The sequence below is a fragment of the Rickettsia endosymbiont of Ixodes pacificus genome (genome assembly GCF_000965155.1).
Classification (GTDB): domain Bacteria; phylum Pseudomonadota; class Alphaproteobacteria; order Rickettsiales; family Rickettsiaceae; genus Rickettsia; species Rickettsia tamurae.
Genome location: NZ_LAOP01000001.1, coordinates 922,055 through 979,725, shown reverse-complemented (window position 1 = coordinate 979,725; position 57,671 = coordinate 922,055). Strand labels below are relative to the sequence as shown.

Here is a 57,671-nt window from a genome sequence, read left to right as displayed (position 1 = left end):
ATCAAAATCTTCAAACTCCGTATCACAAAAATTACAAGCAAGATTACACCCCCCAAGCCTAATAAAGATCGCAGGGCAACCTACAAAAATACCCTCACCTTGTATAGTCTTAAAAATAGACTGCACCTCTAACTTAGTACCGTCACCATTTAATATGCTTCTTTTAGGATTTTGTCCGAACATTTTTAAATTATTATCGATTGATCAAAAACATTATAGTACATTTTTATAAAAAAATCTTGCAATAACTAATAAAAAAAACTATTATCTAGGTTTCTATCTCTTTGGTATGCCTAATTACAGTTTAAATCTAGTAAATACCAATTATAAGGAATAAATATGCCTAAATTAAAAACAAAATCTGCCGTAAAAAAACGTTTTAAACTTACTGCTAACGGCAAGGTTATTGCATCTCAAGCAGGTAAAAAACATTTTATGCGTCGTCGTACTAAAACTCAAATTCGTAACCTTAGAGGAACTACAATACTTTGTCCTCAAGACGGATATAATATTAAAAAATATTTTTTACCGTACGGTATAAATTAATTAATTAGGAGCTAAAGCAATGACACGTGCAAAATCAGGAAAAATTTCCAAAAATCGACATAAAAAAATCCTCAAATTAGCCAAAAGCTATAGAGGTAGAGCTAATAGCTGTTTTAGAGTAGCTATTGAAAAGGTAGAAAAAGCCCTCCAATATGCTTATAGAGATCGTAGAAATCGTAAGCGTGATTTTAGAGGCTTATGGATTCAAAGAATAAATGCAGCAGTAAGAGAACATGGGCTTGTTTACTCTCAGTTTATGGGAGCTCTTAAAAAAGCAGAAATCGATATAGATCGTAAAGTACTTGCAGAACTTGCCGTCAATAACAGTGATGGATTCGCAAGTATCGTAGAGCAAGCAAAATCACATATTTAGTTTAATTGTCATCCCGTGGCCCCTCACGGGATCTTGTATCACAGCTTGTGTCCTGAGATCCCGCAATCAAGTCGCGGGATGACATGTTTATAATAATTAATTTTTATTTTCGTTCGGTATAAATATTATGAAACGTACATTTCAACCTAGCAATTTAGTTAGAAAAAGAAGACATGGTTTTAGAACTAGAATGGCTACTCCATCCGGAAGAACAATCTTAAGAAGACGCCGTGCTAAAGGTAGACATAAATTATCTGCTTAAAATAATCTGACTTATCAAATTGTCTATTACCTCTTTAAAAAATCAAAAAGAATTTGAACTTATAAATAAGTTTGGAAAGAAGTTCCATGAAAGATATTTTATTTTGGTAATAGCAAAAAAACTTCCTAAAATTTTCCTTGAACCAAAATATAACGTCTTTTTAGGGATCAAAGTTAGCAAGAAGCTAAATAAAAAAGCTGTGGTTCGCAATAAAATTAAAAGGCGTATCCGACATCTAATTAGAATTATTGTTAGTGATTCTAGCTTCAAGGCTATAAAATTCGCAATGATTATTATTCCAAGAAAAGGATTTGAAGAGATAAACTTCTCACACTTGAATTATGAATTAAGTAAAATAATTCTAAGCAATATTTAGATTTTATTGAATGGCTTAACATTGCCCACGTGGTTCGGTTTTTCCGTCATTGCGAGGAAAAACTGTAAGTTTTGACGAAGTAATTTAGTAAAAAATTCTGATTTACAGATTTTTTATTATTTTTTATAGATTGCCACGCTCCTTGCAAGCATACGCATCAAGTTAAGCCATAATTGTTAATAATTTTAGTGTATTTAAGGAAGATAATCTGGTTTTACGATATTTATCTTTCAAAGAAAATCTCCCCCAATCTATAATTAATTTCTTAAGGAACTGCTTTAAATCATTAAGACGTCCAGTAATAGACAGGAATAATTTTCTTGACCTTTTCTGTAGTTCAATAAATGCTTTGGTTAAACTAATTTCTCTATCATTTGCTAATTCTACACAATTCGATAATCCATGAAAAATAAGCACACTACATAATTTACCATATAATTCACACAAAACTCTTGCAGGTTTACTTCTCCCTTTAAGATTTTCAATTTTTGCATGACTTTTATATAATTTAAATAATAATTCAATTTGCCATCTTGCTCGATAAATTATCATTATATGCTCAGCATTAACCATATCCTCTGATATATTAGTGATAAATATTGACCAATCTAGTAATCTCTGGTTTCTTGAAGAAGATTTATATTTATGAGACTTAGCTAATAAATTAGCCTTCCTTCTTCTACCAATAGCCTGTTCATCAGTCAATTTATGACATATAATCCGTAGCTTAACTTTTGCTTGTTTACCTAAAAGTACATCTTTTGATAAAAAGAATTTATTATCTAATAGGTTTAATAAATCAATTTTTTCCTCAGTGATAGGGTCATATATATTAGTATCTGCTTTATAACGACTAATAAAATATGCACCAAGTTCGATAATTTGAATAAATGAAGCTGGGACAAAATAACCTAAATCAGATATTAATAAGTCCTTAGTAGATATGTTTGATAAATGTTCTCTATATCCTTGATCAGCCCTTATACCTTATCCGCCATATTGGCAGGTAGAATAATATGGCTACTATCCAATAATTTAACGCTATTAAATTGCTGCAAAATGTTGCATGCTGCAAAATGTTGCAATCAAGCGGCATAGTATTTCTAAATAATTTCAAGCATTGTTCATACATTGACTGCATAAATTTTACTGCTACCTCAGTAAACCTAAAGTCTAAGCCTTGGGCAGAAATATCTATAGTTTCTTCACTTAAAAAGTTACGCATTCCATCAAGACTACAATTACTATCGCTCATATTACCAAACACTATAGCTTTTAGAAAAGCTGAACCAGTTATTTTTCGTTGTCTCTTAATAAATCCTGTTGTAATGGATAAATTATTGGCTGTCTCTCCAAAAAACTCTTGGCATAGTTTTGCTAAGTTTACTATTTTCCCCATAGGATAAATTCTCACAATTTAGTTGTTAATCTTGCAAAAATTTATACCATATATTAGCTTCTTTTTAATTCATAATTTACTACCGTAATACCAGTATAACCTACTTGCTTTTCTTAACTTGATGCGTATGGTCCTTGCAAGTCGCTCGCAATGACGACTTGGATATCCATGCAAGCAAGCCTTCCACGGGAATAATATTTAATTTTATTGCTTATGCTCCCTCTATCCCCTCTCCTAATGCCGGTACTTCTTCTACTACAGTAAGTGTTGTATCTATAGTAGTTTCTTCAGACGTAATAGTATTTATAAAAATTTAGAGTTGATAATTATAGATAATAGCATTGAAAATAAGGCTATAAAGTAACCGGCAAAAAAGGATAAGATTTAAAAAAATCTTATCCCTAGTTGCGAATAAAAATAGAGTTTAGAAAGAACTTGCAATATTGTTTATTAAATCTCCGGATCAGTATTTCCCAATATTGTTATATCTGAATTACTATCCGTATTTTCTTCCATAAAATTTAAACTGAGTGCAATAGTATTATTTAAAAGAATTTCAGAAGTTATTCCTTTGTGAATTACTGATTGACCATTATTTATATTTTCTATTATATAGCTAGACCATAGTAAATAGGTACAGTTAAATAAACTTTAGTACGTGTTCTACAGCCATACTGATATCTTTGAATTGCCCCGTAACTTTTCTTATTTCGTTCTTAATCTTAAACCAATAATGTTCTATAGGATTTAAGTCTGGGCTATATGTAGGTAAGAATAAAATTCTGCACCCAACCGACTCGATTAATTCTCTTATTATATTATTCTTATGGAAGTTGATATTATCCATAATTACTGTTTGTCCAGGATGTAATTCTTTAGTTAATATAGTCTCTACATAGGTTGTAAATATTTCTTTATTACAATTTCCTTCAAATATTACTGGCGCTATAATTTGATTATTACGAAGCCCCGCTATCATACTGATCCTGGATTTATGTTGATACACTTTGTTTCCATAACATCTAGTACCTTTTATACTCCATCCATATTCTCTACAAGCATTATCTTCTATTCCTGACTCATCAATGAATACTAGAGTTTCTTTAGAAATTTGCTGTATCTTTTCTATAAATTCATTCCTTAAACCAATATCCCTTCTGGGATGAAGATGACTTTTTTTTATAAGTGTACCCTAGTAGTTTTCTATAGTAATTTATTCTAGTTCTTTGTAATCTATTACCTAGTATAATACTTAATTCTTTAGCTGTTTTATCATGATTATTGATAATTAATTCTTCAAATTCTTTGAGATTTATTTTTGCATTATAACCCTTTGCTGGACCATAAGGTTTTGCTTTTATATCTCCTGTTTCCCATTTAAGAGTTTTCCATCTATATATAGTGTTACGACCTATATTGAATATTTTACATGCTTTAACAATTGAGAGCCCATCATCTAGAGCTTTGAATAGTTTCATTCTTAAATCGTAACTGTAACTGCTTGCCATAATTTATTTATTATCATTTATAACATATATATTAGCATAGTATGTACCTATTTACTATGGTCTAGCTATAGCTTCAAAAATTCCTTATCTACATTCTTATCTTTATCTTTAATATATTTTCTAAATTCTGATTTTAATCTGAAAAACTTTTTCATAATTTCAGCATTTTCAATAGGCATTGATAATTCAAGATACTTTAAATTATTGTAAATATACTGGAAATTTTCTTTTTGCTTTTCATAGTCAAATAAAAATTCTGCTTTTATATACTCTTCAATAGCATCAATAACACTTAATACAAAACTCTTCTTTTCTACTTCAAAATCTAATTCGCTCATATTTAAATCCTAATTATTATTAAATTGAAATTTAAGAAATTTTAACTTTTGGTAATATAATAATTAAGATAGTGTCAATGTCATAAGTCAATTCAATTGGATTTGCATACAAGGAGCAAAGAACGAAGCCTATAACTAATAGGAGAGCGACGAGCAACGTAATAGACAAGTCCAAATCAATTGACTATAAAATACGATGATTAATTTTTATGTAAAATTCTATCGAACTATTCTCAATAAAAACTTACAACCACTTTCGTTTCTTAAAATATTTATAGGTAATAATTGTAGATAATAACATTAAGAATAAGGCTATAGGATAACCATACGGCGATTTAAGTTCAGGCATTACGGTAAAATTCATACCGTAAATACTGGCTATTAAAGTGGGTGGGAGAAAAAATATAGTAACCAACGAGAAAATTTTAATAATATTATTTTGTTCAATTGCAATCATACCAAGTGCTGCGTCTAGGGTTCTTGCAATCTCGCTAGATATAAATTGTGAAAAATTAATTATTGAGTCTACGTCTCGAAGCAATGTATCTAATAGATCCTTAGATGCTTTATTTTGAGTTATTTGTGGAGATTTTAAAATATATTGAATAGCCATAGTTAAAGAAAATAAACACTCACGGCTTTTAGAAAGTAAATCACCTTTTCGACCTATTTTCTTTAATACATTAGTATGATCTATACGCAAATCATTAATGTTATTATCAAGTATTAAACATCCATAATCATCAATATCCATACTAATCAACTGTACAATATTCGATAATCTTGTTACCATATTACGAAGTAACATAAATAAAATATTTTCTGCATTATGTTTGTTATTAAGCTGCTTAGCAAATTTATTTATACAGTCATTAAAGGGTATTAATTCTACGTAACGAACTGTTATAAGACAACCTTTATGCAAAATAAATACTATAGAATGTGTTTCAGGAAATTCTTGCTCTTTATTAACGAGTTCCGTAATAGTTAGATATAACGCCTCATTTTCAACATATAACCTCTCGGAAATCTCAATTTGCGATATGTCCTTTAAAGTCGGTATTTCTATATTTAATGTATTTTTTACTATTACTTTTTCTTCATCGGTTATATTGAATAAATCAATCCATAATGTGGATTCATTAATAATATATTCTTCATTTTTTACTATAGAATTATTTTCCTTTAAATATGTAGTTATCATATAATCTCAAATATGTTTTTGTAAAGATTAACAAACTTCACTCTTTAAAGCAACTTAAAGCTTTTATTCTCGTAGATGATTCCTATTATTAGACTTCTTGCATAACCTATCTTATGAATAGAAATTTGAAAGAAACACGGAAGCACTTACCACTGCAACGTACACGCAAGTAACGTGAGGATACGAGTACCGGATTGACGTATAAATTACCTTTAGAAGGAGGTTATGCAAGAAGTCTATTTTCTAAATAACAAATAATATACAATATAAAACCATCCAAAAAATCCATGAATGATAGCCCATAATATTGATTTGTTAACATTAAATGATATTACTATTGCAAGGTATTGTTCCAAGAGAAATACCACCGTATCCTAAGTAATTCATATATTTTACCCTTAATATTTTTTAATATTATTGTAGGATATTTATTATGTTTTATTAAGATATTTTATGAATTAAAAATAATTAATTTATATATTATTGCTTAAAAACTACTTTATGGGACTGTTAACAAAATAGCTTTAATTGATAATTAATAAGATTTTTGAGAGGATATATCCTATTTTAAAAAAATCTTATAATTTGCAGCTAAAAAGAGCAAGGAATCAATAAGACGAGGAACGACAGCGGTTATTAAATGTTCAGCATTCGAGAACTTAAAAAGACATTGCTGCCAATTTTTTAAGTTCTATCTGAATATATACGTCCCTTAAAAAAGCAGAACTTTATATATTAATTATTTTTTTGCAGTAAGATTCCAAATTTTCTCTGCTTTGCTTCCAAGCCACCAAAAGCTTATTCCTAGAATTGTAAAAAATACTGCTTTATGAGTTGTATTCCAAAAATATTCAAAAAATCTTGTATATAAATTAATAAAAATCCTTTAGTTACCGAATTATCTTGTTTTAAACCGTGATAAATAGCTGCTCCGGACACAAATAATAAAGACCAATGAAATAATTCTATCGGCTTTATCGACTTCAAGTAATAATCTTCAGGGTCATAATTTCCAAATATTGATAATAACCACATTGCAATAAATGAATATAATAAACCAATTACAAGAGTTACTTGAGTAAAGTGATTGAATTTTTTATTTTCCTCTAGTGCAAGAGCAGAGAATGTTAAGATTCCTCCAAATAATATAAAACGTAATGGATAATTCATACCTAAGTAATAGCTCCCCATCCTGACATATACCCGGTTTCTGCTCCCATCAAACTACCTAGTGAAATTAAAGCAAAGCACCAAATTAAATTTGATTTAGAGAAATATCCTAATATGGCATAAACAATAAAAGATAAAAGCAATAAAATGGAAAAATGTCCACTCCCTGAATCAAATGCTTTTCCTAGTTGATAAATAGCACAAGCAGTGGTTAAGACCCCTAAAAATAATACTGCCCCATTGCTAAAAATTTTCTCTGGTTTTTGTTGTTGTCTTTTAAAACCAACAAAATAAATTATTCCCGATAAAGTTGATAAGGTAATAAATTTCAGCAGATACGGGGCATTAAAAATATATTCTAATAATTCGCGTAGATAACGATCAGACAAAATAGCATTAATAGCAATAACTATACATATTAAAGAAACCCAAAAAGAATATCTAGCTAATTTCTTCCAATCAAAATTTAATATTTCTATATCGTCAAGTAAACCGGTGTTATTCCATTCATTTAATGCTGAAAAAAGTATCTTTGCCTGTGATTTAGAAATTTTCATAAGTTAATCTAAATATCTCCAAAATTTTAATGGAAAGATATTATTAATATAAAAATATGTCAAGAATTACTAGATTCTGTGGACAAACTACCTTTAGAAGGAGGATATGCAAGAAGTCTAATGAATATATAAGCAAATAAGTTTTGTTACTCATTACTTTAATTCTTTCTTTAAAAAAGATAGTATTGTTTTTGAGAAGAGATATAGGAAATTGAAAAAAGAAAATTATAGTCTTAAAAGCAAACAATTAGTTAAAGATAGTGACAGTAAATATTTGGACTGAGTAATTACTTATATAAATATAAGCAATATACTAATTTAGTCTTTAAGGAGGTAATCCAGCCGCAGGTTCCCCTACGGCTACCTTGTTACGACTTCACCCCAGTCGCTAATTTTACCGTGGTTGGCTGCCTCTTGCGTTAGCTCACCACCTTCAGGTAAAACCAACTCCCATGGCGTGACGGGCAGTGTGTACAAGGCCCGAGAACGTATTCACCGCGGCATGCTGATCCGCGATTACTAGCGATTCCAACTTCATGCTCTCGAGTTGCAGAGAACAATCCGAACTGAGATGTCTTTTAGAGATTTGCTCCACGTCGCCGTCTTGCTTCCCTCTGTAAACACCATTGTAGCACGCGTGTAGCCCAACCCGTAAGGGCCATGATGACTTGACGTCGTCCCCACCTTCCTCTGGCTTATCACCAGCAGTTTTCTTATAGTTCCCGGCATTACCCGCTGGCAAATAAGAATGAGGGTTGCGCTCGTTGCGGGACTTAACCCAACATCTCACGACACGAGCTGACGACAGCCGTGCAACACCTGTGTGTGGTCCAGCCGAGCTGAAGGAAAGCATCTCTGCGATCCGCGACCACCATGTCAAGGGTTGGTAAGGTTTTTCGCGTAACATCGAATTAAACCGCATGCTCCACCGCTTGTGCGAGCCCCCGTCAATTCCTTTGAGTTTTAATCTTGCGACCGTACTCTCCAGGCGGAGTGCTTAATGCGTTAGCTGCGAAACCGAAAGAGAATCTTCCGATATCTAGCACTCATCGTTTACGGCGTGGACTACCAGGGTATCTAATCCTGTTTGCTCCCCACGCTTTCGTGCATTAGCGTCAGTTGTAGCCCAGATGACCGCCTTCGCCACCGGTGTTCCTCCTAATATCTAAGAATTTCACCTCTACACTAGGAATTCCATCATCCCCTACTACACTCTAGATTAGTAGTTTTGAAAGCAATTCCGAGGTTAAGCCCCGGGCTTTCACTTCCAACTTACTAAACCGCCTACGCACTCTTTACGCCCAGTAATTCCGAACAACGCTAGCCCCCTCCGTCTTACCGCGGCTGCTGGCACGGAGTTAGCCGGGGCTTTTTCTGCAAGTAACGTCATTATCTTCCTTGCTAAAAGAGCTTTACAACCCTAAGGCCTTCATCACTCACTCGGTATTGCTGGATCAGGCTTTCGCCCATTGTCCAATATTCCCCACTGCTGCCTCCCGTAGGAGTCTGGGCCGTGTCTCAGTCCCAGTGTGGCTGATCATCCTCTCAGACCAGCTACAGATCGTCGGCTTGGTGAGCCGTTACCTCACCAACTACCTAATCTGACGCGGGCTCATCCATCAGCGATAAATCTTTCTTCCGTAGAGAATATACGGTATTAGCTTTTATTTCTAAAAGTTATTCCGTACTGATGGGTAGATTCCCACGTGTTACTCACCCGTCTGCCACTAACTAATTGGAGCAAGCCCCAATTAGTCCGTTCGACTTGCATGTGTTAAGCATACCGATAGCGTTCGTTCTGAGCCAGGATCAAACTCTCAAGTTTGATTCTGTCAGTTTTACTTTAAAAAATTGACAGGTTTAATTATCACTTTTGTGATATGTACATGTTTACTGTCACTATCTATATCTAATTATTTACTTTTAAAAACAGCTGCGACTTTTTTCATTTATCGCTTTAGATTAGGTGTAGTTATATGCAATATAATCAGACCTGTCAACTACAATTTTGAAATTATTTTATTTTTTTATTAAGAGCCTGTTCACAATCTTATTTTAATTGATAACTAAACAGATTTTTAAGCAAAAATTAATAAGATTTTTGTAGGAATAGTACTCCTATTTCAAAAAAATCTTATAATTTGCAGCTAAAAAGATTTTAATTAGCTTTAAAATTAAGATCGTGAACAGGCTCTTAAGCTTATTTATTTAGCAAATCCTCTAACAATTTTTCGGATGGAGTGCTACCGTTTAATACTAAATTAGAATTATTTAAAACCTCATTATCAAAGGGTTCAAACCTCCCTCCGAGATGTTTTGCTAAAAACCGTTCTGCAATAGCATAAAAGGAAAGTTTATTTGATTCATTTAAAAAGAAATGTGTTTCATTTTTATATAAAGTATAAATTACCGGAATATTATGCTTGTTCATTGCTTCTACCATTTGGTCCGATTCAGCTTGCGGCATTCTTGTATCTTTTGCTTCTTGCATTACAAGTAAAGGCTTTGTGATATTAGTAACGTGCGTTAATGGAGAGTAACCGGTATAATTTCTCAGCCGTTTCTAAAAGACTCAATTTTACTTTATCTAGCCTATCTAAACGAGCATCTTGAATAAAGTAATTTGAAATTGTTGCTAAATTAGGTGGACCGGCAATATCCACACTGCAAGCAAAAAGCTCAGGCGTAAAAGTTAATCCGGCAAGTGCCGCATATCCACCGTAACCGACTCCCATAATAGCAATTTTTTTAGGTTCGGCTATTTTATTTTTAATAGCCCAGTTAACAGCATCAATTAAATCGTCTTGCATTTTCTGCCCCCATTCTCCGTAACCGCTACTTAAAAACCTCTTTCCGAATCCTTCCGAGCCTCTAAAATTAACGCTTAGAACCGCATAACCACGATTTGCAAGCCATTGATGATTGGTGTTCATACCCCATTTATCTCTTTGATCAGGTTCATCATGCACTAAAAGTACTAACGGTAATGGATTCTTTGGATAAATTTGCTTATTTAACTCAGTATTTTTAGGGAAAGTAATATAACTAACTAAATCTAAACCGTCCCTAGATTTAATAATTACCGGATTCATAGGAGATAGAGAATATTGCTCTAATGCTTTATAACGTGCAAATAAATGTTTTACTTCTTTGTTTTTCCTATCATATTTATAACATTTAGTAGGGCGGGTATCACTATAAAACATTACAAACCAAGTTTTGTCATCTACTGTACGATGCATAATTTCTAATTCCCCTAAATTTAAGACCTCAAGGAATTTAATATCATCTCTAATAGCATTATCAATTATACGATATTTAGGTTTATCGTAATTAGTTATAACCGCTTGGACTTTATTGGTAATCGGATCAGAGGTAAAGCTGTAAGAATCTGTCTTTTCATCTTCAGCAATTAATTCTGATTTACCGTTTGCTAAATTGACTAATTTAATAGCTATATTATCACGGTCTCGACTATCATATAAATAAGAACTGTTATTTTGAGAATTACAATTAAAAAATTTTGTATCATAACTATCCTTAAGAGGTATTTTGGTAAAGAGCTGCCATTCATTATCTATAAATCGTCAATATTCTTTTTCACCTTTCTCATTCATAGCCATCCCAAAACAAATTTGTAAATTATTATCAAAAAGAAAATTCCAAAATTTATCATTCTTCAATACTAATTTTTTACTGTAATCAGTAAGATTAAATGAATAAATATCAAAATATGTTTGATCAGTTTGTTTTAAGCCAATCAATACTTCATTAGGATTTTTAGGACTTGCGGCAATTAACTTAGCTGTAAGATTTTTATCAGGAGTTAATAATTTTGTTTGTTTGGTTTTTATATCATAACTATAAAGCTGATTATTATTAGTACTTGCTTCTCTTTCTAAGTAAAGTATATGATTATTATAGCCCCAAGCATAATTACAATTACCGCACTTTATATCTATGGTCGTTATAATATTGTCAGGATCATCACTATCTACTATATATATACGATTTATTATCTTTCTCTGCTGTATAACTTATATATTTACCGTCCGGACTAAAATTTAATTCTTTATATTTAGATAAGGCAAATAACGCCTTTCTTGGTATAATATCATCCTTAACATCCATATCTGCTTTAATAGCGGGATTTATTATTATACAAATATAATTATAGAGATAATTTTTGATAGCATAATAAATACCTTAAAATAATTTATGGTTATTTTGTCACTATAAACATAAAAAATTACTTTATGCAATAAATTTTATAAAATTATCTGGCACAGCATAATTCAGAAAGGTTCAAACAAGATGAGCTTCTATGTCATTCCCGCGGAAGCGGGAATCCAGAAAAAACTTAATAGGTTATATTATTTAATAAAATGAACCTATAAAACTTAGTTTTTATAGGTTTTACTGGATTTCCGCTTCCGCGGGGATGACATATAGGGTTTTTCAAAAATTGTCCGATACTATAATTCTAACCTCCCGAACGTCCGACTTTCAAATCTAGCTCTTTTAAATCGAATTTTATATCGATTATTGCTCCCTCTTCTTCTCTGTTCGCTATATCTAGAATGCCGCAATGTTCTTCGACTATTCTTTTGACTATAGCAAGCCCTACTCCCATACCTTTACTGCTGGTCGTAACATAGCTTTCGGTAGCTTTGCCTATTAGCTCAGGCGGGAATCCTTTACCGTTATCTATTACAATAACACTAATAAAATCGTCTTTAGCATCTATAGTAACTTCTATTTTCCCGGATTCTCGCCCTTCTATTGACTCTTCTGCATTTTTCAACAAATTTATCATAACTTGATTTATTTGGGTAGCATCACACATAAAATCAAATTGATCTACGTTAGACTCAAATTTATACAAAATATTATCATTAAGTAATTTACGTGCTTCAACAATATGCTTAACTAAATAAACTAATTCACTCTTCGTAAATTTAGGAGCAGGAAGACGTGCAAAAAGAACAAATTCGGATACTATATTTTTAATATCGTTAGTATGGCGAATAATCATTTTTAAATAACTTTCAAATTCTGCCCTTTCCTTAATTTCAGGACTAAATTTCTTAAGCAGCCTTTCAGAAGCAAGTAAAATAGGAGTTAACGGGTTCTTGATTTCATGGGCTACTTTTTTTGCAACATCCGACCAAGCCATAGCCCTCTGTGCTATAACTAAATCGCGCTGCTGGCGGGAAAGCTGCTTAATCATTCTATTAAATGCCGCATAAAGCGTTCCTATTTCGTCTTTATCTACTTCATTTTCAGGTACTTGCACCGTTAAATCACCGTCTTTAACTTTGTCGGTTGCAGTAACTAATTTTTTAATAGGTTTTACTATTTTAGCAGTAAATATAACCCCGAAACTTATAGCTACAAAAAGAAGTAATAAGGCAATAAAGATAAACATTATAGAGAACTTAATCTGTATATTATCTATTTCATTTTTAAGGCTATTATACTCGGCAGCTGCTCCGTTAGTTGCATCTACATGGTCGATAATTTTATTATCTACTAATCTACCGATTAATAAATACACATCATTATATTCTTTTAATTTAATCAGCATCCTTATTTTGGTTGGATCGGATTTTACTTCCACCGGTTCACCTAAATCCGCTTTTTTAATTAAATGTGCAGGGATAGTTGCAAATGATAATGAAAAACTTAAATAACTATTAGCTACTATAGTATTAGTAGATTTGTTTAAAACTATAGCTTCATCAAGCGAACGCATTTCTGCTTCAGTATTAAGTGTTTTAGTAAATAAAGCGGGATTGTGAATTAAATCGTAATACATATCGCTTAAATCTTCAGCAACGGCTAAAGCCGTTTCTTTTAGCTGTAATTTATGCTCGGCAATATAAGATTCTGCAACTATCACGGATTGGTCAAGAACTGTAGAAATCTTCTTATCAAACCAAGCTTGAACACTAAGATTAAAAAAATAAACAGAAAATACCGAAACAATTATAGTTGGAATAGCTGCAACTAAACTAAAGGCAATTACAATACGATTTTGTAATTTAGAACTATCATTATTATTATTTTTAGTAAAAAATTTTTGAGTTAGTAAAACACCTAAAATTAAAAAAATCGCTAAATCAACTAATAAAAATCCAATAATCGTACTAAAATTCTTCGATTCTAAAGATATCACATAAGAAGTAGCACAGGCAAAAATAACGGCAGCCGCTATTAAAGTAAAAATCAGCATTCTACTAGAAAAATAAGAATGTAAATTTTGTTTAAGATAACTAAGCATAGATACTGTTTATATGACTATAACCGTTCTTTATAACATAAAAAAAGTCAATTGGGAATATTTCAAGTTTTAAGTACCTTATTGTATTTCTGCGGAGGCGTTGCTGCGTGGGTACTTAATCGTCATTGCGAGCAGGCATTGTTGCGTGGACCGGTAAAACCCACCATACGCATCAAGTTAAGCCATAATTGTTAATAATTTTAGTGTATTTAAGGAAGATAATCTGGTTTTACGATATTTATCTTTCAAAGAAAATCTCCCCCAATCTATAATTAATTTCTTAAGGAACTGCTTTAAATCATTAAGACGTCCAGTAATAGACAGGAATAATTCTCTTGACCTTTTCTGTAGTTCAATAAATGCTTTGGTTAAACTAATTTCTCTATCATTTGCTAATTCTACACAATTCGATAATCCATGAAAAATAAGCACACTACATAATTTACCATATAATTCACACAAAACTCTTGCAGGTTTACTTCTCCCTTTAAGATTTTCAATTTTTGCATGACTTTTATATAATTTAAATAATAATTCAATTTGCCATCTTGCTCGATAAATTATCATTATATGCTCAGCATTAACCATATCCTCTGATATATTAGTGATAAATATTGACCAATCTAGTAATCTCTGGTTTCTTGAAGAAGATTTATATTTATGAGACTTAGCTAATAAATTAGCCTTCCTTCTTCTACCAATAGCCTGTTCATCAGTCAATTTATGTGTAAACCTTCAGATTTGATCTGACATATTAAGATTGAAATTAGACGAGTTTGTGGGTATGTAGATAACTAAGGAGTTATCTATCATATCCACGAACTAAATATAAAACTCAATTAATAGGAACAATATGTCAAATTATGATCAAAAAATAATCAAACCTAAATTAGGATTATTAGAACTTGCAAAACAACTAGGTAGTGTTAGTACTGCGTGTAAAGTAATGGGCTATTCAAGAGATAGCTTTTACCGTTTCAAGGAACTATATGAGATGGGCGGAGAAGCGGCTCTTGTGGATATGAGTCGTAAGAAACCTATAGTAAAGAATCGTGTATCAGAACATATAGAACAAGCAGTAATAAATCTTGCTATAGAGAATCCTGCTCTTGGTCAGCTTCGTGCGAGCCAAGCACTAATAAAGCAAGGTATTATAGTGTCATCCAGTGGTGTACGTTCTATCTGGCTACGCAACGATCTTGAAACTCTAAAGAAACGACTCAAAGCTTTAGAAGCTAAATCTGCACAGGACGGTATCTTACTGACAGAAGAGCAGATATCTGCTTTAAAAAAAGCAAAACAAATTAAAGAGGCTCATGGAGAAATTGATACTCAGCATCCCGGTTATCTTGGTGCACAAGACACCTATTATGTCGGTAATATGAAAGGAGTAGGTAGAATATACCAACAAACCTTTATTGACACTTATTCTAGAGTGGCTATTTGCAAACTCTATACTGATAAATCTGCAATAACATCCGCTGATATTTTAAATGATAAGGTAATACCTTTCTTTAATAATCATGATGTACCACTACTGAGAATCCTTACAGATAGAGGAACGGAATATTGTGGTAAGGTAGAACATCATGCTTTTGAGTTATATTTGGCTATAGAAAATATTGATCATACTAAAACTAAGGCACGTTCTCCTCAAACTAATGGAATATGCGAAAGATTACATAGAACTTTAAAAGATGAATTTTATGATATAGCTTTCCGTAAAAAGATTTATAGCTCATTAGAGGATTTACAGATTGACTTAGATCAATATTTAAACAAATATAACAATACTAGACCGCATTCTGGAAAGTTCTGTTATGGAAAAACTCCTATGCAAACTTTCAAGGATAGCATTAAAATTGCTCAAGATAAGTCTATTAATTCTTACTTATCTGACAGCACTTTTGCTGCTTAATCAATCTCTACCTGTCAGATCAAGTGTACGGGCTGTTGAAAAAATCAACAAGGTTGCAAATACTTTAATATTTTTTTATCTTTAATAGCAGTAGATAAAAAAACCAAAAAATAATTTTAAGTATCCGTTTAAAATTTTGTACTATCGCAATCATCAGTATTTGAATCTGTGTTTTCTGTACACTTCTAAATTTTGCTCCTCGTAAACCATGATTCTCCTTAGCTTCACCAAATAGACCTTCTATTTTCCACTTTCTCTCAATTAGTTTTTTCTTAAAATCAATTCTATTCTGTCTGACCTTTACCTCATCTATTTCATCCTGATAAGGATTACGATAAATAAATCGTCCTCTATTACTATAATTATCAGAAATACAACCTGATTTTAGAGAGCAATTTTTACAATGCCCTCCTGTAATACGATAACGTTTTATTTGTTTTTTATCTAATTTATCATACGGATAAAGATAATGTCCCTGTGGACACTTATATCTATCCTGTTCTCTATCATATTGAAATTCCCCCCTACTTATTTTTCCTTCACCAAGATTATCTACATGTAAAGGTATATAAGTTGTAATTCCAAGTAATTTAAAATATCCATAGGTTGGACCTCTACCATAACCTTTGTCTGCTATCCATTCTTTTACTCTAAAAGAAAAATTATTTAATATATTCCAAACTCTACTTGGAAGTACAATACACTCATGTTGTGATCCTGTACTTACATAACAATCTATTATAATACGTGAATCTGAATCAATTGAGTAGTGGGTCTTATAACATAGCTTTTTATAACCATTAGTTCTTGATACAAGACTACAATCAGGATCTGTCCTACTGACATGAGTTTGATTAGATATTTTCCTTACTTTTTTCCCTTCTCGGAAATCATGATAACGACGTTCATATTTTTTTAATTCTCTCTTTTGTGAATCACCTTGATCTTTTCTTAATATTAGGCTATTCATAGAGGCATTAGATTCAACTAAAGAGGCATCTGAAATAATTGTTTCTCCTTTTATAATATCTAGTTCATACCATTGCTTAATCAAGCTTATAAATATTTCTTGAAATAGTTCTACCCCAAATCTATCTCTTATCCTACTTAATGATGAATGATCCGGTACTTTATCCTCTAAACTTAAACCACAAAACCACCTATATGCTATATTTAACTGAATTTCTTTACATAATCGTCTATTTGACTTTATACCATATAAGTAACTTATTATTTGCATCCTAAAAAATAATACAGGATCAATTGATGGACGTCCGTAATTAGCACAATAACGATTCTTAGTTATTTCATAGATAAAAGAAAACTCTAATTCTTTAGCTTCATGAATCCTCACTAATAAATGATCATTAGGTATCATGTGCCTTAAGCTAAGGCTATTACATCTCACACTTTGATCAAGCTTATAACCCTGCATCTTTACACCTTCATTTAAGCATAAAAATACAGCTTATTCCTTAGATTAACTCTTTTCTACTTCTTTTTATAACTTTTTCAACAGCCCGTGTAGAGTTTTACAAATAAATTATTCCCCTAACTTATTTACTCTTTTAAAGGAAAATCAAGAAATTGCATTTAGAGCTTTTTCTCAATGTGATGTTGATGTTTTAGGATTTTATAAGGCTCATCCTGAACTAAAGCTAACAAGTTTAATTGGAAAAAGAATTGGGAACATAGATATAGTTGTAAAAGATCAGGGTAATATAATTAATCCTATATCTTATGACAAGATTGATACTGAAATACTGATTGATGTTACAAATTATGACCAAGAAAATTCTGAATTAAAATTAACTGGTAATATTACAGATAATCATGAGCAGCTATCCACTATTTAAAGTTATCTTAATTTTTAATAAGTAATACTAAAGATTTATATAAAATGAGTCGAGAAATTTCATTAGTTATAGAGTCACTATATAGTGCTATTACAAAATATTTTAGTGATGATGAGTCAAATTTATCTAAAATTAAGGAGTGGTTTGAATTAAACGTTCGTGGTGACGATCAATTAATAGCTAATAGAAGTAAAGTAAGTGCTATATGGTTATATAAACAGTTAAAACAACATAAACCAAATATTAATATACCCGATGATATTTTATAATGGTCAGGAGAAATACAATGTTGCAAGGAATTTATGGGATTTATTTGCCAATAACAAATTAGCAAGAGAATTATGGATTAATGATTACCAGTTAGTGAATGTCCATGAAATTCCTGATGAAGAGTTTAAACAAAGGATATGGTCAGGGATATTAGAATTTTTTCTCAAACATATACATGAGAGGGAATTATTAAAAAGATGGCAAGAAATATCAGATATATTACCGGAATTAACCAAAATAACGATAGGTTATGATTATCTAGAAATGATATTATATTATACATTGACGAAGATAGAGCAAGCTGATAAAATAAAGCTAGAGAATTTATTATCAACAAAGTTGAATCCAGAAATAGGAACAAGGCTTATGAGAAGTTTAGCACAGCATTGGCAACAAGAAGGGAAAGAAATAGGTATTCTTGAAGGCTTACAAGTTGGTGAAGCTAAAGGTATCCAAATTGGAAAAGCTGAGGAAAGAGTTGAAATAGCAAAAAAACTATTATCCCAAGGTTGTAATGTTTCTTTAATTTCTAGTGTAACCGGTCTTGATGAAGCTTTTATTAGTTCTTTAGAGTAAACATATTTCTTGTAAAATTTACTCTGCTGTTTGAAAAATCATTTATAAAAATTCTGAAATAACAAAAAAGTTTTTTATACACAGCTTACCTCTAAAACTCGTAATACTAAATTAGCGATTTAAAGGGGCATTATAATAGGATTTTTCTTTATAAGGTAAAATTTCCGGGTCTGTCAGATTCTTTGTGTAAGTATGATTTCTCCATTTGCCCAATTTTGTAAATTAGTATCACAAAGGATTGCAAATTGATTTAAAGCCATCGCCCAATTCTTAATAGGCATTGTCCATTTTTTAGAGGCATTTGTCAATGCCAAAAAGATTATTTTCTGAATCGATTTGTCATCTGGAAACACTCCTTTATTTTTAATAATTTTACGAATTTGACGGTTAGTGGATTCAATAGCATTAGTAGTGTAAATCGCTTTTCTAATGTCTTCCGGAAAGCTAAAAAATGGAGCTATGCCAGACCAATTTCGTTGCCATATGTCAAAAATAACTGGATATTTTTCATCCCATTTTTTGGCAAAATTTTGTAATTCTCTTAATCCCTCTGCTTCATTTATTGCAGAATAAACTGCTTTTAAATCAGCTGTTACCGCTTTTAAATCTTTGTATGATACGTATTTTACAGAATTTCTTACCATATGAACAATACACAACTGCACTATGGTTTTTGGAAAAATGCTATTTATCGCCTCTGGAAAACCCTTAAGACCATCAACACATGCAACATATATTTGTTCAACTCCTCGATTCTTAAGTTCTGTTACTACCTGCATCCAAAATTTAGACCCTTCATTCTTGCCTATCCAAATTCCTAATAGCTCTTTCTTGTCCTCCATATTCACTCCAATAGCTATATAAACTGCTTTATTTATTATTACATGATTATCTCTTGCCTTAACATGAATACAATCTAAGTACATTATAGGATATACATTATCAAGTGCTCTATTCTGCCAGGCAGTTACTTCCTCTAAAATACCATCAGTTACCTTTGATATTAACTCAGATGATACCTTGGTGGCATATAGTTCTTCTAAGTGCCATTGTATTTCCCTAATGGTCATTCCCCGAGCATATAAGGATATTACTTTATCATCAAATCCTTCAAATTTACGCACTCCTTTTGGAATTAGTTGAGGTTCAAATTCTCCGTCCCAATCCCTTGGCACTTCTACTTTCAATTTACGACCTTCTGGATCTATTAGAGTCTTTTCATAATTGCCATTACGTCTGTTATCTGAGTCTTTCTCATTTTTAGAATGTTTCTCATAACCTATATGAGATTCCATTTCTTTCTCTAAAATCTTATTTACTATCTGCTTTTTAATTTCCTGAAATATCTCTTCTTTGCCAAATATCTCAGATGGATCACTTTGTGATAGTATTTCTGATACTACTTTTTCTATAGTTGGATTTGATACTTTGCTCTTATTTTTCATATTAGCCTCATGTAAGTTGTTTTAATTAATTTTATTCTTAACTATTTTTATAACTTACACAAACTTTCTGACACCCTCAAAATCCCCTATCAAACAATTGAAATCTTTTAAAAATACCATTAAAATGGTTTCTATATTTTTGCATTGAAATCAAGTTTGTAAATTCATTTGTAATTTAGTAATAGGGAAATTACCCATAAGTTTTACATAACAGGTAAGATCTGGTAGATTCATGATTTCAGATGGCATTACTAATAACTTCCTTTTTTCTAAGCTGTGCATATTTACTCCATCACGCATGGAGTTAGCACCATAAGAGAGATTCTCTTGAGTTTCAATAATTTCTTGCTCACCAAGCATTAAAGCTGATTTATGGGCTGTTTGTTGATCACTTACTCGAAAGATAAATTTACTGCCAAATAGATCAAGCATTGAAGCTGCTCCTGCATGACCATATATCTCCTCTAATTGATGGATATTCTGCATGTTACGTACACGATTATAATAAATATAAGAATCACATTTTTCAGGCATTTTCTTTAAAATATCTCCCATAATTTTCAGTGTATTAGACATTATATTAAGCACAGAGAGTAATTTTTGCTGATCATCATGTAGTACTGCATTAAAAGCATCCAATATTGCTTGTAGTCCTGGAGCCGATTGTGCCTCTATAGCAATATGCACTAACACAAACCAGTCTTCATCTATTCCACCGTAAAAGTTCTCTAATCTTATTATATTAGTTAACGTTATACCTTGATTTTTATCATATAGTTTCCAGTTATATAGAGCATGCGAATCATATGACAACATAATAGCACATAGGAGCTCTCAGTGCCAATTAAAAGAAATATTTAAAAACCTAAAAAATATAATAGACTATTTTATAAAAGAACCAGAAACAAAACTCTCTAATATTAAGTTGGTTACTACTTTATTTCTTATAGAGGTACACAAACAGCCTTATCATCAAATTTATCAGTATCAAATTTACTTTATGATTCTTTTAATTCTTTCAGCACAAGACAAGCTTTAGAATATGCAAATAAGTCAAGAATGTTTTTGAAGAGGTAACATTAACCAATATAATTGATTCTCAAATTTCAAAATATGATTTTCAAAAACAAGATTTGAAATTTGGACTTCATCTCAAAAGGTCACGAAAGTTACTATTTGCTTTAATTTCACTAATATTAAAAAATAGATGCTTTGTTCCCTTAGATCCAAATATTCCACATGATAGATTAATCCACTATGCAAAAGAGGCTAAGATAAATTATATAATCTCTGATACAGAAACTTTATCGTACTCTCTGCTTAACAAGAGAGAGTTTAAGCAAAGTGTTATATATATATTGATAATAGTCAATTTCAAAAAAGTCAGAAAGATGACTTGCATCTAAATAAGACTTTAGAGTGTAGTGCAGTAATATTTTATCACGTTACAAAATGTAAACATATGAGTGAAACAAGAAATCTACTTGGTGATCCAGATAAGGGAAAAAAGAAAGCTAAACATGATAAGATATTTCGTAAGGCACTTGAGAATCCTTTAGTTGCCCATGAGTTCTTTAATGCACATTTGCCTAAAGAAATAAAAGGTTTAATAGATTTTCCTAGTTTAGTAATGGAAAATACTACATTTAATATTCTAAAGTTTCTTCATATTCCCATCTAGGTAGAGGGTGATCATCAGATTCTTTTTCTAAAAATATATCATTATTGATGATATTTTTTCCTTTAAAGATTCATTACATAATTCTTCAAAAATAGGATAATATTCTTTCTTATTAGATACTAAAGGCATGATTGTTGATTTACTATCATTTAAGTAATTATATAATGCTTCAAAAAAAGAATCATATTTCCCATTACCTATAATATCGTGATATATAAGAGAGTCTATATTGAGTGCTTGAATAACCAGCTTCCCATCTATCGATAATATTTTTTTGAAGAGTTCTAAATCTTCAATATGAAGAGCCATGGAAAAAATATTATTATGTAGTACCATGCTTTTTATTATTTTCCACTTCTCTATAGTATTATATTTAGACCATTCCATAACTTATTTACTCCTTAAATAAATTTTTAGGCATTCGGTAATAAACCGTATTATAGAATTTTTCGACAGAGTTCTTCCCAAACTCTACTTCTAGAGGTAATTTGTATGTCGATCCGGTACTCGCATCCTCACGTACGCTTTTGTACGCTGCGGTGCTACGTTCCGTGTCTCCTTCAAATTCCTCTCTATAAGCGAATTTGGAAAGAACTCTACTTTCAGGGAATTTGCGTTTGCAGATAGAGAAATTACCAAAATTTCTGATTTCGATACGCTTTTGTTCTTTAAGAGATTCGTTTAAATAATCTAAAATTAAATCTACTGAATCTTTAACATCTTCTTTAGAAAGATAATTCAGCTTATCATGTATTTTATCTATTAAATAATTCTTAGTAACCATTATTAAAAAATCGCTTTGATTCCGTTAAAACTATTTTTAAAAAAACTAGGTGTTATACTATCAAAATCTTCAAGTATTATGTCCATTAATTTTGGTTTTGGTTTTAATTGATAATCTTTAACTAGTAGATTAACATTAATTTTCTTAACTTCCTGTAACCATTTTAATGCAGTATCTTCCGAGCCTATAGCATCCACAAGCTTTAACTTTAAAGCCTGACGACCTGAATATACTCGTCCGTCTGCGAGCTTTTTTACTTCTTCTATAGGAAGATTACGCCTCTCTGAAACAAGTTCAAGGAAGAAATTATAAGTATCTTCTATATTTTCCATAATGGCTACCCGCACTGCTTCCGTCAGTTTTTCGGTAGGATTTGGGACGGCTTTTAATTCACCCGATTTGAAATTATTAAATTTAATCCCCAATTTTTGAGCAAGTTCCGTTACCTCGGCTGTTTGTAGTATTACACCGATTGAACCCGTAATAGTTCCGTTATGGCTGACAATATAATCACCTCCAAGAGAGATTAAATAACCGCCGCTTGCAGCTATTGTTCCCATAACTATCACTACCGGTTTTTTTTCAGATATTTTACGCAGAATATTATAAATTTTTTCAGAGCCGACTACCGTACCGCCGGGAGAATTTACGTTAACTATTAACGCTTTAATATGAGAATCATCGATTATTTTTTTGAGCTTTTTGTCACGCTTTTCGTCTTCAAGAATTATTTCGTCTATTAATACGGAAGCTATATAGTCTTCATTACTATTAATAGGTAAAACCTCTTTTGGAGCAAAATCTTTACCAACTAGTAAGAATACGATAGCAATTAAAATAATAGCTGCTAGCTTCCAAATTAACAAACGAGATTTTATTTGTCTTCTTTCAATTAAATAATCGGATGATATATTCATGATTTCTTATGTTTTTGTAGTTATCCAAGGCGTTGTTGTATTAAATTCGATGTCATTCCCGCGAAGCATTGTTGCGTGGATTAATTCCGCCGCTGTCATCCCGCGACTTGATCGCGGGATCCAGTTTAAAATACTAAAATTATTAGTGCTTTAAATTATTTTTTGGATACCGTGGTCAAGCCATGGTATATGACACTGAGTGCGTTTTTCGATCCATGCCACCCCCCACGGCCTCGCAGAAATGACATCAAGTATTATAAACCGTTCTTAGGACGTTCAGGACTCTTCATCATCTCAAAAAACTCACCGTTAGTTTTAGTATTTTCAAGTTTTTTGAGTAAAAATTCTATTGCTTCACTGCTACCCATCGGATCGATAATACGACGAAGAACCCACATTTTATTTAATATTATTTTATCTACTAACAAATCTTCTTTTCTAGTTCCTGATCTAGTCATATCAATAGCCGGATAAATACGCTTATCGGCAATCTTACGATCTAGAACTATCTCGGAATTACCTGTACCTTTAAACTCCTCAAAAATTACCTCATCCATACGAGAACCGGTTTCAATTAAAGCCGTACCGATTATAGTAAGCGAGCCGCCGTTTTCGATATTTCTTGCTGCTCCGAAAAATCTTTTCGGTCTTTGTAGTGCATTAGCATCAACACCGCCCGTTAATACTTTCCCTGATGATGGTACTACAGTATTATAAGCACGAGCTAAACGTGTTATCGCATCTACTAAAATCACCACATCTTTTTTATGTTCTACTAAACGCTTTGCTTTTTCAATAACCATTTCTGCAAGCTGCATGTGCCTACTTGCCGGTTCATCGAAAGTAGAGCTAACAACCTCCCCACGCACGGAACGTTGCATATCTGTTACTTCTTCAGGTCTTTCGTCTATTAACAGTACTATTAAAAATACTTCCGGATTATTGGTTGTAATTGCATGTGCTATATTTTGTAATAATACGGTTTTACCTGTACGAGGCGGTGCTACTATTAATGCACGTTGCCCTTTACCCATAGGGGCAACAAGTTCAATAACTCGTGTACTAAAATCCTTACTATCTTTACTATTATTTTCAAGTTCTAATCCTAGTTTTTCATCAGGATATAAGGGAGTTAAATTATCAAAATGAACACGATGATAAGCTTTAGAAGGGTCTTCAAAATTTACTCTATTGACTTTCAGTAAAGCAAAATAACGCTCCCCGGCTTTTGGAGCTCTGATCTGACCTTCTACCGTATCACCGGTACGTAGACCAAAACGACGAATCTGACTAGGAGAGATATAAATATCATCAGGGCCTGCTAAATAGTTTACTTCCGGCGAACGTAAAAAACCAAATCCGTCAGGTAGTACTTCAAGTACCCCCTCTCCCACTATTAAACCTCCCTGCTCTACGGATTTTTTCAAAATTGCAAAAACTAATTCTTGTTTAAGTAATGAATTAATATTTTCAATTTTTAATTCTTCTGCTTGAGCTTGTAGTTCCTCCGGTAATTTACGTTTTAATTGTTTTAAATTAATAATATTACCGTTCTCTGCAAAATTATTATGATTGTTATTGTTAAGTTCTTCTGTGGATTCTTTATTAGTTGTGTTCATTATTTTATTATTAATAGATTATAATTGAAAAGTTGAGTTAGCAATTAAGTTTAAAGGTAAGTAATATAATTATTTAAATTAGGAATCAAAGTTTATTATTATTTCATGAGATTACCGCACAACAAGCCTACGGCTGCGTAGCTCATGACGACTCAGGTAACCTCTCTTCGCAATGATGGATAAACCAATCCACGTAACTCTATAAATCCTTTGATTTTAACAATAACACATTTGTATTAAGTAATGGAAAGAATACGTTTTTAACTTCGTTTAATAAGACTTCATTGCTTATTTCTTGGTTTAATTCGCTGCGTACCGCATCAAATATTTCTCTTAAACTTTTCTCTTCTACCATATATTTGAAAATATATTTAGTACTTCTAAATATCGATATTGAGATATTAACATTATTTAGCACTCCATTATTAATAGTAAAATTAATAACATTATTTACTGCTGAAGGATTAGACTCCAAATGTTCATAAATTTGTTTAGCAAAATTGGCGATATTATGGAAGTACGGTATATTATCAAGATCATCAAACGAGGCTACACTATCTTTTTGATTTGATACGTAAAATGAATGTTTAATAATATTACCGGTAAGTATTTCGGAAATTGCTTCTCTAGTTACTTTATCCATCTTTTTAACTTTTTGCAGAAGTGAAAAATCTTTTATATAATTTTCCGGTCTTAATAAAATTTTCTCTAAAGGATCAAGATAATCAACAAAATTTAAGTCTGCTTTTTCTACGAATTCATATAACTCAGGAACGGAATAGGCTCTATCCTGTTTGTGCAGGAACATATCATAAACTCCAACATCACCGAAATTTTGGTAATCTGAAAATAACTCCCAACCTCTTTTATACCAGTTAGTAGCAGGCAGGTTATCTAGAATTAGCTTCCCGTTCATTACTTCTTCGACACGGCTTTTAGTATCTTTATTTATCATTTTCATTAAATCCTGAATTTGATAAACACCGGTACGTCCGTATTTAGCATATACCATTAAACCCATACCGCCGGTCGGCTTTAAAGAATCTTTTAGATTTTTTAAACCTTCATCAGGATTTGCTAAATGATGAAGCACGCCGATACAATTTATATAATCGAATTTTCCAAGTTTTAGATTAGGTATATTTAATATTGAATCATTAATCCATTTAATATTTTTAAGATCTCGTACTTCTGCACGTTTTTGTGCTACTTCCATGCTAGGCTTGCTAAAATCTAGATATATTATTTCGGCATTTTTATCTTTTAACTGTTCAGCAAGATAAATAGTTGAATCACCGGTGCCGCCACCTGCTATTAAGCATCTAAAATTATTATTAAAATTTTCTTTTCCTTTATATAGAAAATGGTTTAATTCTCCTAAGAACTCACCGCAAATTGCAAGTAAACGTTCTTTTTCTTGATTTGGGTCTCTGAAAGGATAAGGATAATCTTGATAATGCTCTTGTACTTCTGCTAAATCTTTAGAAATTGTAGTATTTTTTGTTTTCTTTAAATCGTTCATAAATTATTATTTTTTAAGTTGTTATTATATATACTTGTCTATCTACTCTTTTAGAAGTATATCTTTTATAATTAATTGAATAGTATAATTATCTTGCCAATTATTTGTTTTTAACGTTCCTATTGCGGTAATATTTTTTGCTTTAGGGCTTAATAAAACATCTTCAAATGAAGTTCCTACCGAATTAAAAGCAATAGCAGATAAGGCTTTATTACCAAAGCCTCGCTTATTTGGAACAAGCATACATTTAATATGCTTACTTCCAACGATATCCGCTTTTAATACAAATAAATCATCGAATTTAAATATAGGCTCATGATTTCCTTGACCGAAAGGCTCTAAAGTGTTTAATTCCTCCATTAAAGGGAAATTCACACTATTAACCGTTAAATCAATATCATATTCCGCATGCTTATAATTTTCTAGTTTATTTATACTAATTCTAAAAGCATTATTAAAAAAATTCTGCAATTCTTGTAATTTTTCAGCAGTTACGGTAAAACCTGCCGCCATAGCATGACCTCCGCCTGCTATTAGCAAATCTTTGCTTTTAGCATTAATAATTTCAGCACCAAAATCAATACCTAAAATAGAACGGCATGAAGCTTTACCAATCCCGTCATTTAAAGCTATAACTGCCACCGGCTTATCAAATTTTTCTTTTAATCTGCCGGCAACGATTCCTATAACGCCTGGATGCCATCCTTCTTTTACGATAAATAATAAACTACTATCTTGTTGTGTCAAAGCAATTTCCATTGCTTCTTCTATCATTAATAACTCAATTACTTTACGCTCATTATTATGTTTTTCAAGTTCTTCAGCTAATTTATTTGCTTCATTAGAACAACTAGTAGATAGGAGATTAGCCCCTAAACTTGACTTTCCTACTCTACCGCCTGCGTTGATACGCGGACCTAGAATAAACCCTAAATGATAACATTTCGGTATTTCATTAAGCCCTGCCATATCATATAATGTTTTAATCCCTATATTTTGCCTTTGTTGCATTACTTTCAATCCGCTTGCGACAAATGCACGATTTAAGCCTGTTAATTTCATCATATCGCAAACAGTACCAAGAGCCACTAAATCTAGATACTTCATTAGATTAGGCTGAAGCATTGTTTGCGTGAAATAATTTTGCTTCTTTAAATTCGATAATATTGCAGTTGCAAATAAGAAAGCAACTCCTACGGCTGCCAAATGTTTATATTCGCTTTTTTCATCAATACGATTTGGATTTACTATAGCTACTGCATCCGGTAATATTTCCGTAGCTATATGATGATCGATTACTATAACATCAAGATTAACGTCTTTTGCGTATTTTAGGGCTTCATGTGCCATAGCACCGCAATCAACCGTAATTAATAATTCTGTGCCGTTATCTTTAATTTTTTGCATAGCAAAAGGAGTTGGACCGTATCCTTCAGCTATACGATCGGGAACATAAATATCACATATTATATTTAAATCTCTAAAAATATTTTTAAGTAAAGCGGCTGAAGTAGCACCGTCCACATCATAATCGGCAAAGATACATATTTTTTGGTTATTTAAAATAGCTTTAACGGTTCTATCTACAGCCTTTTCCATATCAAGTAGATGAAAAGGATCAGGTAATAAATTTTTGATTTTCGGTATCAAAAAATTTTCTACTTCCTCTAGATTATTTACTCTTAATGATACTATCCTAGCAAGTAAATCACTAATTTTGAAACTACGACATAACTCGGTGACTATATCTTCGTTAATCAGTTTCTGCTGCCAGATTTTACCGTTTATAGATGCTTGTGGTTTCATTTGTTTATTAGGCTGTATCATCATTGCGAGTAGGCATTGTTGCGTGGACCGGTAAAACCCACTGTGTGTCATCCCGTGGCTTTTACCGGTCCACGCAACAATGCCTACTCGCAATGACGTATACACTTTTATATCTCCGAAAGTTTCTTAGCTTCATCATCTGCAATTAAAGCTTCAACAAACTCATCTAATTGTCCGTTTTTAACTACTTCGTCTATCTTATAAAGTGTTAAGTTTATTCTATGGTCGGATACTCTTCCCTGTGGGAAATTATAAGTACGTATCCGCTCCGAACGATCTCCCGAACCTACCTGCCCTCTTCTGCTATCAGCTCTTTCTTGTTCCTTTTTACGTCGTTCTTCTTCATAAATTCTAGCACGTAGAATTTTTAACGCCTTTGCTTTATTTTTATGCTGTGACTTCTCATCTTGTAATGCTACGGTAATACTGGTAGGGATATGGGTTATACGTACGGCAGAATCGGTAGTATTAACGTGCTGTCCGCCAGCTCCTGAAGCTCTATAAGTATCGATTTTTAAGTCTTTATCTTCAATCTTAATATCAACCTCTTCAGCCTCAGGAAGTACCGCAACCGTTGCTGCCGAAGTGTGAATACGTCCTTGTGATTCCGTTTCCGGTACTCTCTGCACTCTATGAACGCCTGACTCAAATTTGAGTTTAGAGAATACATCTTTACCTTTTATCGACGCCGATGCTTCTTTATAACCGCCTATTCCCGTATCGGAAATTGCTAATATCTCAAAACGCCATCCTTTTAACTCAGCATATCTTTGATACATATTAAAAAGTACGGCAGCAAAAAGTGCGGCTTCTTCTCCGCCGCTTCCTGCTCTAACTTCAATAATAGCACTTTTACTATCCGCATCATCTTTCGGTAATAAAGCAATTTTTACGGCTCTTTCAAGTTTTGGTAACGAATTTTCAAGAGTGTGGATTTCATCTTCAATCATTTCTAAGGTAGCATTATCAAGTCCTACTTCCAGCTTAAAATTATTTGCTTCTTCAAGCTCAGATTTAGCCTTATTATATTCTTTAATTTTTGCTACAACATCTTCAAGTTCGGCATATTCTTTAGATGCCTTAACAAACTCATCTCCCATAATGCCGGAAGATAGTTTTTTGCCTAAATTTTCATATTTATCTAAAATTTTTGCTAAATTATCTGAAAAACTCATGTTATTTGTGATTTATTTTTATTATTGTCATACCGCGACTTGATCGCGGTATTCAGCTTAAAATACTAATATTATTAGTATTTTAAATTGTTTTTATGGATCCCGTGGTCAAGCCACGGGATGACACAGAGGTGATATTGATCCACGCAATAATGCCTGCTCGCAATGACGACTTATATCAACATCAAAGCGGGACTCTCTATAAACTTTTTAAATGCTGCCAAGAACTCAGCACCGGCTGCTCCGTCTACTACTCGGTGATCGGCAGAAAGAGTTACATCCATAATTGTTGCTATAGTTATTTGATCATTCTTGACTATAGCACGTTTTGAGCTACTACCGACGCCCATTATACAACTTTGCGGTGGATTAATTATAGCATTAAAATTCTTAATACCGTACATACCAAGGTTAGAAATGGTAAACCCTCCGCCCTGAAATTCTTCAGGGGTTAATTTATTATCTTTTGCTTTCTTTATTAATTCTTTCATTTCACGAGATAGTTCTATAATATTTTTTTGATTGGCATTTTTAACTATCGGCGTAACAAGCCCATTTTCAATTGCTACTGCTACTGAAATGTCAACATTATTGTAATATCTAATCGCATCTTCTCCCCAGCTAGCATTGGCATTTGGCACTTCTTGTAAAGTTTTGGCTACTGCTAAAATAATAAAATCATTAACCGATATCTTTGTTGATTTATCTTCAGAAAAAGATTTATTAATGTCTTCTCTTATATCTAACAATTTATCGACATTACATTCTATAGATAAATAAAAATGCGGAACTGTTTGTTTAGATTCAAGCAGACGCTTGGCTATAATCTTACGGATGTTATTATTTGGTACTAAACGATATTCTTCAGGATTTCTACTAACTATTTTATTATGAACAATGCTAGAAGTATATGATAAGATATCTTGTTTAACTATTCTACCGTGCGGACCGCTACCTTTCACGCTCTCAAGCCTAATATTCCCCATTTTTGCAAGTCTTTTTGCAAGCGGTGAGGTGAATATTTTACTAGTATCATGTTTTATAACTGCTCCCTGTTCTTCTACATTAGCTATATTTTCGTGGGGTTTTGGAAGATTAGTATCTGTTTTCGGTAACGGTGATACACTATTATTTTTTGCAATAAACGCATCAATGTCCGTTTTTTCTTCACCCTCTTCGCTTAACACGGCAATTAAAGAGTTAACAGGTACATTTTGACTATTTTGTGGGATAACTATTTTGGCAAGTATACCTTCGTCTACTGCTTCTACTTCCATCGTTGCTTTATCGGTTTCAATTTCGACAATTACTTCCCCGGGATTAACTTTGTCCCCTTCTTTTTTTAACCACCTAGCTAGATTTCCTCCCGTCATAGTTGGAGATAAAGCAGGCATTAAAATTTTAATCGGCATAACTTTATTTAGATTTGATTTTTATTACACTTACACGTCATTGCGAGGAGGTATCGTTGCGTGGATACCACCCTGTCATTGCAAGTAGTCGTAGACTGCGTGGCAATCTCATGAAATAATAACAAACTCCTGAGATTGCTTCGTCAATTGCTATGCAATTCCCTCGCAATGACGGGAAAACCGGTTCACACAACAATACCCGCTTGCAATGACGATTTGAGTAGCTATTGCACCTTAATATCAGGGCTAACTATCATTATCATCTGCTTACCTTCCATTTTAGCATGCTGATCGATTTTAACGAGTCCTTCGAGTCCTACTTCTATACGTTTAAATAGTTCTTGACCGACCTCTTTATGAAGAATCTCTCGCCCTTTAAACCATAAAGAAATTTTTACTTTATCTCTGTCTTTTAAAAATTCTTTTATTTTTCTTAGCTTAGTTTCAAAATCACCTATACTAATATTAGGTTTAAATTTCATCTCTTTAAGTACGACGATTTTTTGCTTTTTGCGTGCTTCATGCAAACGCTTTTTGCTTTCATACTTAAACTTACCAAAATCTAGAATTTTACAGACAGGGGGTACAGCATTCGGTGATATCTCGACTAAGTCAAGACCGGCTCTTTCCGCCATATCTAATGCTTCTCTAATATTTACGATGCCGTGCATTTCGCCGTTTTCGCCTACTAGACGAACTTCTCTAGCTCTGATTCCTCTATTAACCTTAGGAAAATTATTTTTAGAAATAAAATTTCTCCGTATTATGTTTATAAATAAATATACATTGCATTTAACTTATTTTATTTAAAATTACAAGTAAATAAAATATTTTATCTTTAATTTTATTTAGAAAGCTTTAAAAAAAATTGAAACTACAAGGCAAATTCCAAATATTAATAAACAGATTCGTGTTAATTTAGCGACTCTCTCATGTATTTTCAAGTTTTTTAGGTCTATAGCATGCTTATGAGCTTGTTCTTTTTGTGCCATATGTATTAATTCCTGTAAAGTACCAGGATAAATACTCTCATACTCACTGATTAAATCAATTGGCGGTAATATATGTTCAAATTTTTTACGGTAAAAATTATTATCAGGCTCATTTACACTAAAAGTCTTAGCATAACCTTTATTTAATCTATTATTTTTGTTAAAAAAACGTTTAGTCTCTTTCATATTCCTTTTTTATTTTTTGAAATGTATATAATATATTACTTTCAACTATTTTAAAATAATCAATTAATTGCGTTTCTTTTTTTTGCTGTTGTTTGGAGCTTTTCATATTTATTATATTCTTTAGCTCTGCATATACTAGTTTTATAAAACTTTGTTTCATTGATTATACTAAATTTATAAAATCTTTTTTTGGTATTAGCGGTTCGCCCCAAAATTTATAGCATTATTAAATTTATTGCAACAGGTTATAAAATTTTTATCACATCCGGCAGTAATTTTTACTTCCTCGGCATCTTTAGCATAATCCGGTATAATATCCTCTAATATAATCAAATCACCGAAATTGCTTAGAACTTTACTGCTAAAACGATTTTTGCCGAATATAATTTGACCGCCGTTATAATAGCCGTTTTCTTTATCTAAATCTAGTATTCTTAAACTTTCCTTGAGCATTTCTTTAACCTTATATATGCCGCTATATAAAGCTTTATCTATTTTACATTTACTATCTCCGAAAACTGCTCTACATGTTTTGCTATATCGATTAATTATAGTCTGATTCGGGTTTTAAATGTATTTTAAAGTTTAACTTGTCAGTATATATTATTATTTTAACAATAGCATTATTTAAATCCATTGTCGTCGTAATGCCGTTTTCCTCAAAAATACCTTCAATTATTATATGGTTTTGTGCGGAATCGTTAAATTCCGCTTCTTTTAAATCTAAACCGGAATTCGGCAAAAAAACTCTCTCTTCACTTTTTATAGCATGATCGCTATTTGTTAAGTTTAATTCCTCACCGCTAGCTAGCTTAATTTGAAAACAATAAACAAAATTCGCAAGCTTTGTAATCACTTCTTCAATATTATTAGATGATAAAATACTCATATATACTCCTGATAAATAAATAAAGTAGATAGACGAAGTTTAATTTGGAAAAGAGCAAGGCACTTTGAAGCTTATGACCGCAGCGTATATATAATACGTGAGGATTATAAGCGAAAAGTAACGCTGCCAATTTTTCAAATTAAACGAGTATAGCTACCTCTACTAATTCTATGTTGGATAATTCTATAGAGCCGTCATTACAATAAGAATATTCAAAGCAGTTAAAATTACATCTTGACCTAAGGGAATTGGTAAGGTCACTATACCATCGTTGTAATCTACACTTTATAATCGGCATAATCCCTAAATCTAAAAGCAAAATTACTTCCACCAAATGAGTAATAATCCCGATAGGTTTTTTACTGTCATGTTGCCAAAGAAATTTTACGTTATGGTGAGAAGCATTTGCAAAAGCCCCTTTAGAAATTAAATCGTTATGATGATCGGCAATATTATAAACACTCGCATAGCCGATAATTACTACCTCATTATCGGTTACGGATTTGTCGAAAGTTTGATTGCTGTAGATTATTTTCATATATTTATTACCTTTTGATTTTAAAAAGCTAAAGATAATATAACTGAAAAAATGCTAGCACTAAGAGGTGGGGAGGAATTCTATTATGTTATTACTGTGAGGCATTAAATCGTCATTGCGAGCAGCCATAGGCTGCGTGGCAATCTCATCAAATATCCTGAGATTGCTTCGTCAATTGCTATGCAATTTCCTCGCAATGACGAAAAAACTAAACATAGAGAAAATATTTAAGACATTAAACATTTACTATCATCAGTAGATTTTGTGCCTATTAAAGGTACTTCTTCAAGTTTTTTGGCTTCTTCTTCCGGCATTTCAAAAGATAATAATGTTGAATAGGAATATTCAATTTTACAAAAATGCCATGCTTTATCAAATTGCTCATTGCAGTCTTTAATAATTTTTTTTAATATTATCACCTATGCATTTAAAATTACGATAATAAAATAACATATTAGAAGTAATAGTAATAGCGAGACTATCTAGCTGCTTTTCTAAACACTTAGTATTAGTAATCATTCTTAAAGGAATATTTTGGCATGATTTATATCCAAGTTTTTGACCTATTAAAACAATATAATCACCAAAAACTAAATCCGGTAAAATATCGTAAATAGTACCGCTATAATAAAGCTGAGATAGAGGCAATATTGCCTCTTCTTTACCAAGTAACATCGCACAGGTTAAATTTTCTACTGCTGACTCAAACAATAGATTAACTGCTTTTTTAGTATAGGAAGGCCATTTATCGTGAAAAACAAAAAACATTTCTTGTTGTCTTAAACCTTCCTTAAGCAACTGATTTACCGGTGATAAATAAAAAATTTTATTGTTTTTTATTTCTACGTTTTTCAAAATATTATCACAACATTAGACATTTAATAAGGCATGGGGGTTTTTCTTTATTTTCCTCACCTAATATATCCACCTTTCATCGGTAATTAAATGGTACTCAGTGGGTAAAGTGCTATTAAAATCTGTTATAATTGATTTTAAATTAGAAAAAATTAAGTATTCAGGAACAGGAATTTTACGCCATTCTCCCTGTACTGCATTCATATATCCATAAGTTCAGAGTAATCAGATATCCCAAAATCTTTTAAACATACAGAATTTGTTAACTTGCTATGATGTAAAAATTTTCCTATATTAATTACAATTTTTATTAAATTACTTAGTTGTTCATTATTGATTCCAAGGTGATTTCCATTTTTATAAAATTCTGATAAATATGCACAAGCATAATTACTTCCTAAAAACATAGCACCTTGAAAATATAATATGGTATCTACAAATTTTTCTTGTTGCTTAGAAATCTCTTCTTCCAGTAAAGCATCTTTATAAGATTTTTTACCTTTTTCATATAAATATTCAGGAGTTAGTTGTATAAATTTTTGAGCTGAAATAGGAGTTTGTTTCATAATCCATATCCCTATAATATATTACACGAATTATCTGAGGTTATTATTTTAACCTCATCTTCATTTATGGTTATTGAGGATACAAGCTCTGAATAGTCTATTGTTACAGATATACAGAGGCTATCAAGAGTGAGATTAAAATTGTCAATAATTTCATACTCATTAATTACGAAAGGATCTTCACTATTTTGCTTTTGACATATTTCAATAGCTTTTACGTGAGCAACAACACTTGGTTTAAAAAATTTTTCATTAATATCTAATGACAATAAGGAAGTATTTATACATTTTTCATTTTTAAGTTCTCTTCTGACTAAGACCATAATATCTCTAAATTGTGTTATATTTATATTTTGAAGTTCATAATCAGGCATTTTTTTATTATTTCGTCATATAATTCTACTAAACCTTCACATGCGTTATTATTACCGGTAAATAAGGCACATTTAAAAGCTTTTTCAATTTTATAAAATCTTGCATTAATGTACGAATGTTATTAGAAGAAAGTTTTTTAAATTCGTTTAATTGCTTATATGCATTTGTTAAAAATGCTTGAGACGTATAACTTGGATTGCTGTTCTCTTGGGGCATATATTTATTACCTTGTTAAATTAGAGCTTAAGTAGAAGTTAACAAAAATTAAATCTACAATTTAAATTTAGTAATATTTTTGCTAAAAGAAAAGTTCGGCAGTGGAAAAAGAGATTATTTTTTTGGAAGGTATTTGCAATATTATTCTGCCGGTACTATCAATATCTTTAAAAAAACCGGTTACTATATCATTTTGATATTTAACGCTAATATTTTCATGTAACTTATAAGCATGTTCTAACCATTTTTCTCTAATAAAAGGAAAACCGTTATTATACCAAATTTGATAATATTTCTCAAAATTCTCTATTAATATCTTAAGTAAAGCTTGTGGTTCTATAGGCGGTAGATTTTCGCCTATTAAGCTAGTAGTAGGCTGGTCGATATTATCAGGGTGATAGGTGATATTAATACCGATACCGATAATAAGGTAATAATTATTTTCTACTTTAACAGATTCAAGAAGTATACCGGCAATTTTCCGACCGTTAATTAATACATCATTGGGCCATTTTAGTTGTACACTGTCATCCCGTGGCTTGACCACGGGATCCAAAAAATAACTTGCAGCATCATTGGTTGTTGGTTTACTGGATCCCGTGGTCAAGCTACTAGATGACATAGTCAACAATTCTATACTCTCATAAACGGCAAGTGCCGTAACAAAAGATAATTGCGGTAATAATTCTAGCTCTTTATCAGGCTTTATTAGTAAACTTACATGTAAGTTATCTGACCTAGACTGCCAGTTTTTGCCGCTTCTACCACGTCCGCTAGTTTGAGATTTGGCAAGTACTGCATAGTTTGAATCAACTTTAGCATTCTGAGCAATTCTCATAGCCTCAGAGCTTGTACTGTCTAGCTTGTCAAAAACAATTAGTTTAAATTTACCGATGTTCATTTTTCCATTGTCACCCCCGTGGCTTGACCACGGGGTCCAAATTATTAGCATTTTAAATTGTTTTTCTGGATGGGGTAACAGTAGACACCACCTAACTCACCCTCTACTTACATGACTTGTAGCTACGTTATGTTTGCTTTGAATTTTTGGTGCTTCGCTTTTACTTTTAGTTATAAAGCTTTCTAAATCTTGTTTGGTAAATTTAAACTTAGCAATATTTTCATCAAAGGTTTTAGTTTTATCAAATCGTACATCTTTATTTTTATCTATTCCAAGTACCTCAATGAAACTATCTTTTATTTTACTTGAAGCAGCAGGATCGTTTAAGGTATGCAGCAAAGCTTTCAATGAGTTTGTATCGGCTTTTAGTGTATTATTACGACTAGTTGCAGCAATAATTACATATTCTTTAAGCTTTTCATTTAATTCTTTTTCGTTTAATGCTCCGGTTTTACAAAATGATAATAACATTTTTGCTTTATCATCATGATTTTCAATAACTCCTTCTTGCCATTTAGAAGTATTATTTTCTTTTGACGGAATAAACATTTCTAATAATTTAGTTCCAAATGTTTTATGTAGATTTTTATTATCATAAACTTCATAAACATTTAGTAGAAATTTTTGATGGTCAAATGTTTTATCTGCTTCTTTGCCAAGGTCATGATTATTCAAATGTTCTCTAGTTTGACAATATCCTTTAATATGCAAATAATCAGAATATTTTTGTGCATCTTTGAAATCCAAAGTATCTATTCCGGCAGTATCTAAAACAACGGTGTTTAAAGCATTTTCACGTAACTGCTCATTAGTTTCTCTTAGAGTTTCAGTATATTTAAATTTTCCTCCTACTTTTGCAAGCGTCTTAAATAATACATCAGCTAAAAACTTCACGATATCACTTGGGCTTTCAAATTTTTTTGCACTATATATAGCAATATTTGCATCAGCTTCCATACCCGTACCAAAAGCCATAGCTAGAGTTCTACCTTGCTTTTTAGCTAAGGTAATCTCCTCCATATTATCAGTTACTTCTTTTGTGTCAAATTCCAGTTCATTGCCTTTAAAATATTTTGTCGGTATATTATCTCTATATCCGCCGTCGACATATTTTTTACCATCAATTTCTACCAGCTCAAAAACAAGCGGTATAGAAGCAGAAGCACGGCAAGCTAAAGCAATTTCAACATTTGGCGTATCAAAGCTATTGAAAATAGTTAGTTCGCTTGTCTCTTGCTGAGTTGCCGTAATTACTAAATCCTTATATTGTACGGGATCGTATTTTCGGAGTAACGCTATGTCTTTAAAATATATTTTACCGTCTTTTTGGTTGTATCTTCCTCTTAATTCATCAAGAGCTTTATCATCTTTAACATTTACTATATCTGATCTCTGTAAAAAATTTCCTATATTTTCTTTAATAACAAGTTCTAATAGATCATATAAAGGTTTACCGTCTTTATTTAACTGTACTATACCCGCAGAAAATCCTTTTTTTCCAAGCAATGTTTGTAAATTTGTATTTTTAGAAATTTCTTCAAATCGCTCAGGCGGTGTCCCAAGAGTTACCACTGCTGCAGTTATAGCACCGGCGGAAGAACCGGCTACCGCCTTGACATTATCCAAAATACCGGCTTTTTTTGCTGCCTCATAAGCTCCGGAATATATTGCTCCCTTAGCTCCCCCTCCACTAAAAGCTATATATTCGATGGGAGTTTCTTGAGCCTTTTTAATATCCTCTAAATTCATAATTTTACTTAATTAAGTTATCTTCTACAAACTTCCAGTTAATCATATGCTTAATAAATATGTCAACATAATCAGGTCGTTTATTACGATAATCAATATAATAAGCATGTTCCCATACATCACATGCGAGAAGCGGCTTCATACCGTTTGCTATAGGTGTACCGGCATTAGCGGTTTTTATAATTTGTAACCTATTATCGTGATATACAAGCCATGCCCAGCCGCTACCGAAATGCCCTACTGCCTCTTGCTTAAACTGCTCACAAAATCCTTCAAAACTACCGAAATCTTTATTAATTTGTTCTAATATTTTACCGCTTGGCTTACCTCCGCCCTGCGGCTTTATTGAATGCCAAAAAAAGGTATGATTCCATATTTGGGCTGCGTTATTAAAAATAGCTGCATTTGAGTTTTGAGAGGACCATTCTATTATTTCTTCTAAATCTTTTTTTTGTAATTCTTCTTTATCTTTGAGTAAATTGTTTAGATTTTGTACATAAGCATTATGATGTTTACCATGATGATAATCAAAAGTCTCGGGAGTAAAATGTAGTTTAAAACTTTCTTTCTCATAAGGTAAATCCGGTAAGATAAAAGGATATGAGGTTTGATTAGATTTGTTGCAATAGGTCATATTTATTTTCTCCTATGTTGGTTTTTATATATTTATAGCGAGAATCAATACGTCATTGCGAGGAAAAATTGGCTTTGTTGCATGGATCGAAAAAAGCACTCGGTGTTATACCGTGGCTTGACCACGGTATCCAGAAAACAACTTAAAATACTAACAATTTTAGTATTTTAAACTGGATCCCGCGATCAAGTCGCGGGATGGACAGTGGTGGAATTGATCCATGCAACAAGGCCTGCAGTCGCTCACAATGACGATTTAGTATCCACGCAGGAATGACATCATAGTAACTTATAAAAATCGGAAGCTAAATAAAGCGATCCTGTTATTATAATATTTGCTTTATTATCACCGTTTATCTTCTTTATATCACTAATCGCTTCTTCGAGTGAGTCGCTTTCGCTAAAATCAATACCGCTCTTTCTGCCTTCCAAATTTATTGTTTCTGCACTATGGCTTAGTGGTTCGGATAAAACTTTAACACCGTAACCTTTAATTGTCAAACCCTTAAAGTAGGAGCAAAATTCCTCGATATTCCTATTTTTAGTCATACCGAGTATTAAATATATCGGTGATTTTAAATTATCACGAATCCAATTTGCCAAAACTTGAGCTCCGCTATTATTATGAGCTGCGTCTACCCAAATTTGAACATTATCACCTATTAATTTAGAATATTTTTTCGGTTCTATTTTTTCGATTCTAGCTCCCCAAATAGTATTTTGCAGTCCTTTAGAGATAATTTCGTTGCTGATATTAAATTGTTTATTTATCAAACTTATTAAAGCAATAACGCTTGCAGCATTTATTAATTGATGATCACCAAGTAGCGAAGGAGTCGGAAACTCATAACTAAAATTTCGTGATGAATAAATAAATCCGTTGTCCGTCTTTTTAATACCGGAATCATATTCATAACAGAAACTCGGTACTTCTAACTCTTCAGCCTTTGCAAATAATGTTTCATAAACTTCCAAAGCTTGCATACTTATAACGCAAGGAACGCAAGACTTCATAATACCAGCTTTTTCAATTGCTATTAGGGGTAATGTATTACCCAGCATATTCATATGATCATATGAAATAGGTGTAATTAAAGTAATTAACGGTCGTTCTACTATATTTGTTGCGTCTAATCGTCCGCCAAGTCCCGTTTCTAAAATTAATATATCAGCTTTTGTTTTCTCAAATGCTAGAAATGCTGCTGCCGTAGTACCTTCAAAGAAGCTAGGTTCGATATTAAATTTTTCGCTTGCTACCCTCACCTGCTCACAAACCTGCCATAATTCATTATCCGAGATTTTCTCACCTGCTACTACGATTCGTTCATTAAATTCTAATAAATGAGGAGATGTATAGCAATGTACCTTATAACCGGCAAGCATAAAGATGCTTTTGAGCATAGCGGTACTTGAACCTTTACCGTTTGTACCTGCTATATGTATGACGGGAGGAAGCCTTAAATGAGGATTACCTAAGGCTTTTAAAAGCCTTGATACATTTTCAAGATCATATTTAATATTATTTTTCCAGATCGGCACCAGAAAATGCGGCATTAGCATTTGTTACTGTTTTTTTTTTGCTTTAATAATATAATCAGTTCCACCTCTGTAACCCCGTGGCTTGTCCACGGGGTCTAGTTAAAAAATACTAATAATTATTAGTATTTTTATTATTTTTCTGGATGCCGTGGTCAAAAGCCACAGCATGACACTAAAATAGTCAAATTTTGAAGTTCATCGAGTTTTTGGTTTTACTACATTAATAAGTCCAATTAATAATACTGATTTAATTATTCCCGGTATTATAAAAGGTAATACACCACCATAAAATGCACCGCTTGGTCCTAAGAGTTTAGAAAGCCACATCCAGCCAAAACTCATAATAATTATATTACCGATTAAACATAAAGATACCTGATTTAACCATTTATTAGAAGTAAAAATTTTATCTTTTAAGCTAGTCATAATATATACGGCAATTACAAAACCCGCTAGATATCCTGCGGTGGGACCGAATAATATTCGTAACCCGCCCGAAAACTCTCCAAACACAGGGATTCCCATTGCTCCAAGAGTTATGTAAGATAGTATAGTTAAAGATGCAGTAGTCTTATTATATGTAAGTCCGATGAACATCACTGCAACGGTTTGCAATGAAATAAATATAGGCTTCATAGGTATTACTATTTGTGAACAAATAGTAAGTAATGCCACTCCTAAAACTTCTATTGCTTGCCTTTTGGTTAACGGTAGTGAGATTGAATTAACTTGCATAAAATTGCCTCATAATTTATTTTTAAGTAATTACACTAAATAGAATTATATAATGTCCTTGTCAAGAATATAAAAATGAAAATAAAAATTTATAATGATCTAGGAGTTTCAAAAGAAAGTATTAAGCATTGCGTGCATACCTTAAGACTTTATGCTCCAAAGTATAACGTAGATTATATTACTGCACAAGAAATTATAGGCGAAAAGTGGGTTCAAAACACCTTATTACTTATTTTACTTGGTGGAAGAGATTTATACTATGTACAAAAATTACAAGGTAAAGGAAATGCTAATATAAAAAATTATTTAAAAAGTGGCGGTAATTTTCTTGGGATATGTGCAGGCAGTTACTATAGCGGTAACTATGTAGAATTCGCTAAAGGAACAAATATAGAGGTTATAGGTGAAAGAGAATTAAAGATTTTCAATGGAACGGTTAGAGGACCGCTGCTTGCTCCTTATTATTACAACTCACATAAAGGAGCAAGAGCCGCTTATCTAAAAATAAATCCAACACTTAATTTAAATATTAAGGATTGTTATGCTTTTTATAATGGCGGTGGATATTTTGTTGGTGCAGAAAATACTAAAGATACTGAAATAATAGCAAGTTATGAAGATAATAAACCTGCAATAATAAAATGTACTTACGGTGATGGGAAAGCTATTTTAAGTGGAGTTCATCTTGAATATGAGCCTGCACTCATAAAAAATTAATCTCTTAATAATATTCGTAAAATACTAAAAGCTCATGATACGGAAAGAATCAAATTATATATTAGACTTCTTCGGGAACTCGCTTATAGAGAGGAATTTGTAGGAAACACGCAGCACAGCACCACAGCGCACATAGAAGTACGTGAGAGAGGATGCGAGCAGCGGATTGACGCACAAATTACCTCTAGAAGTAGAGTTCCCGAAGAAGTCTATTCAAAAATCTAAATCTGTATAATAGTTCGGAGGGGTAAAGCCCGGGATTCTATCTTGTAGTAATAACCTAAAAGCGGGTCTTGATTTAATTAGTGAATACCAATGTTTGATAAGCGTCCATTTATCCCAATAAATCTCACCGAAATAATCGAGTACCGATAAGTGACAACTTACGGCAATATCGGCAATAGTTAAAGAATCCGATACAAGATAACTTCTTTTTTCTAGTAAAGAAGTTATATATTCTAAATGATAATTTAAATTATTTTTTGCAGCACGTAAAAACTCGGTTCGTGGGCTGCTCATTTTAGCAATTGATCTTATAACTTTTTCATCGATAATAATCTTAGTAACTTCACGATAAAATTTATCGTTAAACCAAAAAAATAATCTCCGAATTTCACAGCAAATATCAATATCTTCATCTAAAAAATTAAAATTCGGATATTTGCTATTAAGATATTCAACAAAAGGATAAATACCTATCACAAATAAGCCGTATGATTCTTCTAAAATAGGCAATGTTCCGGCAGGATTTATTTTTAAGAAATCTTTATTGAATTGCCAATAATCTTCTTTAATCGTAGTAAATTCTATATCTAATTCTTTTAAGAAGACACGGGCTTGTCTTGAAAGAGGACAAATAGGATAATGATATAACTTTTTCATTAAATTTATGTCATAATAAGTTCGGTGTCATCTCGTGGTCTTGTCCTATATTGTACAAACACTTCGTATGTCATTCCTGCGAAAACAGGAATCCAGAAAAATATAAGTACACATTTGATAAAACAAGTCTATAAAAAAACAAGTTTTTTATAGATTTTGCTAGATTCCTGCTTTCGCAGGAATGACATAAGGGCCACGGGATGACAATAAGGTCTATAAGCCGGATTCTGTATGAATAGAAATTCATTGCAGTTATTTATCTAGGATAAACGTTGCCGTTTACCTCAAGCGATCTACCCGCATTACAAGCCGGTTAGAGATAACCCGGGAACTTGATAAGTTCTGTAACGCCTATTTGATCTTGCTCTTGGTGGGGTTTACCATGCGTAATTTGTTACCAACTTACCGGTACGCTCTTACCGTACCTTTTCACCCTTACCGAAAATACTAAGATAGAACTTCAAAATTTGAAGTTGTGTCGAAATATTCATATTCGGCGGTATATTTTCTGTGGTACTTTCCCTAAAGTAATAATACTCTGCCGGAGGTTAACCGGCACCATACCTCTATAGAGTCCGGACTTTCCTCGTGATCTATAGCTTTGCTATATCATCACGCAACTGCACGACCATTTAGAATTATGGTCAATTTTCTTAAATTAGTCAATAACATTTAGAAGAAGTTCAATTAACTTATTAGGTTCTGTGAAGGTTTCTAATTGATTTGCTATTTTGAGATATTTTTTAGCGAAAATTAATAAGATTTTTTTTGAAAATTTGACTTTTGTACACAGAATATAATTAAATTAATAAGTATAATAACAAATTTAAAATTTCAACTATTTTATTAAAGATATTCTTAATTTAACATTGCTACTATTTTTTTCATACTGTATAAATATGTATTTAATGCTTCTAAACACATAAATTGTTAGCAAATTTTGATATATGATATGAAAAAATTAATTTATTATTTTGGCAGTAATGGTAGTGATGGAAACGCTAGCATGAAGAATATACTTGGTAACAAAGGTGCCGGTCTTGCTGAAATGTCTAACCTAAAACTACCTATTCCTGATGGTTTTACAATAACTACAGAGCTATGTAATTACTTTTATACCCACAATAATAACTTTCCTAAAAATTTTCAAAGCGACTTAAAAAAAGCTATCACCGAACTTGAAATAACTACCGGTAAAATTTTCGGCAGTACAAGCAATCCTTTGTTATTATCGGTGCGTTCGGGCTCTACGATTTCAATGCCTGGAATGATGGATACTATCCTTAATCTTGGAATGAATAACGAAGTGTGTAATGCTCTTGCGGATTCCTGCGGTGATAAACGATTTGCTCTTGATAGTTACAAAAGATTTTTAGAAATGTACGGTTCAACGGTATTATCTATACCTAGTGATCTATTTGCACAAATTTACGAAAAGCACAAGATTCAAGCCGATATTTATAAAGATAGCGATATTACCGTAGAATTATTAGAAAAAATTATTGATGATTTCAAACGGTTGCATATTAAGTATACTAAGCAACTAATTAATGATCCTTATGAACAGTTAGAATCGGCAATTAAAGTGGTGCTACATTCTTGGATGAGTAATAGAGCGGTTATATATAGAAAAATCAATAATATTTCGGAGGATTTCGGTACGGCTATTAATATTCAAGCAATGGTTTTCGGTAATTTAGGTAAAACTTCAGCTACGGGAGTTGCTTTTACTAGATCACCTTCTACAGGAGAAAAAAAGCTCTTTGGAGAGTTTTTAATAAATGCTCAAGGTGAAGACATAGTATCGGGAACTAGAACACCTATGCCTATTATTGCAAATGATTCAAATTCTATGCAAGCAATGATGCCGGAAGTGTTTAAGGAGTTATCACAAATTGCGAAAAAGCTTGAAGAACATTACTTAGATATGCAGGATATAGAATTCACTATAGAAAATAATAAGCTATATATCTTGCAAACACGTACCGCAAAAAGAACAGCCATCGCTGCTATTAATATTGCCGTACAAATGGTAGAAGAAAAGCTTATTTCTAAAGAACAAGCCTTAATGCGAATTGATCCGGAATCATTAAATCAATTATTACATACAAGAATTGATTACAGTAAGGGGCTTACTTCTATTGCCGAGGGGCTACCTGCTTCTCCTGGGGCTGCAACAGGTATTGCAGTATTCTCACCTTATGATGCCGAAAAATTATCTCATCATCATAAAGTAATTTTAGTACGCCATGATACTAGTCCCGAGGATATTAACGGAATGCATGTTTCTTCAGGTATTTTAACTATTAGAGGGGGAATGACTTCACATGCCGCAGTTGTGGCAAGAAGTATGGGGAAGCCTTGTGTTTGCGGCACAAGTAATTTATCTATAGATGAGAAAAAGCAAATATTAACAGCAGGCGACATAGTTATTAAACAAGGTGATATTATAACGATTGACGGAGGTAGTGGTAAAATCTTCTTAGGTGAAATGCCGTTAATTCAACCTACTTTCAGTGAGGAATCAAAATTAATTTTAGATTGGGCAGACGAGATTAGTAGCTTAAAAGTTCGTGCAAATGCCGAAACGGTTAACGATGCTTTAGTATCTATAAAGTTTGGAGCTCAAGGTATAGGTTTGTGTCGTAGCGAACATATGTTTTTTGATAAAAATAAAATTCCTTTAGTAAGGGAAATGATTATTGCTCCTGATATAGAACGGAGAAAGCTTGCTGTGCAGAAATTATTACCTCTGCAAACTGAGGATTTTAAAGCTTTATTCAGAGTAATGAAAGATAAACCAGTAAATATTAGATTACTTGATCCGCCGTTGCATGAGTTTTTACCTACCACCGAAGAAGATAAAAAGAATTTGGCAAATAACTTAAATCTACCTTTATCCATGATTAATCAACGTCTTCATGCTATGCATGAAGTAAATCCTATGCTCGGTCACCGTGGATGTAGACTTGGTATATGTTCGCCGGAAATTTACCAAATGCAAATTGAAGCAATTTTTACAGCTATTTTTGAGCTACATAAAAAAGAACATATAGAATGTAACTTAGAACTAATGATTCCTTTAATTAGCAATGTAGGTGAAATAAAAAAGCTTAAAATGGATATTTATGAGGTAATAGAGGAATTAGAGCAACGTTATAGATATAAATTTTCCTTTACGCTCGGTACTATGATAGAACTACCAAGGGCAGCACTCGGCAGTAAGAAAATAGCTAAGGAAGTTGACTATTTTAGTTTTGGTACTAATGATTTAACTCAGACTACCTACGGAATTTCTAGAGATGATATTGCTTCCTTCCTTCCATATTATTTAGAAGCGAAGATTTTTGAATCCGATCCATTTACTACTCTAGATGAAGAAGGTGTAGGAGAATTAATTGAAATTGCTATAAAACGAGGAAAAAGCAGTAATGCTAATTTGAAACTCGGAGCTTGCGGAGAGCATGCAGGAAACCCTAGCTCTATAGAATTTTTTCACAGAATGAATTTAAACTATGTTTCTTGCTCTCCATACCGAATCCCTATAGCAAGAATTGCCGCAGCACAAGCTAAAATTGAACATGGGTGATAATATATAATCATTGCGAGGAGACACTACCCCGTCATTGCGAGCGGTCGAAGACCGCGTGGTAATCTTGTCAAATATCCTGAGATTGCTTCGTCAAAATTTTCAATTTTTCCTCGCAATGACGGAAAAATTATTTACAAATTAATATGATCATAATATCGATATTAAGCATTTTTGGGTTTTCGTCTTTTTTTGCCAAATATTTCAAAACAAAATTGACTTTCGTTATTCCTGTAACAATCAGCATATTAGTACCGGTTTTATATTGTTTTGCTATGTTAAAGCTATTACCGGCTGCAACATATGTAAGTTATTTCATCGGTATATTTTTAGCTTTCATGTCATTCCTGCATTTCATAGGCGTTGTTACAGGGGGTGGCTCCGCTCCTGTCATCCCGCGACTTGATCGCGGGATCCAATTAAAAATGTTTAGTATTTTTAAGTTATATTTTTGGATACCGTGGTCAAGCCACGGTATGACACCGCACGCATTTCTTGATCTACGTAATAATACCTCCTTCATGTCATTCCTGCGAAAGCAGGAATCTAGAAAAAATATAATTGAAATCATTGTATTTACTTTATTGATTCTTTTATTTTTTCTTTATACCAGAGATGCATCGCTGCATGCTTATGATGATTTCTCACATTGGGGGATATTTACTAAAGAATTGCTATATTTTGGTGTTTTTAAGAATCAGTCTTTGTTAACCTCCATTATTACTACTCATGCCCATTATCCAAGAGGAGCTGCTGTTTATCATTATTTTATGCTGTTACTTTCAGGTTATTCGGACGGTAACGTATTATTTGCTCATTTCTTATTACATTTAGCATTTCTAGCTCCCTTAGCCGCAAATAAGAAATTGTGGCAAACCAGTGTGTTGTTCACACTTTTGCTTTGTAGTGTAGTATTATATACGACCGGAATTCGCTCAATATATAACGATAGTACTATTGGCTTAATGTTCGGAGCTATTTTTGCAATTTATATCCTTGAGGAAGACAAGAAAAAAGCATTATTGCTTATTTTACCTATTACGATATTACTTGCCTCTTTCCGAGAAATTGGAACATGGTTTGCTAGTTTTGCTTCAGTAATTCTTATAGCTCATTATACAATTTTTTATAAAAAACATAAAAAATCAAGTGATTACATTATATATCTAATTCTACTTACCTTACCGATTTTGTGTAATTTTATTTGGATGAGTTATTTTAAAAATACTCATGATTTTTTTGACAGAGGCGAACATAGTTTTAGCAATTTAGTATATATTGCTGAAAATTTTAATGAACAGCATAGATCATTATTACTAAATTACGGTAAATTTCTCTTGTTATTCTTAGTAAAAGAAGGAAGTTTAGTTGTATATACTATTTGTATAGCTGCATGGTACGGAATTCGTAAATATAAACCTGATTTGTTGAAAGAATATAAATTTTTCCTGATAAGTACGTTTGCGTGTTTTATAATTTTTGCTTTGTGGCGGTTATATTTATATTTCTTTAACTTTAGTTATGAGGAGGTAATTAGAGGAGCATCGTTACTTAGATATCTAGGATGCTATGTTATCGGTATCGGAATGATTGCAGCTGCATTAAAAATAGTATTTTCTTAAATAAGCAAAGTAATAAAGAGTTATTTATATTTCTTTTGCTTCTTGCTGTTTCTACGTTTTCCGTAGTAAAAAATATACTAAGAATCAAGCACTTAAACTTAGAACAAAAGAATTTTATCCAGCAAATGACAGAGATTAAAAAGCTATTGGAGCAAAGAAATAAAATTGAATTTAACTTTAGCGGTAAGAAAGATAATTTACAATGTTATATATTAAATTATAATCTAGCACCGTATTTAGGGAAAAAATCTTTACAAGAATGTATAAAAGCTCCTAAAGAAGCGATTATAGAAACAGAGAAAGAAGCAGTATACGCTCCCTTTAAATAGCGTTGAGGATTTGTTGCACAGCTCCTATGTCATTCCAGCAACGGCGGGAATCCAAACTTTTTTGTTGTCATACCGTGGCTTGACCACGGTATCCAAAAAAACAACTAGTATTAGTTGTTTTAATATTTTTACTGGATCCCGCAATCAAGTCGTGGTATGACAGACAATAAAAAACCGGTCTACGCGAGAATAACATAAAACCAATATAGATTTTAACAATAATGGATATAAAATATAATTTAGCTGCCGCTTACCGAATAATGGCGTATTTATCGCTGGATGATCATACTTATACGCATCTATCCGCAAGACCTAAAAATGCCGATTTTTACTATATTTATCCTTTTGGACTAAGGTTTGAAGAAGTAACTACAGAGAATCTTTTAAAAGTTAGTTTAGACGGAAAAATTTTAGAAGGAGAAGAATATCAATATAATAAAACCGGTTACTTTATTCATGGTAGTATATATAAAACACGCTCTGATATTTCTGCCATTTTTCATTATCATACTCCCGCAGCTATTGCCGTTTCTGCTTTAAAATGCGGGCTTTTACCGATCAGTCAATGGGCATTACATTTTTACGATAGAATATCATATCATGATTATAATTCTCTAGTGCTAGATGCTGACAAGCAAAGCACTAGACTTGTTAATGACCTTAAGCAAAATTACGTGATGTTACTTCGTAATCACGGTGCTATTACCTGCGGCAAAACTATCCATGAAGCTATGTTTTAACTTACCATTTAGAACAAGCTTGTAAAACGCAATGTTTGCTAAATTCCACAAAAGAACAAGAGCTTATAATCCCTTCCGTAGAAATATGTAAGCAGACGGTAAAAGACTTATTATCGTTTGAAAAAGATTTAGGCAAACGTGACTGGGAAGCTTGGCTGCGACTTGTGAAAATGTGATTTTTGCTTCTCATCTCCTTCTTGTAGTTTAGCCATACTCCCATATCAGAAAACTAAAAATATCAACTTATTAATTCTAAAGAATAAGGAGGATCTTCATGCCCTATTGTTACCATTCCGCTATGTTCATATACTTTTTGTACTAAGTAGTTATAGTGTCCACTATTTACAGGTAATGTATAAATCTGACCATGATACATGACTAAAGCAGGCCAAAGAGGGTTTTGAGAAACTACGGGAGGATTTGGTACAGTTAATTTACATATTTTACCTTCAAGATTATAATTAATTCCTAGATAAGCGTTATCTTTTGCCTCCATCTTATCGCCGTTAGGACCGCTAAGAACAAACTTAAAATCAAAAGACCAGCCAGGGATTATTTTATCAGGAAGAGAAAGAGATCTATATTCTATAATTGTTATTGGATAATGTTTATTTAATCTAAATTTTATATGTGTTTTTATTGTTTCTTCACGTATTTCACCGTAACATTTATTATGTTCATTCCTGATTTCAGTAGTTTTATAAGGTTTATGATTATTTGAATAAGTTGTAGTAGTAGTTGTTACGGCAGTGGTAGCTCCACTAGTATTGACATTAGTACTAACGTTTTTATTGTTACCGGTGTCAATAAATTCATGAATTTTCTCGCCAAAATCAGACACTTTTTCAATAACGCTTTTTCCTATATATAGCTAGACCATAGTAAATAGGTACAGTTAAATAAACTTTAGTACGTGTTCTACAGCCATACTGATATCTTTGAATTGCCCCGTAACTTTTCTTATTTCGTTCTTAATCTTAAACCAATAATGTTCTATAGGATTTAAGTCTGGGCTATATGTAGGTAAGAATAAAATTCTGCACCCAACCGACTCGATTAATTCTCTTATTATATTATTCTTATGGAAGTTGATATTATCCATAATTACTGTTTGTCCAGGATGTAATTCTTTAGTTAATATAGTCTCTACATAGGTTGTAAATATTTCTTTATTACAATTTCCTTCAAATATTACTGGCGCTATAATTTGATTATTACGAAGCCCCGCTATCATACTGATCCTGGATTTATGTTGATACACTTTGTTTCCATAACATCTAGTACCTTTTATACTCCATCCATATTCTCTACAAGCATTATCTTCTATTCCTGACTCATCAATGAATACTAGAGTTTCTTTAGAAATTTGCTGTATCTTTTCTATAAATTCATTCCTTAAACCAATATCCCTTCTGGGATGAAGATGACTTTTTTTTATAAGTGTACCCTAGTAGTTTTCTATAGTAATTTATTCTAGTTCTTTGTAATCTATTACCTAGTATAATACTTAATTCTTTAGCTGTTTTATCATGATTATTGATAATTAATTCTTCAAATTCTTTGAGATTTATTTTTGCATTATAACCCTTTGCTGGACCATAAGGTTTTGCTTTTATATCTCCTGTTTCCCATTTAAGAGTTTTCCATCTATATATAGTGTTACGACCTATATTGAATATTTTACATGCTTTAACAATTGAGAGCCCATCATCTAGAGCTTTGAATAGTTTCATTCTTAAATCGTAACTGTAACTGCTTGCCATAATTTATTTATTATCATTTATAACATATATATTAGCATAGTATGTACCTATTTACTATGGTCTAGCTATACTTTATAGTTCCTCTATGTCCATAATACTCTATTTTATCTTGTAATGTTAAATGAATTTTAAAAATATCAAGCAAATACGCTCTAAGAAATGGACGAAAAGCTTCTAAAACTGTATCCTTATATAATACAGTATCATTAGAAGTATTTGTTGCATTAGATTTACATATATTAGCAAATCGCTCGGCTTTATTTAAAAGATTTTGAGAATATTTTGGATTATTTTGTAAAAATTCAGCAAGGTCAAAAGTTTCATCATTTTGTCCTTCCATATATCGCGTACATATTTCGCTACCTAAGTTTTTTCCTACAGCTATAAATAACTTTATTTTATCTATAGATTTAGTTTGTCACCAAAACCGTTATAACAAAGATATGCTAGAAGTGTTGCGGCGTCGGCAATTCCGAATACTAAAGTCTTTTGTAAATCTTTAATTGTCTGTTTTGCAAATGGTATATTTTCTAATGAATTATTGTATAAATTGCGAGGTGTTCTAAGTATTCCTTTTTCTTGTGATATATAGCATTCTTCCGGATATTGATTAGATATATTCGGTTGTTGTTGATACATAAAATATTTCCTCCATATTTATTAATAAAAAATAAATTTTAAGAATTAATTAATGCCTACAACCGCTACCGTGAATATGTGGAGGATGGAGTTTTATATGCTTTAGCATCTTTTTAAGTAGTGTATCACGCTTAAGTTTTGATAAATAATCTAAGAAAGTTTTGCCGTTTAATAATCTATTTCATGCTGAATTACAGTTGCTAAAAAGCCTTCTGCTGCTAGTTCTTGCTTATTACCGTTATAATCAAGATACTTTACCTTGATTGCTTTTGATCGTGTAATAGATGCTTCAATGCCTGGAAACGATAAAGAACCCTCAATAAAAGTTTGTTTTTCTTCCGAAAAATAAGTTATTTCCGGATTAATAAAAACTATAGGCGATGATTTATTATTTTCATGTAGGTCAACTACCGCTATACGCTTTAATATTCCTACCATATTAGCACCCAAGCCCACTGCCCTTTCTATATGTAAAGTCTGAAGCGTTTTATCAACAATAGTACGAATATTATCATCAACAATGTCTATATATTCTGCTTGTTTTTTAAAAATATCGTTTGGTGCATAAACTATTTGATAGTAATGTTTCTCTTGATTCATTAATATACTCCGGATAAATGAAGAGTTATTTTTGCATTGCTAAATAAAGATAGATATCGTTATTGCGAGCGAGCATTGTTGCGTGTATCAGTTTTTCCAGTGTCATCCCGCGACTTGATCGCGGGATCCAGTTTAAAATACTAAGATTATTAGTATTTTAATTTTTCTGGACCCCGTGGTCAAGCCACGGTATGACACCCAGTGCGTTTTTCGATCCATGCAACAACGCCTCCTTGCAATGACGTAGCTTTTTCAAACCATCAATATTTATTTAGTAATACCATTATTTAATTATGATAGCTGATAATATGTTCTGATTATAAGGTTCTTGCAAATGATATAAGCATCTTTTACTTGGATATTTTAACGGATTTGTGTAAGTATCTTCAGCAATATTTTTTATATCTTTGACGCCTGCTTCTTTAAGTTTTAACTCTACAAAAGCCGGTAAATCAAACATATAATGATTTTCTTTTATAGAGTTTATAAAAAACTGTTTATTGTTAATATCCTTACTTAAGAAAGCTTTATAATATTCATCATCAACTTCATATGAACTTTGAGCTATAGCAGGACCTATCACTGCTATTAAATTCTTTGCTCCTTTTTCTGTCATTTTAGTAACTATATTACTAATAATATTATTTATACTTCCTTTCCAACCTGCATGTGCCGCTCCGATTATTTTACCGTCGCCGCTTGCAAGTAATACCGGTACACAATCTGCCGATTGTACCGCTAATACTAAATTTTTCTTAGTTGTAATGCTTCCATCTGCCTCAGGTACGGCAATTATGAACTCATCAGCATTAACAATTTGATTGCCATGTACTTGGTTTAAAATTAAAATATCTTGTGCTTTAAAATAAGTAGTAATAGATTTTTTGTTTTCAACTATTTCTGTTTCATTTATAGAGTTATTTTTTTTTATATATCTATGACTAGAATTATTGAATGTTTTATCAAAAATTTTATAATAAACTGATCCGTTTATTAATCCTTCCATGAAAATACCCCATATTAATTATAATAGTTTTATTAATACTTTATCCGGTCGTTTACAAAAAAATAAACAGCTGGAAAAAATAATAGCACAATTTCATCAAGACTATAACCTAATCCCTATTATCGGCGTAGAAATAGAGTTTTATTTAAGCCACAATATTGATATAGCTAAATTTGAAATACTTTCAAGAAAATACTTAGCTAGATTTAAAATTTCTAAAATAAAAAAAGAAAAAGGCAATAACCAATTTGAAATAGATCTCCCTCCTTCTGTAAACTTAATACAATATATAAAAAATATATTAGAGGTTAAAACTATTTTAAAAAAAATGGCACAGCAGTTAAACGGTTATATAGATTTTTCTCCTAAGCCGTTTTTGGATGATTATGGTAATAGTATGCATTTTCATATTAATTTTAATTCCGATTTCAATGATTATTATATAATTTTAGCAGCACAAGGGCTATGTCACTATATGTTAGACACCCTACTCGCTTTTATGCCGACTACTCTAGATTATTCACGGATAAATAAAAAATTTATGGCTCCTACACATATATCGTACGGTGGAAATAATAGAAGCGTAGCCGTAAGAATTCCAAATTCTTTTCCAAAACGTTTAGAACATCGCTTATCTTCCCCCGAAACCGATCCGTATATAGCAATTTTTACTATTTTAAAATCAATATTATTGGCTTTAAAATCTCCAAATTCGCTCCAAAAAATAGAAAAAATTTATGGGAACGCTTTCGATCCGCAATATAATTTAACTCCATTACCTACATCATCTCAGGATAGCTTTATGTTATTTAAACCAGAGTTTTTTAAATAATTTGTATTTTGTTCACAAAACCTAAAAACTAAAAAATAATTGTTTTTTTTACAACTAAAATAAAGATTGATATAAAGTTTTAAATATAAAACTGCCGAAATTGTTTCAATTAATTATTTTATTTTTGTAAAACTAAATACTTATGAAGTGCTTTAAGCCGCACTTCACTCTATATTTTCATAATTTTTCATTAGATAATTAAATTCCGCACCATAGATAAATATCATATTTATAATATAGAAGAATATTAATGTAACTATTATACTACCAAGGGAACCATACATTAGATTTAATTGATTATAGTAGACTATATAAGTTGAAAGCAAATAGCCGCTTATTATCCATAATATCACAGTTAATAAAGCCCCTGGGAATACATCAATAAAATTTAGTTTTACATTAGGTAATATATAATACAAAGACGAGGCACCTAAAAATAATAAAATTAAAATTAAAGAATATCTTATAAAATTTAAAATGATCTTATATTTTTCAATGGTCTCTAATATTATCGGAATTTTTGTAAATAATATTGGAATCACCACCAAAAGAAACATAGTAAAGGTAATCAAGGCACTAATTATAAGAAACTGTATAATACTAAGTAATCTTCTTCTTATATAAGGGGGGGGAGATTTTATTTGATATACACGATTTAAAATAGTCCTTAAACATTCTACAAAAGAAGAAGCAGTCCAAATACTGCCTACTATGGCAAGATTCATTAAACTTTGAGGAGGAGCACTTAGTAATTCTCGTATTCTCTTTTCTATTGATTCCGTCGCTTGCTCCGGAAGACTCTCTAGAAAAATTTGTATAAAATTTTGACCAAGTTCTGAAGCTCCTAAAAAGCTTGTTAAAGCTAATAAAAATACTAGGAAAGGGAAAATAGATAAAAGTATCATGAATGACATATATCCCGAATGTTCAACGCCATCATCTTCTATTGTTCTAAATAAGGCTACGTAAAGACAATTAAAAATTTTTCTCATTACTTTAATCCTTGATTTGAAATATTAATATAGAAATGAAATTTTCCCTTGCATTAATTTTATATTTTTCTATAATACACCAAAATTTTATTTTTTTTATAAATTGTAATTTATGCTTCAGTAAATAAGTTTTTAAAACATAAGATATTCATATTTTATCTTTAAAATAATTTTAAAGTTCTTATGATATTTTTATTTGATAAGAAATAATTTTGCACGATTCTTTAATAATTATTTACCAAATGATTACAAAAAACTTAAAAAATATTATTTTATAGTTGCTTATAATATTAATTTATGGTATTATTTCTACTTACAATTGGATAAGTTTAATGGTATTAAATTATTAATACCACATGTTTTATAATAATATAGGATAATATCATTTTTGTTCAAAGAAAATTTTTAAATATAGATATAATTAGTAACCAAGGAGAAGATAATGGGTAGAAAAAACGATATTATACAAAAAATCGATAGTTTTATCGGCAAGAAAATTTATTCTTTAAGACTCGCTAAGGGGCTGTCTCGTCAACAACTTGCTGAAGTAATTGATGTTACTCATCAACAATTACAAAAATACGAAAAAGCAATTAATAGAATTTCTGTAGGAAGGCTAGTACTAATCGCAGAAGCTTTAGATAGGAATATTGATTATTTCTTTGAAGGTTTAGAAGAAGCTAATAAACCGCAGCCCGTACATACTCAACATCAACGTATGTGCATTGAAGTTTCAAGAAATTTTATGAAAATTAATAGCACGGAAGAACAACAAGCCGTTAATAATTTAGTAAAATGTTTAGCTGGAAAAGAAAAACTAAAAACTAATGCATAAAGGCAAGCTGCCATCCTGATTATGTTTTGATATCATTTATGTCATCCCCGCGGAAGCGGGAATCTGGAAAAATAACTTTAATATTGATACAGAAGTTACATATTTGATAAAATAAACATATAAAAAACTTATTTTTTATATGTTTTACTAGATTCCCGCTTCCGCGGGGATGACATAAATGATATCAAAACATAATCAGGATGGCAGCTTGCCTTTATAATATACAGAATACAAATCTTGATCAGCGTTGTGGAGGAGAAGAATCTCTTTTAATAGGTGTTGATTTATTTAAATTTTTCGACTGAATGCTATCTCTTGCATTCATTAATGCTCCCATAATTTTTATATTATCTTTGATATTAACTCTATCTCTTTCTACTACCATTTTAGCTTTTTCAATATCCGGCTCATCTTTACTTATAGGTTTTAATTCAGACTGTCCTGATACTACCCTTACATCTTTCGTTTTAACACTACGGTTTTCAACTGCGTCTGCTCGTTTTTGTGCCTGTTCTTGTAATAACTTATCTATAGTTTGTAAACGTACCTCTTTAGATAAAGTTTTATCATCAATTAAATTAGCTTTAATGAAACTTTGCTGTTCTTCAGTAGAAGATTTAGTACCAAATTCCTTTACCAGCTCATCTACTTTTTTTGTTGATTCAGCTCTTTTTTCTTCGAGAGTTTTAAGATTACCATCTGGAGAAAGCATAGCACGAAAATTATTGACTTTCTCAACTGCAAGCTTAGAGATATCATTTAATATATTTGAAGTTTTTTTCACAACTTCTTCTTTTGAGACTTCACGTTTTTCAGGATGAGCATCTAAAACAGGGGTAATAACATTTTTTAATGCATTAGCTACATCTTGGGCTTTGTTATATATATCATCGCGAGGCTTGGGTTCTTCTATATTCTGTCCTTTTAACCCTTCAGTTAAATTTTGAGTTTCTCTATCTAAAGCTGCCTCACTCGCTGCATCTTTAGCTTTTTTAAGTGCTTCTTTCTCAGAGTTATTAATATTACTATTATCGATCCCGCTAGAAACTGCCTTAGTTATTTCAGGACCTCCTTTGCCTTCATAAATACCGTCTACTAATCCTTTAGTCATTAGCTCTCTATCAGGTAAATCAGTCTTACTTTCTGCAATACCTTTTTCCGCTGATGCAATAATAAGTGCTTTACCCGGTAAGGATAAAGAGGTATCACTATGAGTAGCTATAGTCTCGCCTACCCCTTTAACAATCTCTGCTTTGTCTTTAGCTTCAAGCGAGCTTCCTGCAACTGTGTTAGTAATTCCTTCAATTATTTCACTTTTTACCTCTACTTTAGCCGGACTATTTAAAACATTAGATGTAATGGCTTGTATGTTTGTTGTTTTTAATTCAGTATTACTTAAAGGATCAAATAAAATATCATTTACTTTTTTTATTGTATCTTTTTTAGTTTGTTCCGCCGTAATCTTATCTAAATTCTGTTGCATCAATTGTTGTTGTTCCGGGCTGAGAACTTGGGCTTCTACACCTTTCTTTAATACAGAACCTAATAATTTTTGTTTTTCCGCATTGCTTAATTCAGAGGCATTAACCTTATCACCTACTGCTATAAGCATTGTCCCTTTATCTTCAGTAGAAAGGTTACTTTTTATTGCAGCATCCGTAATACCGTCAATTGCCGCAGCTCTACTTGCATCATCTTTAAGACTTAAACCGACATCTACTGCCTTTTCTAACATCTGCTGTTTTTGCTTCGGTTCAAGATTCTCTGAATTTAAAGCGATAGCTACTGTAGCTTCAAGCATTTTTGATTTTTCTAGGTCTGGGGTATTCTGATCATTTTTTATGGTTTCTAATACCGCATTTACTCCAGCTACTTTTGTGTCCGGTGTGAGGTCGTTATTATTGACCGTATTTTCAGTTAAAGCAATGATATT

General features: G+C 31.8%; 50 protein-coding genes, 1 rRNA gene, 1 other RNA gene and 18 pseudogenes (2 of these 70 running past the window's edge). 19 read left to right on the top strand and 51 right to left on the bottom strand.

Translation table 11 applies throughout. From position 1 onward, the window contains the following. On the bottom strand, positions 1-183 hold the start of the coding sequence (locus REIP_RS05235) for a 7-carboxy-7-deazaguanine synthase QueE (RefSeq protein ID WP_023508020.1). Its footprint begins 495 nt before the window's first position; the window shows 183 of its 678 coding nt (coding positions 1-183); its start codon is at positions 181-183; the stop codon falls past the left edge of the window. Positions 184-339: 156 nt separating this feature from the next. Between REIP_RS05235 and rpmI the strand changes: the two genes are divergently transcribed. From rpmI to rnpA, 4 genes are all read left to right on the top strand, one after another. After that, positions 340-546 carry a 50S ribosomal protein L35 gene (rpmI, locus tag REIP_RS05230; RefSeq protein ID WP_045803992.1) on the top strand — a complete coding sequence of 69 codons (207 nt, stop codon included), beginning with the start codon at positions 340-342 and terminating at the stop codon, positions 544-546. A 19-nt stretch (positions 547-565) separates the two neighbouring features. Next, positions 566-919 carry a 50S ribosomal protein L20 gene (gene rplT / locus REIP_RS05225; RefSeq protein WP_045803991.1) on the top strand — a complete coding sequence of 118 codons (354 nt, stop codon included), beginning with the start codon at positions 566-568 and terminating at the stop codon, positions 917-919. A gap of 127 nt (positions 920-1,046) precedes the next feature. After that, positions 1,047-1,181 (top strand): 50S ribosomal protein L34, encoded by a 135-nt coding sequence (rpmH, locus tag REIP_RS09665; protein WP_010421915.1) that lies wholly within the window; start codon positions 1,047-1,049, stop codon positions 1,179-1,181. Between the two features lie 19 nt (positions 1,182-1,200). Further along, entirely contained in the window at positions 1,201-1,557 is a 357-nt protein-coding gene (rnpA, locus tag REIP_RS05220) for a ribonuclease P protein component (RefSeq protein ID WP_045803990.1), read from the top strand. A 162-nt stretch (positions 1,558-1,719) separates the two neighbouring features. On the opposite strand, the pseudogene REIP_RS05215 reads toward rnpA, so the two are convergent. From REIP_RS05215 to REIP_RS05200, 3 genes and pseudogenes are all read right to left on the bottom strand, one after another. Then, positions 1,720-2,956: pseudogene (locus tag REIP_RS05215) on the bottom strand (IS4 family transposase). 640 nt (positions 2,957-3,596) lie between these two features. Next, positions 3,597-4,464 (bottom strand): IS630 family transposase gene (locus REIP_RS09660; RefSeq protein ID WP_156147374.1). Its coding sequence is split into 2 segments (ribosomal slippage): positions 3,597-4,136 and positions 4,138-4,464, totalling 867 coding nucleotides; the frame shifts between segments, so codons are not numbered across the junction. Positions 4,465-4,529: 65 nt separating this feature from the next. Further along, entirely contained in the window at positions 4,530-4,802 is a 273-nt protein-coding gene (locus REIP_RS05200) for a hypothetical protein (protein WP_045803989.1), read from the bottom strand. An 89-nt stretch (positions 4,803-4,891) separates the two neighbouring features. Here REIP_RS05200 and REIP_RS09655 point away from each other — a divergent pair. Then, positions 4,892-4,993 (top strand): annotated as a pseudogene (locus REIP_RS09655) (palindromic element RPE2 domain-containing protein); the annotation flags it as partial. A gap of 53 nt (positions 4,994-5,046) precedes the next feature. On the opposite strand, the gene REIP_RS05195 reads toward REIP_RS09655, so the two are convergent. Next, positions 5,047-6,006, bottom strand: coding sequence for a magnesium transporter CorA family protein (locus REIP_RS05195; RefSeq protein WP_045803988.1), 960 nt, complete (start codon positions 6,004-6,006; stop codon positions 5,047-5,049). 97 nt (positions 6,007-6,103) lie between these two features. Between REIP_RS05195 and REIP_RS13695 the strand changes: the two are divergent. Continuing rightward, positions 6,104-6,257 (top strand): annotated as a pseudogene (locus REIP_RS13695) (palindromic element RPE1 domain-containing protein). Positions 6,258-6,810: 553 nt separating this feature from the next. Here REIP_RS13695 and REIP_RS12565 read toward each other — a convergent pair. The 7 genes and pseudogenes from REIP_RS12565 to REIP_RS05165 all read right to left on the bottom strand — a co-directional run. Then, entirely contained in the window at positions 6,811-7,176 is a 366-nt protein-coding gene (locus tag REIP_RS12565; RefSeq protein WP_052691099.1) for a hypothetical protein, read from the bottom strand. A 2-nt stretch (positions 7,177-7,178) separates the two neighbouring features. Then, complete coding sequence (locus REIP_RS12560) at positions 7,179-7,733, bottom strand: hypothetical protein (RefSeq protein WP_231569248.1); 555 nt, start codon at positions 7,731-7,733, stop codon at positions 7,179-7,181. A gap of 326 nt (positions 7,734-8,059) precedes the next feature. Then, positions 8,060-9,558, bottom strand: a 16S ribosomal RNA gene (locus tag REIP_RS05180). Positions 9,559-9,933: 375 nt separating this feature from the next. Further along, on the bottom strand, positions 9,934-10,245 hold the full coding sequence (locus REIP_RS13215) for an alpha/beta hydrolase family protein (RefSeq protein WP_331385745.1): 312 nt from the start codon (positions 10,243-10,245) through the stop codon (positions 9,934-9,936). A 1-nt stretch (position 10,246) separates the two neighbouring features. Beyond that, the gene (locus REIP_RS13210; protein WP_269429011.1) at positions 10,247-10,975 is read right to left on the bottom strand and encodes an alpha/beta hydrolase family protein; all 729 of its coding nucleotides are present in this window, start codon (positions 10,973-10,975) and stop codon (positions 10,247-10,249) included. A 1,241-nt stretch (positions 10,976-12,216) separates the two neighbouring features. Beyond that, positions 12,217-14,016: a sensor histidine kinase NtrY-like gene (locus REIP_RS05170; protein ID WP_045803987.1), complete on the bottom strand. Its 1,800-nt coding sequence runs from the start codon at positions 14,014-14,016 to the stop codon at positions 12,217-12,219. A gap of 177 nt (positions 14,017-14,193) precedes the next feature. Continuing rightward, positions 14,194-14,739: pseudogene (locus tag REIP_RS05165) on the bottom strand (transposase); the annotation flags it as partial. Between the two features lie 130 nt (positions 14,740-14,869). Here REIP_RS05165 and REIP_RS05160 point away from each other — a divergent pair. After that, entirely contained in the window at positions 14,870-15,934 is a 1,065-nt protein-coding gene (locus REIP_RS05160; RefSeq protein ID WP_045803566.1) for an IS481 family transposase, read from the top strand. Positions 15,935-15,998: 64 nt separating this feature from the next. Here REIP_RS05160 and REIP_RS05155 read toward each other — a convergent pair whose 3' ends face one another. Continuing rightward, a complete protein-coding gene (locus REIP_RS05155; protein WP_172686766.1) occupies positions 15,999-17,312 on the bottom strand; it encodes a transposase in 1,314 nt (437 codons plus the stop codon). A 522-nt stretch (positions 17,313-17,834) separates the two neighbouring features. On the opposite strand from REIP_RS05155, the gene REIP_RS05150 reads away from it, so the two are divergent. Both REIP_RS05150 and REIP_RS05145 read left to right on the top strand, forming a co-directional pair. Further along, the gene (locus tag REIP_RS05150; RefSeq protein WP_045803986.1) at positions 17,835-18,059 is read left to right on the top strand and encodes a hypothetical protein; all 225 of its coding nucleotides are present in this window, start codon (positions 17,835-17,837) and stop codon (positions 18,057-18,059) included. Beyond that, a pseudogene (locus REIP_RS05145) lies at positions 18,034-18,636 on the top strand (Rpn family recombination-promoting nuclease/putative transposase); the annotation flags it as partial. The gene REIP_RS05150 and the pseudogene REIP_RS05145, both read left to right, overlap by 26 nt. A gap of 173 nt (positions 18,637-18,809) precedes the next feature. On the opposite strand, the gene REIP_RS05140 reads toward REIP_RS05145, so the two are convergent. From REIP_RS05140 to REIP_RS13685, 3 genes and pseudogenes are all read right to left on the bottom strand, one after another. Then, on the bottom strand, positions 18,810-20,081 hold the full coding sequence (locus REIP_RS05140) for an IS256 family transposase (protein ID WP_045803646.1): 1,272 nt from the start codon (positions 20,079-20,081) through the stop codon (positions 18,810-18,812). A 150-nt stretch (positions 20,082-20,231) separates the two neighbouring features. Then, positions 20,232-20,576 (bottom strand): annotated as a pseudogene (locus tag REIP_RS13690) (type IV secretion system DNA-binding domain-containing protein); the annotation flags it as partial. Between the two features lie 51 nt (positions 20,577-20,627). After that, a pseudogene (locus REIP_RS13685) lies at positions 20,628-20,897 on the bottom strand (hypothetical protein); the annotation flags it as partial. A 646-nt stretch (positions 20,898-21,543) separates the two neighbouring features. Here REIP_RS13685 and REIP_RS05130 point away from each other — a divergent pair. Next, positions 21,544-21,729 (top strand): annotated as a pseudogene (locus REIP_RS05130) (Rpn family recombination-promoting nuclease/putative transposase); the annotation flags it as partial. Positions 21,730-21,876: 147 nt separating this feature from the next. On the opposite strand, the pseudogene REIP_RS13450 reads toward REIP_RS05130, so the two are convergent. From REIP_RS13450 to sppA, 3 genes and pseudogenes are all read right to left on the bottom strand, one after another. Next, positions 21,877-22,071: pseudogene (locus REIP_RS13450) on the bottom strand (hypothetical protein); the annotation flags it as partial. 289 nt (positions 22,072-22,360) lie between these two features. Then, positions 22,361-22,546: pseudogene (locus tag REIP_RS05120) on the bottom strand (HU family DNA-binding protein); the annotation flags it as partial. A gap of 2 nt (positions 22,547-22,548) precedes the next feature. Next, positions 22,549-23,463 (bottom strand): signal peptide peptidase SppA, encoded by a 915-nt coding sequence (sppA, locus tag REIP_RS05115; protein ID WP_023508209.1) that lies wholly within the window; start codon positions 23,461-23,463, stop codon positions 22,549-22,551. Between sppA and REIP_RS11045 the strand changes: the two genes are divergently transcribed. Then, entirely contained in the window at positions 23,462-23,617 is a 156-nt protein-coding gene (locus REIP_RS11045; RefSeq protein ID WP_156147429.1) for a hypothetical protein, read from the top strand. The genes sppA and REIP_RS11045 overlap by 2 nt on opposite strands. Before the next feature lie 100 nt (positions 23,618-23,717). Here REIP_RS11045 and rho read toward each other — a convergent pair whose 3' ends face one another. The 21 genes and pseudogenes from rho to REIP_RS05025 form a co-directional block, all read right to left on the bottom strand. After that, positions 23,718-25,082 (bottom strand): transcription termination factor Rho, encoded by a 1,365-nt coding sequence (gene rho / locus REIP_RS05110; protein ID WP_008580217.1) that lies wholly within the window; start codon positions 25,080-25,082, stop codon positions 23,718-23,720. A gap of 199 nt (positions 25,083-25,281) precedes the next feature. Further along, entirely contained in the window at positions 25,282-26,604 is a 1,323-nt protein-coding gene (locus tag REIP_RS05105) for a class I SAM-dependent methyltransferase (protein WP_023508206.1), read from the bottom strand. Between the two features lie 42 nt (positions 26,605-26,646). Beyond that, the gene (gene recJ, locus REIP_RS05100) at positions 26,647-28,410 is read right to left on the bottom strand and encodes a single-stranded-DNA-specific exonuclease RecJ (protein WP_045804336.1); all 1,764 of its coding nucleotides are present in this window, start codon (positions 28,408-28,410) and stop codon (positions 26,647-26,649) included. Between the two features lie 128 nt (positions 28,411-28,538). Then, positions 28,539-29,606: a peptide chain release factor 1 gene (gene prfA, locus REIP_RS05095; RefSeq protein ID WP_045803984.1), complete on the bottom strand. Its 1,068-nt coding sequence runs from the start codon at positions 29,604-29,606 to the stop codon at positions 28,539-28,541. Between the two features lie 173 nt (positions 29,607-29,779). Continuing rightward, positions 29,780-31,018, bottom strand: coding sequence for a pyruvate dehydrogenase complex dihydrolipoamide acetyltransferase (locus REIP_RS05090; RefSeq protein WP_045803983.1), 1,239 nt, complete (start codon positions 31,016-31,018; stop codon positions 29,780-29,782). A 224-nt stretch (positions 31,019-31,242) separates the two neighbouring features. Then, on the bottom strand, positions 31,243-31,767 hold the full coding sequence (infC, locus tag REIP_RS05085) for a translation initiation factor IF-3 (protein ID WP_410525701.1): 525 nt from the start codon (positions 31,765-31,767) through the stop codon (positions 31,243-31,245). Between the two features lie 99 nt (positions 31,768-31,866). Further along, entirely contained in the window at positions 31,867-32,196 is a 330-nt protein-coding gene (locus REIP_RS05080; RefSeq protein ID WP_045803981.1) for a DUF2335 domain-containing protein, read from the bottom strand. Then, positions 32,183-32,356, bottom strand: a complete 174-nt coding sequence (locus REIP_RS11735) for a hypothetical protein (protein WP_008580225.1) — start codon at positions 32,354-32,356, stop codon at positions 32,183-32,185. The genes REIP_RS05080 and REIP_RS11735 overlap by 14 nt, the downstream gene beginning before the upstream one ends. A gap of 3 nt (positions 32,357-32,359) precedes the next feature. Next, positions 32,360-32,649: pseudogene (locus REIP_RS09635) on the bottom strand (phage BR0599 family protein). Positions 32,650-32,740: 91 nt separating this feature from the next. After that, a complete protein-coding gene (locus tag REIP_RS09630) occupies positions 32,741-33,085 on the bottom strand; it encodes a DUF2163 domain-containing protein (RefSeq protein ID WP_231569246.1) in 345 nt (114 codons plus the stop codon). Positions 33,086-33,224: 139 nt separating this feature from the next. Beyond that, positions 33,225-33,367, bottom strand: a pseudogene (locus REIP_RS11040) (TIGR02217 family protein); the annotation flags it as partial. Positions 33,368-33,437: 70 nt separating this feature from the next. Then, positions 33,438-33,623: pseudogene (locus REIP_RS12540) on the bottom strand (HK97 family phage prohead protease); the annotation flags it as partial. A 227-nt stretch (positions 33,624-33,850) separates the two neighbouring features. Next, positions 33,851-34,042 carry a hypothetical protein gene (locus REIP_RS12535; RefSeq protein ID WP_052691096.1) on the bottom strand — a complete coding sequence of 64 codons (192 nt, stop codon included), beginning with the start codon at positions 34,040-34,042 and terminating at the stop codon, positions 33,851-33,853. Further along, entirely contained in the window at positions 34,017-34,478 is a 462-nt protein-coding gene (locus REIP_RS12530) for a hypothetical protein (protein WP_231569245.1), read from the bottom strand. The genes REIP_RS12535 and REIP_RS12530 overlap by 26 nt, the downstream gene beginning before the upstream one ends. A gap of 200 nt (positions 34,479-34,678) precedes the next feature. Continuing rightward, entirely contained in the window at positions 34,679-35,044 is a 366-nt protein-coding gene (locus tag REIP_RS12525) for a hypothetical protein (protein WP_231569244.1), read from the bottom strand. A gap of 11 nt (positions 35,045-35,055) precedes the next feature. Continuing rightward, positions 35,056-35,418 carry a hypothetical protein gene (locus tag REIP_RS05055; RefSeq protein ID WP_045803980.1) on the bottom strand — a complete coding sequence of 121 codons (363 nt, stop codon included), beginning with the start codon at positions 35,416-35,418 and terminating at the stop codon, positions 35,056-35,058. A 299-nt stretch (positions 35,419-35,717) separates the two neighbouring features. After that, positions 35,718-36,536: a biotin--[acetyl-CoA-carboxylase] ligase gene (locus REIP_RS05045; protein ID WP_045803979.1), complete on the bottom strand. Its 819-nt coding sequence runs from the start codon at positions 36,534-36,536 to the stop codon at positions 35,718-35,720. A gap of 96 nt (positions 36,537-36,632) precedes the next feature. Beyond that, the gene (locus REIP_RS08520; protein ID WP_052691095.1) at positions 36,633-38,285 is read right to left on the bottom strand and encodes a patatin-like phospholipase family protein; all 1,653 of its coding nucleotides are present in this window, start codon (positions 38,283-38,285) and stop codon (positions 36,633-36,635) included. A gap of 4 nt (positions 38,286-38,289) precedes the next feature. After that, positions 38,290-38,919 carry a superoxide dismutase gene (locus REIP_RS05035; protein ID WP_045803978.1) on the bottom strand — a complete coding sequence of 210 codons (630 nt, stop codon included), beginning with the start codon at positions 38,917-38,919 and terminating at the stop codon, positions 38,290-38,292. A 278-nt stretch (positions 38,920-39,197) separates the two neighbouring features. Beyond that, a complete protein-coding gene (locus REIP_RS05030) occupies positions 39,198-40,478 on the bottom strand; it encodes a folylpolyglutamate synthase/dihydrofolate synthase family protein (RefSeq protein WP_045803977.1) in 1,281 nt (426 codons plus the stop codon). A gap of 174 nt (positions 40,479-40,652) precedes the next feature. Next, positions 40,653-41,192 carry a biotin transporter BioY gene (locus tag REIP_RS05025; RefSeq protein WP_045803976.1) on the bottom strand — a complete coding sequence of 180 codons (540 nt, stop codon included), beginning with the start codon at positions 41,190-41,192 and terminating at the stop codon, positions 40,653-40,655. A 75-nt stretch (positions 41,193-41,267) separates the two neighbouring features. Here REIP_RS05025 and REIP_RS05020 point away from each other — a divergent pair. Both REIP_RS05020 and REIP_RS09615 read left to right on the top strand, forming a co-directional pair. After that, positions 41,268-42,012: pseudogene (locus REIP_RS05020) on the top strand (BPL-N domain-containing protein). Then, a pseudogene (locus REIP_RS09615) lies at positions 41,967-42,117 on the top strand (palindromic element RPE1 domain-containing protein); the annotation flags it as partial. The pseudogenes REIP_RS05020 and REIP_RS09615, both read left to right, overlap by 46 nt. Positions 42,118-42,122: 5 nt before the next feature. On the opposite strand, the gene REIP_RS05015 reads toward REIP_RS09615, so the two are convergent. Both REIP_RS05015 and rnpB read right to left on the bottom strand, forming a co-directional pair. After that, positions 42,123-42,791, bottom strand: coding sequence for a glutathione S-transferase family protein (locus REIP_RS05015; RefSeq protein ID WP_045803975.1), 669 nt, complete (start codon positions 42,789-42,791; stop codon positions 42,123-42,125). Positions 42,792-42,991: 200 nt separating this feature from the next. Further along, positions 42,992-43,427: RNase P RNA component class A (gene rnpB, locus REIP_RS08625), an RNA gene on the bottom strand. A 316-nt stretch (positions 43,428-43,743) separates the two neighbouring features. Between rnpB and ppdK the strand changes: the two genes are divergently transcribed. Continuing rightward, positions 43,744-46,380 carry a pyruvate, phosphate dikinase gene (ppdK, locus tag REIP_RS05010; protein WP_045803974.1) on the top strand — a complete coding sequence of 879 codons (2,637 nt, stop codon included), beginning with the start codon at positions 43,744-43,746 and terminating at the stop codon, positions 46,378-46,380. A 130-nt stretch (positions 46,381-46,510) separates the two neighbouring features. Here the strand turns inward: ppdK and REIP_RS13445 are convergent, their stop codons facing one another. Then, positions 46,511-46,627, bottom strand: a complete 117-nt coding sequence (locus tag REIP_RS13445) for a pyruvate phosphate dikinase (RefSeq protein ID WP_156147428.1) — start codon at positions 46,625-46,627, stop codon at positions 46,511-46,513. Between the two features lie 28 nt (positions 46,628-46,655). Between REIP_RS13445 and REIP_RS05005 the strand changes: the two are divergent. From REIP_RS05005 to REIP_RS05000, 3 genes and pseudogenes are all read left to right on the top strand, one after another. Beyond that, positions 46,656-48,331 (top strand): annotated as a pseudogene (locus REIP_RS05005) (hypothetical protein). Positions 48,332-48,344: 13 nt separating this feature from the next. After that, positions 48,345-48,491, top strand: coding sequence for a hypothetical protein (locus REIP_RS13680; protein WP_410525691.1), 147 nt, complete (start codon positions 48,345-48,347; stop codon positions 48,489-48,491). A 61-nt stretch (positions 48,492-48,552) separates the two neighbouring features. Beyond that, positions 48,553-49,247 (top strand): annotated as a pseudogene (locus REIP_RS05000) (class II aldolase/adducin family protein). Positions 49,248-49,309: 62 nt separating this feature from the next. Here the strand turns inward: REIP_RS05000 and REIP_RS04995 are convergent. The 6 genes and pseudogenes from REIP_RS04995 to pgeF form a co-directional block, all read right to left on the bottom strand. Further along, positions 49,310-49,912: a Sca4 family protein gene (locus REIP_RS04995; RefSeq protein ID WP_045803973.1), complete on the bottom strand. Its 603-nt coding sequence runs from the start codon at positions 49,910-49,912 to the stop codon at positions 49,310-49,312. Between the two features lie 54 nt (positions 49,913-49,966). Beyond that, a protein-coding gene (locus REIP_RS09610) for an IS630 family transposase (protein ID WP_156147374.1) occupies positions 49,967-50,834 on the bottom strand; the annotation gives its coding sequence in 2 pieces (ribosomal slippage) (positions 49,967-50,506 and positions 50,508-50,834; 867 coding nt in all). Between the two features lie 61 nt (positions 50,835-50,895). After that, entirely contained in the window at positions 50,896-51,174 is a 279-nt protein-coding gene (locus tag REIP_RS04980) for a hypothetical protein (protein WP_045803972.1), read from the bottom strand. A 62-nt stretch (positions 51,175-51,236) separates the two neighbouring features. Then, positions 51,237-51,473 (bottom strand): hypothetical protein, encoded by a 237-nt coding sequence (locus REIP_RS04975; RefSeq protein WP_023508182.1) that lies wholly within the window; start codon positions 51,471-51,473, stop codon positions 51,237-51,239. Positions 51,474-51,522: 49 nt separating this feature from the next. Next, a pseudogene (def, locus tag REIP_RS04970) lies at positions 51,523-52,073 on the bottom strand (peptide deformylase). 283 nt (positions 52,074-52,356) lie between these two features. Beyond that, positions 52,357-53,079, bottom strand: coding sequence for a peptidoglycan editing factor PgeF (gene pgeF / locus REIP_RS04965; RefSeq protein WP_045803971.1), 723 nt, complete (start codon positions 53,077-53,079; stop codon positions 52,357-52,359). On the opposite strand from pgeF, the gene REIP_RS04960 reads away from it, so the two are divergent. After that, positions 53,078-53,911: a glutamine synthetase family protein gene (locus tag REIP_RS04960; RefSeq protein ID WP_023508179.1), complete on the top strand. Its 834-nt coding sequence runs from the start codon at positions 53,078-53,080 to the stop codon at positions 53,909-53,911. The genes pgeF and REIP_RS04960 overlap by 2 nt on opposite strands. A 164-nt stretch (positions 53,912-54,075) precedes the next feature. Here the strand turns inward: REIP_RS04960 and REIP_RS04955 are convergent, their stop codons facing one another. After that, positions 54,076-54,903: a YihY/virulence factor BrkB family protein gene (locus REIP_RS04955; protein WP_014014351.1), complete on the bottom strand. Its 828-nt coding sequence runs from the start codon at positions 54,901-54,903 to the stop codon at positions 54,076-54,078. 442 nt (positions 54,904-55,345) lie between these two features. On the opposite strand from REIP_RS04955, the gene REIP_RS04950 reads away from it, so the two are divergent. Next, the gene (locus tag REIP_RS04950) at positions 55,346-55,738 is read left to right on the top strand and encodes a helix-turn-helix domain-containing protein (RefSeq protein WP_011271056.1); all 393 of its coding nucleotides are present in this window, start codon (positions 55,346-55,348) and stop codon (positions 55,736-55,738) included. A 241-nt stretch (positions 55,739-55,979) separates the two neighbouring features. On the opposite strand, the gene REIP_RS04945 is transcribed toward REIP_RS04950, so the two are convergent. Next, positions 55,980-57,671, bottom strand: partial view of a Sca4 family spreading effector gene (locus REIP_RS04945; protein WP_045803970.1) — the 3' portion only. Its footprint extends 1,323 nt past the window's final position; the window shows 1,692 of its 3,015 coding nt (coding positions 1,324-3,015); its start codon lies beyond the right edge, outside the window — the gene reads right to left on this strand; it ends in the stop codon at positions 55,980-55,982.

Coding starts and splice junctions, on each gene's coding strand:
- REIP_RS12525 (WP_231569244.1), bottom strand. CDS start 35,044: ATGAAACAAACTCCTATTTCAGCTCAAAAATTTATACAACTAACTCCT.
- REIP_RS05080 (WP_045803981.1), bottom strand. CDS start 32,196: ATGAAAGAGACTAAACGTTTTTTTAACAAAAATAATAGATTAAATAAA.
- REIP_RS05160 (WP_045803566.1), top strand. CDS start 14,870: ATGTCAAATTATGATCAAAAAATAATCAAACCTAAATTAGGATTATTA.
- REIP_RS04975 (WP_023508182.1), bottom strand. CDS start 51,473: ATGTATCAACAACAACCGAATATATCTAATCAATATCCGGAAGAATGC.
- REIP_RS05150 (WP_045803986.1), top strand. CDS start 17,835: ATGAGTCGAGAAATTTCATTAGTTATAGAGTCACTATATAGTGCTATT.
- REIP_RS05170 (WP_045803987.1), bottom strand. CDS start 14,016: ATGCTTAGTTATCTTAAACAAAATTTACATTCTTATTTTTCTAGTAGA.
- rplT (WP_045803991.1), top strand. CDS start 566: ATGACACGTGCAAAATCAGGAAAAATTTCCAAAAATCGACATAAAAAA.
- rpmH (WP_010421915.1), top strand. CDS start 1,047: ATGAAACGTACATTTCAACCTAGCAATTTAGTTAGAAAAAGAAGACAT.
- REIP_RS05090 (WP_045803983.1), bottom strand. CDS start 31,018: ATGCCGATTAAAATTTTAATGCCTGCTTTATCTCCAACTATGACGGGA.
- REIP_RS05155 (WP_172686766.1), bottom strand. CDS start 17,312: ATGATACCTAATGATCATTTATTAGTGAGGATTCATGAAGCTAAAGAA.
- REIP_RS05055 (WP_045803980.1), bottom strand. CDS start 35,418: ATGCCTGATTATGAACTTCAAAATATAAATATAACACAATTTAGAGAT.
- REIP_RS12560 (WP_231569248.1), bottom strand. CDS start 7,733: ATGAAAATTTCTAAATCACAGGCAAAGATACTTTTTTCAGCATTAAAT.
- REIP_RS05035 (WP_045803978.1), bottom strand. CDS start 38,919: ATGACCTATTGCAACAAATCTAATCAAACCTCATATCCTTTTATCTTA.
- prfA (WP_045803984.1), bottom strand. CDS start 29,606: ATGAGTTTTTCAGATAATTTAGCAAAAATTTTAGATAAATATGAAAAT.
- REIP_RS05030 (WP_045803977.1), bottom strand. CDS start 40,478: ATGCTAATGCCGCATTTTCTGGTGCCGATCTGGAAAAATAATATTAAA.
- pgeF (WP_045803971.1), bottom strand. CDS start 53,079: ATGGAAGGATTAATAAACGGATCAGTTTATTATAAAATTTTTGATAAA.
- REIP_RS04955 (WP_014014351.1), bottom strand. CDS start 54,903: ATGAGAAAAATTTTTAATTGTCTTTACGTAGCCTTATTTAGAACAATA.
- REIP_RS05195 (WP_045803988.1), bottom strand. CDS start 6,006: ATGATAACTACATATTTAAAGGAAAATAATTCTATAGTAAAAAATGAA.
- REIP_RS12565 (WP_052691099.1), bottom strand. CDS start 7,176: ATGAATTATCCATTACGTTTTATATTATTTGGAGGAATCTTAACATTC.
- REIP_RS11045 (WP_156147429.1), top strand. CDS start 23,462: ATGATTTCTTATGTTTTTGTAGTTATCCAAGGCGTTGTTGTATTAAAT.
- rho (WP_008580217.1), bottom strand. CDS start 25,082: ATGAACACAACTAATAAAGAATCCACAGAAGAACTTAACAATAACAAT.
- REIP_RS04980 (WP_045803972.1), bottom strand. CDS start 51,174: ATGGAAGGACAAAATGATGAAACTTTTGACCTTGCTGAATTTTTACAA.
- REIP_RS13445 (WP_156147428.1), bottom strand. CDS start 46,627: ATGCTGATTGTTACAGGAATAACGAAAGTCAATTTTGTTTTGAAATAT.
- REIP_RS05140 (WP_045803646.1), bottom strand. CDS start 20,081: ATGAAAAATAAGAGCAAAGTATCAAATCCAACTATAGAAAAAGTAGTA.
- REIP_RS05025 (WP_045803976.1), bottom strand. CDS start 41,192: ATGCAAGTTAATTCAATCTCACTACCGTTAACCAAAAGGCAAGCAATA.
- REIP_RS05045 (WP_045803979.1), bottom strand. CDS start 36,536: ATGAACATCGGTAAATTTAAACTAATTGTTTTTGACAAGCTAGACAGT.
- recJ (WP_045804336.1), bottom strand. CDS start 28,410: ATGAAACCACAAGCATCTATAAACGGTAAAATCTGGCAGCAGAAACTG.
- REIP_RS13210 (WP_269429011.1), bottom strand. CDS start 10,975: ATGCATCGTACAGTAGATGACAAAACTTGGTTTGTAATGTTTTATAGT.
- REIP_RS05105 (WP_023508206.1), bottom strand. CDS start 26,604: ATGAACGATTTAAAGAAAACAAAAAATACTACAATTTCTAAAGATTTA.
- REIP_RS08520 (WP_052691095.1), bottom strand. CDS start 38,285: ATGAATTTAGAGGATATTAAAAAGGCTCAAGAAACTCCCATCGAATAT.
- ppdK (WP_045803974.1), top strand. CDS start 43,744: ATGAAAAAATTAATTTATTATTTTGGCAGTAATGGTAGTGATGGAAAC.
- REIP_RS11735 (WP_008580225.1), bottom strand. CDS start 32,356: ATGAAACAAAGTTTTATAAAACTAGTATATGCAGAGCTAAAGAATATA.
- rpmI (WP_045803992.1), top strand. CDS start 340: ATGCCTAAATTAAAAACAAAATCTGCCGTAAAAAAACGTTTTAAACTT.
- REIP_RS04960 (WP_023508179.1), top strand. CDS start 53,078: ATGAAAATACCCCATATTAATTATAATAGTTTTATTAATACTTTATCC.
- REIP_RS05200 (WP_045803989.1), bottom strand. CDS start 4,802: ATGAGCGAATTAGATTTTGAAGTAGAAAAGAAGAGTTTTGTATTAAGT.
- REIP_RS04950 (WP_011271056.1), top strand. CDS start 55,346: ATGGGTAGAAAAAACGATATTATACAAAAAATCGATAGTTTTATCGGC.
- REIP_RS05015 (WP_045803975.1), bottom strand. CDS start 42,791: ATGAAAAAGTTATATCATTATCCTATTTGTCCTCTTTCAAGACAAGCC.
- sppA (WP_023508209.1), bottom strand. CDS start 23,463: ATGAATATATCATCCGATTATTTAATTGAAAGAAGACAAATAAAATCT.
- REIP_RS09630 (WP_231569246.1), bottom strand. CDS start 33,085: ATGAGTATTTTATCATCTAATAATATTGAAGAAGTGATTACAAAGCTT.